Source organism: Buttiauxella sp., from assembly GCF_049686335.1.
In the GTDB taxonomy this organism is placed as follows: Bacteria; Pseudomonadota; Gammaproteobacteria; order Enterobacterales; family Enterobacteriaceae; genus Buttiauxella.
This window is the reverse complement of sequence record NZ_JBAVHX010000026.1, coordinates 1-57671: the sequence shown is the minus strand read 5'-3', so window position 1 is coordinate 57671 and position 57671 is coordinate 1. Positions and strand designations below refer to the sequence as shown.

The 57671-nt window shown below is 51.1% G+C and carries 61 protein-coding genes, 1 pseudogene, 1 riboswitch and 1 other annotated feature (1 of these 64 running past the window's edge); of the genes and pseudogenes, 16 read left to right on the top strand and 46 right to left on the bottom strand.

The window, feature by feature from the left end:
- Positions 1-209: the beginning of a nuclear transport factor 2 family protein gene (locus WBL83_RS17130; RefSeq protein WP_424590283.1), read on the bottom strand. The gene continues 373 nt to the left of window position 1, outside the view; the window shows 209 of its 582 coding nt (coding positions 1-209); the start codon lies at positions 207-209; its stop codon lies off the left edge, out of view.
- A 110-nt stretch (positions 210-319) separates the two neighbouring features.
- Between WBL83_RS17130 and WBL83_RS17125 the strand changes: the two genes are divergently transcribed.
- Positions 320-1213 carry a LysR substrate-binding domain-containing protein gene (locus WBL83_RS17125; protein ID WP_424590282.1) on the top strand — a complete coding sequence of 298 codons (894 nt, stop codon included), beginning with the start codon at positions 320-322 and terminating at the stop codon, positions 1211-1213.
- 15 nt (positions 1214-1228) lie between these two features.
- Here WBL83_RS17125 and WBL83_RS17120 read toward each other — a convergent pair whose 3' ends face one another.
- Positions 1229-2032: an alpha/beta fold hydrolase gene (locus WBL83_RS17120; RefSeq protein ID WP_424590281.1), complete on the bottom strand. Its 804-nt coding sequence runs from the start codon at positions 2030-2032 to the stop codon at positions 1229-1231.
- Between the two features lie 202 nt (positions 2033-2234).
- Positions 2235-2621, bottom strand: a complete 387-nt coding sequence (locus WBL83_RS17115) for a VOC family protein (protein WP_424590280.1) — start codon at positions 2619-2621, stop codon at positions 2235-2237.
- Between the two features lie 293 nt (positions 2622-2914).
- Here WBL83_RS17115 and WBL83_RS17110 point away from each other — a divergent pair, with 293 nt between their 5' ends.
- The gene (locus WBL83_RS17110; protein ID WP_424590279.1) at positions 2915-3451 is read left to right on the top strand and encodes a GNAT family N-acetyltransferase; all 537 of its coding nucleotides are present in this window, start codon (positions 2915-2917) and stop codon (positions 3449-3451) included.
- 67 nt (positions 3452-3518) lie between these two features.
- On the opposite strand, the gene WBL83_RS17105 is transcribed toward WBL83_RS17110, so the two are convergent.
- From WBL83_RS17105 to WBL83_RS17095, 3 genes are all read right to left on the bottom strand, one after another.
- On the bottom strand, positions 3519-3914 hold the full coding sequence (locus WBL83_RS17105) for a VOC family protein (protein WP_424590278.1): 396 nt from the start codon (positions 3912-3914) through the stop codon (positions 3519-3521).
- Positions 3915-4365: 451 nt separating this feature from the next.
- The gene (locus WBL83_RS17100; protein WP_424590277.1) at positions 4366-5559 is read right to left on the bottom strand and encodes an MFS transporter; all 1194 of its coding nucleotides are present in this window, start codon (positions 5557-5559) and stop codon (positions 4366-4368) included.
- Between the two features lie 110 nt (positions 5560-5669).
- Positions 5670-6809, bottom strand: coding sequence for an alpha/beta hydrolase (locus tag WBL83_RS17095; protein WP_424590276.1), 1140 nt, complete (start codon positions 6807-6809; stop codon positions 5670-5672).
- Between the two features lie 185 nt (positions 6810-6994).
- On the opposite strand from WBL83_RS17095, the gene WBL83_RS17090 reads away from it, so the two are divergent.
- A complete protein-coding gene (locus tag WBL83_RS17090; RefSeq protein WP_424590275.1) occupies positions 6995-7879 on the top strand; it encodes a LysR family transcriptional regulator in 885 nt (294 codons plus the stop codon).
- Positions 7880-9034: 1155 nt separating this feature from the next.
- On the top strand, positions 9035-9577 hold the full coding sequence (cueP, locus tag WBL83_RS17085) for a copper-binding periplasmic metallochaperone CueP (protein ID WP_424590274.1): 543 nt from the start codon (positions 9035-9037) through the stop codon (positions 9575-9577).
- 37 nt (positions 9578-9614) lie between these two features.
- Here cueP and WBL83_RS17080 read toward each other — a convergent pair whose 3' ends face one another.
- The 4 genes from WBL83_RS17080 to WBL83_RS17065 form a co-directional block, all read right to left on the bottom strand.
- On the bottom strand, positions 9615-10115 hold the full coding sequence (locus WBL83_RS17080; RefSeq protein ID WP_424590273.1) for a nucleoside deaminase: 501 nt from the start codon (positions 10113-10115) through the stop codon (positions 9615-9617).
- Positions 10116-10176: 61 nt separating this feature from the next.
- On the bottom strand, positions 10177-10935 hold the full coding sequence (locus WBL83_RS17075) for an ABC transporter permease (RefSeq protein WP_424590272.1): 759 nt from the start codon (positions 10933-10935) through the stop codon (positions 10177-10179).
- Positions 10932-11711 (bottom strand): ABC transporter ATP-binding protein, encoded by a 780-nt coding sequence (locus WBL83_RS17070; RefSeq protein WP_424590271.1) that lies wholly within the window; start codon positions 11709-11711, stop codon positions 10932-10934. The genes WBL83_RS17075 and WBL83_RS17070 overlap by 4 nt, the downstream gene beginning before the upstream one ends.
- 25 nt (positions 11712-11736) lie before the next feature.
- Complete coding sequence (locus WBL83_RS17065) at positions 11737-12723, bottom strand: ABC transporter substrate-binding protein (protein ID WP_424590270.1); 987 nt, start codon at positions 12721-12723, stop codon at positions 11737-11739.
- 259 nt (positions 12724-12982) lie between these two features.
- Here WBL83_RS17065 and WBL83_RS17060 point away from each other — a divergent pair, with 259 nt between their 5' ends.
- Positions 12983-13957, top strand: a complete 975-nt coding sequence (locus WBL83_RS17060) for an MDR family oxidoreductase (RefSeq protein WP_424590269.1) — start codon at positions 12983-12985, stop codon at positions 13955-13957.
- A 123-nt stretch (positions 13958-14080) separates the two neighbouring features.
- On the opposite strand, the gene cobT is transcribed toward WBL83_RS17060, so the two are convergent.
- From cobT to WBL83_RS16960, 20 genes are all read right to left on the bottom strand, one after another.
- A complete protein-coding gene (cobT, locus tag WBL83_RS17055) occupies positions 14081-15133 on the bottom strand; it encodes a nicotinate-nucleotide--dimethylbenzimidazole phosphoribosyltransferase (protein WP_424590268.1) in 1053 nt (350 codons plus the stop codon).
- Between the two features lie 162 nt (positions 15134-15295).
- The gene (cobS, locus tag WBL83_RS17050) at positions 15296-16039 is read right to left on the bottom strand and encodes an adenosylcobinamide-GDP ribazoletransferase (protein ID WP_424590297.1); all 744 of its coding nucleotides are present in this window, start codon (positions 16037-16039) and stop codon (positions 15296-15298) included.
- The gene (gene cobU, locus WBL83_RS17045) at positions 16039-16581 is read right to left on the bottom strand and encodes a bifunctional adenosylcobinamide kinase/adenosylcobinamide-phosphate guanylyltransferase (RefSeq protein WP_424590267.1); all 543 of its coding nucleotides are present in this window, start codon (positions 16579-16581) and stop codon (positions 16039-16041) included. Before cobU ends, cobS begins: the two co-directional genes overlap by 1 nt.
- Entirely contained in the window at positions 16578-18113 is a 1536-nt protein-coding gene (locus WBL83_RS17040) for a cobyric acid synthase (RefSeq protein WP_424590266.1), read from the bottom strand. The genes cobU and WBL83_RS17040 overlap by 4 nt, the downstream gene beginning before the upstream one ends.
- Positions 18110-18919, bottom strand: coding sequence for an ATP-binding cassette domain-containing protein (locus WBL83_RS17035; RefSeq protein ID WP_424590265.1), 810 nt, complete (start codon positions 18917-18919; stop codon positions 18110-18112). Before WBL83_RS17035 ends, WBL83_RS17040 begins: the two co-directional genes overlap by 4 nt.
- A gap of 11 nt (positions 18920-18930) precedes the next feature.
- Positions 18931-19608, bottom strand: a complete 678-nt coding sequence (locus WBL83_RS17030) for an energy-coupling factor ABC transporter transmembrane protein (protein WP_424590264.1) — start codon at positions 19606-19608, stop codon at positions 18931-18933.
- Complete coding sequence (locus tag WBL83_RS17025; protein ID WP_424590263.1) at positions 19595-19876, bottom strand: energy-coupling factor ABC transporter substrate-binding protein; 282 nt, start codon at positions 19874-19876, stop codon at positions 19595-19597. The genes WBL83_RS17030 and WBL83_RS17025 overlap by 14 nt, the downstream gene beginning before the upstream one ends.
- Before the next feature lies 1 nt (position 19877).
- Complete coding sequence (cbiM, locus tag WBL83_RS17020; RefSeq protein ID WP_424590262.1) at positions 19878-20609, bottom strand: cobalt ECF transporter S component CbiM; 732 nt, start codon at positions 20607-20609, stop codon at positions 19878-19880.
- A 267-nt stretch (positions 20610-20876) separates the two neighbouring features.
- A complete protein-coding gene (locus WBL83_RS17015) occupies positions 20877-21584 on the bottom strand; it encodes a cobalt-factor II C(20)-methyltransferase (RefSeq protein WP_424590261.1) in 708 nt (235 codons plus the stop codon).
- Complete coding sequence (gene cbiK, locus WBL83_RS17010; protein WP_424590260.1) at positions 21581-22378, bottom strand: sirohydrochlorin cobaltochelatase; 798 nt, start codon at positions 22376-22378, stop codon at positions 21581-21583. The genes WBL83_RS17015 and cbiK overlap by 4 nt, the downstream gene beginning before the upstream one ends.
- Positions 22375-23166 (bottom strand): cobalt-precorrin-6A reductase, encoded by a 792-nt coding sequence (locus tag WBL83_RS17005; protein WP_424590296.1) that lies wholly within the window; start codon positions 23164-23166, stop codon positions 22375-22377. The genes cbiK and WBL83_RS17005 overlap by 4 nt, the downstream gene beginning before the upstream one ends.
- Positions 23167-23204: 38 nt before the next feature.
- Positions 23205-23930, bottom strand: a complete 726-nt coding sequence (locus WBL83_RS17000) for a precorrin-3B C(17)-methyltransferase (protein ID WP_424590259.1) — start codon at positions 23928-23930, stop codon at positions 23205-23207.
- Positions 23924-24985, bottom strand: coding sequence for a cobalt-precorrin 5A hydrolase (cbiG, locus tag WBL83_RS16995; RefSeq protein WP_424590258.1), 1062 nt, complete (start codon positions 24983-24985; stop codon positions 23924-23926). Before cbiG ends, WBL83_RS17000 begins: the two co-directional genes overlap by 7 nt.
- Positions 24966-25739 (bottom strand): cobalt-precorrin-4 methyltransferase, encoded by a 774-nt coding sequence (locus WBL83_RS16990; RefSeq protein ID WP_424590257.1) that lies wholly within the window; start codon positions 25737-25739, stop codon positions 24966-24968. Before WBL83_RS16990 ends, cbiG begins: the two co-directional genes overlap by 20 nt.
- The gene (locus WBL83_RS16985; RefSeq protein ID WP_424590256.1) at positions 25723-26301 is read right to left on the bottom strand and encodes a decarboxylating cobalt-precorrin-6B (C(15))-methyltransferase; all 579 of its coding nucleotides are present in this window, start codon (positions 26299-26301) and stop codon (positions 25723-25725) included. The genes WBL83_RS16990 and WBL83_RS16985 overlap by 17 nt, the downstream gene beginning before the upstream one ends.
- Positions 26291-26893 (bottom strand): cobalt-precorrin-7 (C(5))-methyltransferase, encoded by a 603-nt coding sequence (locus WBL83_RS16980; protein ID WP_424590255.1) that lies wholly within the window; start codon positions 26891-26893, stop codon positions 26291-26293. Before WBL83_RS16980 ends, WBL83_RS16985 begins: the two co-directional genes overlap by 11 nt.
- Positions 26887-28023 (bottom strand): cobalt-precorrin-5B (C(1))-methyltransferase CbiD, encoded by a 1137-nt coding sequence (gene cbiD, locus WBL83_RS16975; RefSeq protein WP_424590254.1) that lies wholly within the window; start codon positions 28021-28023, stop codon positions 26887-26889. Before cbiD ends, WBL83_RS16980 begins: the two co-directional genes overlap by 7 nt.
- Positions 28020-28652, bottom strand: a complete 633-nt coding sequence (locus tag WBL83_RS16970; protein WP_424590253.1) for a cobalt-precorrin-8 methylmutase — start codon at positions 28650-28652, stop codon at positions 28020-28022. Before WBL83_RS16970 ends, cbiD begins: the two co-directional genes overlap by 4 nt.
- 9 nt (positions 28653-28661) lie before the next feature.
- Complete coding sequence (gene cbiB / locus WBL83_RS16965) at positions 28662-29621, bottom strand: adenosylcobinamide-phosphate synthase CbiB (RefSeq protein ID WP_424590252.1); 960 nt, start codon at positions 29619-29621, stop codon at positions 28662-28664.
- Entirely contained in the window at positions 29618-31000 is a 1383-nt protein-coding gene (locus tag WBL83_RS16960; RefSeq protein WP_424590251.1) for a cobyrinate a,c-diamide synthase, read from the bottom strand. The genes cbiB and WBL83_RS16960 overlap by 4 nt, the downstream gene beginning before the upstream one ends.
- Positions 31001-31100: 100 nt before the next feature.
- Positions 31101-31293: riboswitch (cobalamin riboswitch) on the bottom strand.
- 192 nt (positions 31294-31485) lie between these two features.
- Here WBL83_RS16960 and WBL83_RS16955 point away from each other — a divergent pair.
- Positions 31486-32346, top strand: coding sequence for a GHMP kinase (locus WBL83_RS16955; RefSeq protein ID WP_424590250.1), 861 nt, complete (start codon positions 31486-31488; stop codon positions 32344-32346).
- A gap of 152 nt (positions 32347-32498) precedes the next feature.
- Here the strand turns inward: WBL83_RS16955 and WBL83_RS16950 are convergent, their stop codons facing one another.
- From WBL83_RS16950 to dacD, 4 genes are all read right to left on the bottom strand, one after another.
- Positions 32499-32819 (bottom strand): DUF496 family protein, encoded by a 321-nt coding sequence (locus tag WBL83_RS16950; protein ID WP_424590249.1) that lies wholly within the window; start codon positions 32817-32819, stop codon positions 32499-32501.
- A 240-nt stretch (positions 32820-33059) separates the two neighbouring features.
- Positions 33060-34118 carry an FUSC family protein gene (locus WBL83_RS16945; protein WP_424590248.1) on the bottom strand — a complete coding sequence of 353 codons (1059 nt, stop codon included), beginning with the start codon at positions 34116-34118 and terminating at the stop codon, positions 33060-33062.
- Between the two features lie 90 nt (positions 34119-34208).
- A complete protein-coding gene (gene sbmC / locus WBL83_RS16940; protein ID WP_424590247.1) occupies positions 34209-34679 on the bottom strand; it encodes a DNA gyrase inhibitor SbmC in 471 nt (156 codons plus the stop codon).
- Between the two features lie 194 nt (positions 34680-34873).
- Complete coding sequence (dacD, locus tag WBL83_RS16935) at positions 34874-36040, bottom strand: serine-type D-Ala-D-Ala carboxypeptidase DacD (RefSeq protein WP_424590246.1); 1167 nt, start codon at positions 36038-36040, stop codon at positions 34874-34876.
- A gap of 276 nt (positions 36041-36316) precedes the next feature.
- Between dacD and sbcB the strand changes: the two genes are divergently transcribed.
- On the top strand, positions 36317-37744 hold the full coding sequence (gene sbcB / locus WBL83_RS16930) for an exodeoxyribonuclease I (RefSeq protein ID WP_424590245.1): 1428 nt from the start codon (positions 36317-36319) through the stop codon (positions 37742-37744).
- 107 nt (positions 37745-37851) lie between these two features.
- On the opposite strand, the gene WBL83_RS16925 is transcribed toward sbcB, so the two are convergent.
- The 9 genes from WBL83_RS16925 to WBL83_RS16885 all read right to left on the bottom strand — a co-directional run bounded on the left by WBL83_RS16925 (position 37852) and on the right by WBL83_RS16885 (position 47087).
- A complete protein-coding gene (locus tag WBL83_RS16925) occupies positions 37852-39216 on the bottom strand; it encodes an APC family permease (protein ID WP_424590244.1) in 1365 nt (454 codons plus the stop codon).
- On the bottom strand, positions 39206-39268 hold the full coding sequence (yoeI, locus tag WBL83_RS16920) for a membrane protein YoeI (protein WP_120063352.1): 63 nt from the start codon (positions 39266-39268) through the stop codon (positions 39206-39208). Before yoeI ends, WBL83_RS16925 begins: the two co-directional genes overlap by 11 nt.
- A gap of 154 nt (positions 39269-39422) precedes the next feature.
- The gene (gabT, locus tag WBL83_RS16915; RefSeq protein WP_424590243.1) at positions 39423-40721 is read right to left on the bottom strand and encodes a 4-aminobutyrate--2-oxoglutarate transaminase; all 1299 of its coding nucleotides are present in this window, start codon (positions 40719-40721) and stop codon (positions 39423-39425) included.
- A 210-nt stretch (positions 40722-40931) separates the two neighbouring features.
- The gene (locus tag WBL83_RS16910; RefSeq protein WP_424590242.1) at positions 40932-42695 is read right to left on the bottom strand and encodes a hypothetical protein; all 1764 of its coding nucleotides are present in this window, start codon (positions 42693-42695) and stop codon (positions 40932-40934) included.
- Positions 42696-42705: 10 nt separating this feature from the next.
- A complete protein-coding gene (locus WBL83_RS16905) occupies positions 42706-43560 on the bottom strand; it encodes a hypothetical protein (RefSeq protein WP_424590241.1) in 855 nt (284 codons plus the stop codon).
- On the bottom strand, positions 43553-44194 hold the full coding sequence (locus tag WBL83_RS16900; protein ID WP_424590240.1) for a class I SAM-dependent methyltransferase: 642 nt from the start codon (positions 44192-44194) through the stop codon (positions 43553-43555). Before WBL83_RS16900 ends, WBL83_RS16905 begins: the two co-directional genes overlap by 8 nt.
- Positions 44195-44217: 23 nt before the next feature.
- A complete protein-coding gene (locus WBL83_RS16895; protein ID WP_424590239.1) occupies positions 44218-45183 on the bottom strand; it encodes a glycosyltransferase family 2 protein in 966 nt (321 codons plus the stop codon).
- 120 nt (positions 45184-45303) lie between these two features.
- Positions 45304-46221, bottom strand: a complete 918-nt coding sequence (locus WBL83_RS16890; RefSeq protein ID WP_424590238.1) for a LysR substrate-binding domain-containing protein — start codon at positions 46219-46221, stop codon at positions 45304-45306.
- Positions 46222-46259: 38 nt separating this feature from the next.
- On the bottom strand, positions 46260-47087 hold the full coding sequence (locus WBL83_RS16885; RefSeq protein WP_424590237.1) for an SDR family oxidoreductase: 828 nt from the start codon (positions 47085-47087) through the stop codon (positions 46260-46262).
- Positions 47088-47284: 197 nt separating this feature from the next.
- Here WBL83_RS16885 and hisL point away from each other — a divergent pair, with 197 nt between their 5' ends.
- The 9 genes from hisL (at position 47285) to hisIE (ending at position 54520) form a co-directional block, all read left to right on the top strand.
- On the top strand, positions 47285-47335 hold the full coding sequence (gene hisL, locus WBL83_RS16880; RefSeq protein ID WP_270145743.1) for a his operon leader peptide: 51 nt from the start codon (positions 47285-47287) through the stop codon (positions 47333-47335).
- Positions 47311-47433, top strand: a sequence feature (His leader region). (Overlaps the previous gene by 25 nt.)
- A gap of 36 nt (positions 47434-47469) precedes the next feature.
- Complete coding sequence (gene hisG, locus WBL83_RS16875; protein ID WP_424590236.1) at positions 47470-48369, top strand: ATP phosphoribosyltransferase; 900 nt, start codon at positions 47470-47472, stop codon at positions 48367-48369.
- A gap of 4 nt (positions 48370-48373) precedes the next feature.
- Positions 48374-49681, top strand: coding sequence for a histidinol dehydrogenase (gene hisD, locus WBL83_RS16870; protein WP_424590235.1), 1308 nt, complete (start codon positions 48374-48376; stop codon positions 49679-49681).
- Positions 49678-50760 (top strand): histidinol-phosphate transaminase, encoded by a 1083-nt coding sequence (gene hisC / locus WBL83_RS16865; protein WP_424590234.1) that lies wholly within the window; start codon positions 49678-49680, stop codon positions 50758-50760. Before hisD ends, hisC begins: the two co-directional genes overlap by 4 nt.
- On the top strand, positions 50757-51824 hold the full coding sequence (gene hisB, locus WBL83_RS16860; RefSeq protein WP_424590233.1) for a bifunctional histidinol-phosphatase/imidazoleglycerol-phosphate dehydratase HisB: 1068 nt from the start codon (positions 50757-50759) through the stop codon (positions 51822-51824). Before hisC ends, hisB begins: the two co-directional genes overlap by 4 nt.
- A complete protein-coding gene (hisH, locus tag WBL83_RS16855) occupies positions 51824-52414 on the top strand; it encodes an imidazole glycerol phosphate synthase subunit HisH (protein ID WP_424590232.1) in 591 nt (196 codons plus the stop codon). Before hisB ends, hisH begins: the two co-directional genes overlap by 1 nt.
- A gap of 5 nt (positions 52415-52419) precedes the next feature.
- The gene (gene hisA, locus WBL83_RS16850; protein WP_424590231.1) at positions 52420-53157 is read left to right on the top strand and encodes a 1-(5-phosphoribosyl)-5-[(5-phosphoribosylamino)methylideneamino]imidazole-4-carboxamide isomerase; all 738 of its coding nucleotides are present in this window, start codon (positions 52420-52422) and stop codon (positions 53155-53157) included.
- Entirely contained in the window at positions 53139-53915 is a 777-nt protein-coding gene (gene hisF / locus WBL83_RS16845; RefSeq protein WP_424590230.1) for an imidazole glycerol phosphate synthase subunit HisF, read from the top strand. The genes hisA and hisF overlap by 19 nt, the downstream gene beginning before the upstream one ends.
- The gene (hisIE, locus tag WBL83_RS16840) at positions 53909-54520 is read left to right on the top strand and encodes a bifunctional phosphoribosyl-AMP cyclohydrolase/phosphoribosyl-ATP diphosphatase HisIE (RefSeq protein ID WP_424590229.1); all 612 of its coding nucleotides are present in this window, start codon (positions 53909-53911) and stop codon (positions 54518-54520) included. The genes hisF and hisIE overlap by 7 nt, the downstream gene beginning before the upstream one ends.
- Before the next feature lie 69 nt (positions 54521-54589).
- Here hisIE and wzzB read toward each other — a convergent pair whose 3' ends face one another.
- The 3 genes and pseudogenes from wzzB to WBL83_RS16825 all read right to left on the bottom strand — a co-directional run.
- The gene (gene wzzB, locus WBL83_RS16835) at positions 54590-55585 is read right to left on the bottom strand and encodes an LPS O-antigen chain length determinant protein WzzB (protein ID WP_424590295.1); all 996 of its coding nucleotides are present in this window, start codon (positions 55583-55585) and stop codon (positions 54590-54592) included.
- 257 nt (positions 55586-55842) lie between these two features.
- On the bottom strand, positions 55843-57252 hold the full coding sequence (gene gndA / locus WBL83_RS16830; RefSeq protein WP_424590228.1) for an NADP-dependent phosphogluconate dehydrogenase: 1410 nt from the start codon (positions 57250-57252) through the stop codon (positions 55843-55845).
- A gap of 144 nt (positions 57253-57396) precedes the next feature.
- Positions 57397-57671: pseudogene (locus WBL83_RS16825) on the bottom strand (phosphomannomutase CpsG); the annotation flags it as partial.

Here is a 57671-nt window from a genome sequence, read left to right as displayed (position 1 = left end):
GCAATAAGGTGCTTAGTGCGCAGATCAGAACTACCCATACGCATTGAACCATCAACAAAGTCGCTTCCCAGCCCTTCAAACCAGGTAATTTCAATCGTGCCGTCAGGGTGGAACAGTTCGCGCAGCTGATCCCATTCGCCCAGGTCACGGTGCATCCAGCCATTGATCAGGTCATTAAGTTGTTGGCGGTCTTGTAGTTGGTTTTGCATGTTCTGAGTTCCTGTTTAGTTGACTGGATTCAGTCTGGACGCAAAGTAAGATAAGCTCAAATATATAGACTTTACTGATTAATCATTTTTACTGATTAATGGAGCGTTATATGGATTTACGTCACCTGAAGTATTTTTTAGCTGTCGCAGAAGAAAGGCATTTTGGCCGTGCAGCAGAACGGCTCCACATTGTTCAACCCGCATTGAGCATGCAGATCAAAGCTCTTGAAGCGGAGTTGGGTGGGCCATTGTTAATTCGTACCAGCCGACGTGTTGAACTGACCGAAGCCGGTAAGCTTTTGCAGGCCGAAGCGACGCGCACGCTGGCACAAGTCGAACATACCCGTCTTGCTGTGGAACGTTCCATTCGCGGTGAAACAGGCCGGGTGCGAATTGGTTTTGCCGGTAATGCCGTATTCAGTGGAAGACTGATGCAGGATATTCGCTCTTTTCATAATGACTATCCGGATGCCGAGCTGATTTGCCAGGAGCTGGCGCCGCAACTGCAACAGGAAGCTATCCAGAACGGTACGCTGGATGTGGGTTATATGCCTGATTACGATCCGGATCATGACTCAACCCTTGTCTACGAATCAGTGGGGGAATGGGGACGGGCCGTGGTGATGTCCAGCGAGCACAGATTCGCCGATAAAGAGATCCTGACGGTAGATATGCTGGCTCATGAGCCTCTGATTATGTACGCAATCAATGACGCAGATTCTCAACTGGACAGGCAACTCCAGAAATTGCTTGGAGACTCTTTGCATATTGCCTATCGGATATCCAGTTCACTCAGCGTCCTCGCCATGGCCGGAGCCGGGTTGGGTATTGCCCTGGTTCCAGCTCCACTAGCACAGGTGGCGATCCCGGGAGTAATTTATCGGGTTCTTGATTCGAAAGAGCTGGCAGCTAACCTGATGATGGTCAGTCGTAAAGAAGAACCGAGTGCCGCCGTGATTGCCTACCTCAACCACACCCGGAAACACGGTCTCTTTACAGGTTGAACAACGTCTCGGGTGTTATTTCCTCAGTGAAACCAGGATTTGATGCAATTCCTCGGCAAACAGTGCCGGGTCGGTGGCATAGCCCAGATGATGCCCGCTGACTTCAATACATGGGCAGGGTAATTTTCGTGCCAGTTCACGCGCGGTCAGAGCATAAAACGCGTCACCACTAGTGCGCCCCCGGGCGGTCACCATCGGTACACCGCCGTTGCGCAGTGCTGCCAGGTCAGGGACGAACCTGTTGATAGTGTTGAATTCATGTGAAAGGAAACGGTCATACGCACTCCCCTGATCACCCGGAGCACTGGCGTTTAAGTCCAGGCCGACGAATACCGTGTTGAACAACTTCATCGCCTCGGCACCGCCGTCTGCTTTATATGTGTCGTACACGCGGTTAAAAAACAGTCGCCAGGATGCAGCTTCAGGCTCTGGCAGAAAGTCAGTAATGGGAGGTTCATGATCGACCAGGCCCCTGACCAGTTGCGGGTGATCCTGTGTCAGTTTCAAAGCAATGCTCGCCCCGGCACTGTTGCCGAACACAAACGCCTTTTCAGTGCCCAGCGCACGGATAACAGCAGCGGCATCGCGACCCTGTTGCGCCATGTCCAGTTCAGCCTGGGTATCGCCAGTACTGCGGAAATTAGCGCGCCGGTCGTAACGCACTACGGTATAGCGGTCAGCGAGTTGTGCAGATAAAGCGGTAAAGCGGCGGCTGTCACCATTACCTCCGACAACCAGTAACAGTAACGGCCCCTCGCCTTCGACGTCATAAGCAATTTCAGCCCCTTCGTTATGAACAGTAGCGGAATAGCGTTGCATGATGTTTTCTCCAGAAGAAAATGGGTGTTCAGTTTCACTTTGCTAGTTGATTAATACAAATAGATAAAACTTACTCATCAATCAATATTAATGATTTTCTTGAAACCCTTGAATCTGGTGAAGTGTAGGACATCCCTCAGCGCGGGCAATCAATCCCACCAACAATACCGTATATATAACAGCAGCCGTAGCAACCCAGGGCTTATGCCCACACCTTGTTCTGGATAACCACCCTATATCCGTCGAGGTCAACAAATGTCCTTCCGTTCACATCCCAGTAAGGGTTGAATGACTTTGTCATTCTGAAACCAGCATCAGTCATTCTTTCGCAGGCATGCATCCATTCATTTTCATCCGGGTAATAAAGAACGAGTAAATCCTCCTCAGTATGCAACGGTTGAACGGGATGGTAATGGCAAAAGGTGAATTCTATGTGCCAACCCAAATCTTCTCGCCCTAACATTATTCCATTGAAACCGTCATGATCGTTGAATTCAGCAATTTTATGCAGACCCAGTCCCTGGCTGTACATCAGAAAAGATTTTTCAAGATTGGTGACGGGTTTGGCAATACGCATATGAGTAAACATCCGGGTTCTCCTGGAGAGGATACTGCTTGAAGGTTGAGATCCCGCTTGAGTTTACACGCTAGCCTGATTTTAATTTGTCTATGAGAGCCTGCGAGATATCCCGCCTTGTTAATGTCCGCTTTTGGCACGGAGCTGCCTCTAGAAAATCCTGGGCAGCTATGAGCTATGAACGGACATAGCGACATTCGAATTTATAAGCTGGCATTGACGATGAAATGTTGCGAACCTGCTTTCCCTAACTATAAAAACAATTATATAACTAACCTAATGAACTCATTATTTAGGAAATTGTTTTGCAACTACAACTCACCAGACTGCATCTTCGCCCCGTAACTACATCTGACTTGAATGACCTTTTCAGAATTTATGGCGACCCGGCTACGAATACCTTTAACCCCGCAGGAGCATATCCTGACATACAGCATGCTCGAAATGTTTTAACTCGCTGGATCAATCACTGGGAAACTCACAGTTTTGGAAACTGGGCAATCTCTTTGCAGGATAGTCCTGAAAGAATCATTGGTTTTGGAGGTCTGAGCATCAGCAGTTATGCAGATATCTTAATTAATAACTTAGGATATCGTTTCGCCACAGAGGCTTGGGGAAAAGGTCTGGCGACAGAGTTTTCGAAAAACTCAGTCAGATATGGATTTGGTGAGTTAAAGCTGAATGAAATATCTGCCGTAGTAAGAGGAGACCACCTGGCTTCGCAGAAAGTTCTTCAAAAAGCTGGGTTGCAATACATAAAAGAGATTTATGATGTGAAAGACGCGCCGCCTAGCCTGCTTTTTTCTCTCACACAGAGTGAATGGCTGAGACAATCAATATGAGCGTATTTACTCTAAATCAAGAATACCTAACTGAAGCTAAAGAAGCGCCCTACGGCGCTTTTGAAAATTAGTTGTTCTGGTATAAGTCCCAGCGATTTCCGTAGAGATCTTCAAATACAACCACCGTCCCGTACTCTTCCTCACGTGGCTCCTCGCAGAATTGAACGCCTGCGGCCTTCATAGCATTGTAGTCCCGCCAGAAGTCATCGGTCTGAAGGAAAAGGAATACCCTGCCGCCACACTGATTACCAATAAAGCCCTCCTGCTTTTCGTTTGAGGCTCGAGCCAGAAGTATATTACAGTCGCTTTCCGGGTTAGGTGTAACCACGACCCAGCGTTTTCCCGGCTGCGGTGTATCCTCAACGAGGGTAAAGCCCAGCTTCTCCGTGTAATATTCAATTGCCCGATCATAGTCATCAACAACTATGGCCACATACCCCATACATCGCTTCTGAGTTCTCATTTTCGACTCCTTCAGGTTTCAGGCATCACTACACAGATACTCCTTTTATCATAAACGAACCGCATTCACCGTCTGGATTGACACAAAGCATCAACGTCCGCCTTTGGCACTAAGCCGACCGTAGGACAGGCACATTCCACTTAGAGCAAGGAGCGGTAGATAGAGCTGAAAAATACACCGGGTCATATGTTACAGAATCGAACACGGAGGCTTAGTCATTCCAGGCTCGGTGAGATTTTTATTTCAATGATAATCAAAACCTGGACAACGTTGTCGTAAAGGTGCAATACGGGCAGTGTGGATGCTATTTGCAACAATAATAAATAAGGGACTTTAATGCCCCGTCAATCGACTCTGATGACTTTACCTCTACTGATGACGTCGGTATTCCTGCTGACTGGATACCCAAAAACATAACGCTTACCCTTCTCGAGCCTGGGGCTGCGCCTGACTAAAGCGTGGTCGCTTTTATCCGTGACGTGAAGAATGTCAGGATGGCAGCGCTAAGCAGTAACACGCCACTCATTGCAAAAACACTCTGCCAGCCAAGGTGGTCAAACACAACGCCACCAGCCGTTGAACCCAGTGCAATAGAGAGCTGAATCACGGCGACCATCAGCCCGCCCCCCGCTTCCGCATCTTCGGGAAGCGTACGCGCAATCCATGTCCACCATCCCGTTGGTGCAGCAGTTGCAAGCATGCCCCAGAGCCCTAACAGGAGTGCTACAACCAGGACGCTTTGCCCTGTCAGAATTAAGATTATGGCGATGGCAGCCATCAACATAGGGATAGTCATCAACGTTGGGTAAAATCTCGCATCAAGCAATGTGGAGACAATCAGCGTACCAACAAAACCCGCCGCACCCATGGCGAGTAGGATCAGGGATAAGCCGGAGGTATTTACCCGCGTTACCGTCTCCAGAAACGGGCGCACGTAGGTAAATAACGCAAACTGCCCCATGAAGAACAGGCCGCAGGCCAGCATACCCATGGAGATAACAGGACGGCTGAACAAGCGGAATACGGATCCGCGTGACGATGGTTTTTTATTGCCGTCCATGCCGGGCAGACTAAAGCACTGCCAGATAAAGGCCACTACCGCGACGGGGACCAGGCACCAGAAGGATCCGCGCCATCCGATGGTTGCCCCCAGGTAACTACCCAGCGGTGCGGCCACTACTGTCGCCAGAGCATTACCCCCGTTAAAAATAGCCAGCGCACGGGAGACCTGATGCTGTGGCACAAGGCGAATAGCCGTTGCAGCGGACAATGACCAGAATCCACCGATCGCTATGCCAATCAGGGCTCTGCCTGCCATATAAACCTGATAACTGGAGGACATTGCGATAATGATCCCCGATATTGCCATCAGTGCCGTCATGCCCAGCAGGAGGTATTTCCGATTCATATTTCCGGCAAGAGTAGAAATGGTCAGGCTAGTCAAGACTGCCAGCGCGCCGGAAATGGCAATCCCCTGACCTGCCAGCCCCTCGGTAATGCCCAAATCGCGGGCAACAGGCGTTAGCAGACTGACGGGCATAAATTCTGATGCGATCAAAACAAAGACGCACAGGGTCATGGCAAAAATGCCGCCCCAGTAAGCGGGCTCTATTTCGCGCGGTGCTGTTTGGTTCAGTGTGTTCATTAGGAGTATCTCTGAATATCTCCCCGGTCCTGTTCAGGCATCGCCGGGCGGAGTCGAGCATAAAAACCACCTGCCAGAAGCAGGTGGCCTTTAACACGTTTCGACTCAGGTTATGACTTTAAGCTTTTTTTGAAAAACGCTTTAAACTGCGCGAAAGGTATTTTGCCGGCGACATTGTCATACAAGTCAACATGGTTTGCGCCGGGGACAACGATCAGCTCTTTCTCTTTACTGCCGACGGCTTTAAAAGCATCTTCGGCAAAATAGCGTGAGTGCGCCTTCTCCCCCGTCACGATTAGCGTCGGGATAGTGATTTCATTCGCATAGCTAAGCAGCGGCATATTCATGAAAGACAGCGGCATAGTCGCAGTCCATGCACCGGTCGAGTTAACGGAACGCTCATGGAAACCGCGAGGCATGCGGTAGTAATCAAAGAACTCTTTCAGTATCGGATGAGGATCTGCTGGTAACGTTTCTGGCAGAATACGCTCGCCCGCGCTGACCTTGCCGTTGCTGTCGACGTTAATATCATGGCCGCCGTATGCGAACGTTCCGCTTTCCGCATCTTTCCAGCGCTGTTCATTTAGATATTGCAGTACGGCACGGCGATCGGCGGTTGAATAACGATCTTTGCCATCGCCCACGCCATGACCCATCGCCCGGCTCATGTCATACATCACGCTAGTCGCGACCGCTTTAACACGGGTATCCATTGACGCCGCATTCAGCGCCATACCACCCCAACCGCAGATGCCGAGTATGCCAATACGGTCGCGGTCCACCTCTTTTTGTAATCCAAGGAAATCAACTGCTGCACTAAAATCTTCTGTATTGATATCCGGTGATGCGACGTTACGTGGATAACCCCCGCTTTCCCCCGTGTAGGAAGGATCGAAGGCTAGCGTAACAAACCCCTGCTCAGCCATGGTCTGCGCATACAGACCACTGGATTGCTCCTTAACCGCACCAAAAGGCCCACTTACCGCAATAGCAGCAAGCTTGCGATTGCCCTGATCTTTTGGAATATAAAGATCACCTACTAATGTGATCCCATATCGGTTCTGAAATGATACCTTCCGGTGATCGACTTTATTGCTCTCTGCGAAGGTCTTATCCCATTTATTGATCATTGAAACGGGAGCATTCGGATTGGTTAAATCAGCATAACTCATTGTCGTCACTCCACTTAATGAGGCGAATAGCAGCATGGCAGGCATAGCGCTTCTCAGTTTTCTGGTAAGAATAGTCATGAAAAATCCCCATGAAAAACAAGTCAGAGACACAGGTTTAATACGGACAACGCTGCGGTACTTTGTTTCGTAAAGCCCATTGTAGTTAGCAAAATTAATGCTGATTAGTGGGTAATAATTGCTAGGATTAATACCGTATTGTTATAAATAAATGTTCAGGTTGGAGTAACAAGGAGAATTAATCGATGGCGAAAAGGGAAAACTATAATGAGCTTTACCTGTTCATGCAGGTGGTACGGGAGGGCAGTTTTACCGCTGCAGCTCAACGGCTTGGGCTTGCTCAATCGGGGATCAGTCGTTCTGTTCGTGAGCTTGAAGAAAGATTGGGTGTCCAGCTTTTGGTACGCACCACGCGTAAGCTTTCAATGACACAAGCGGGGGAACAACTCTACCGGACGACAGAGTCTGGGTTTGATGCATTAGATCTTGGGCTTGCCACACTGGCACATTATCGTCAGACCCCTTCCGGCACGGTTCGCATCAATGCCAGCCAGCACGCTATTGATAAATGCCTTTTGCCAAAGCTCGCGATATTTAAACAGCACTATCCTGATATCAGGCTTGAGCTGATGAATGAGAGCCGGTTCGTCGATATTATCGAGGAGAGATTCGATGCGGGTGTCCGCCTGGGACCTGAAGTGGGTAACGGGATGGTCGCGGTACGAATTACACCTGATATGGAAATGGCCATTGTCGCTACCCCAGAGCATTTTCGTCGTTACGGTTTTCCGCAAACCCCAGCTGATTTAGCGATTCATCCCTGTATTGCCTATCAGTTTGCCGACGGAAATCTGTACCAGTGGGAACTCAATGAGGACGATAAAAAAGTCATTCACCGACCTCAGGGACAATGGGTCTTATCTGACAGCTATATGGAAGCAGAAGCTGCCCGGCTGGGTCTGGGGCTGGCATATATTCCTGTTGAGCTGGTTGCTGATGATTTAGCACGTGGTGCGCTTATCAGGGTTTTGCAGCGTTACAGCCTGAGAATGGAGGGGTTGTTCCTCTATTATCCTCATCGAAACGTCTCACCTGCCCTGCGAGTGGTCATTGATACATTAAAAATATAATGGCAGCTAAGTTAAAACCTTTTTTTAGACGTTGTTATCCTGTTGAATTCAGCTTCTGTCACGAAATGTCAGCAAACGCGCTTTCGGTCTGCTTTGAGCTGTGAGGTCATTTGTTTGATGCAACGCTAACCTTAACAAGGAGGGCGTTACCTTGATTAAGCGCAGCCAAACCGATAAGGCATCGGGGGCTCATCTTGGGAATTTATCACGGTTAGTTTTATTAATGATTTGCTGGGAGAACTTACAATTCAAAGGAGGGAGTAATCTTAAAAGCCCTGACCATTGCAGCCAGGGCTTTTAAGGTACTTCAGACTTCAGATTTAACATTAATGGACTTAATAAAATGATACTGCTATTTATACTGCTTTCAAATGTACCCGTTTACTACAGATAATATTGGGCATTAATACTAAAAAGCCTCCCTCTATTTATCTCGTCATACACCTGCCTGCGCTTTCAGAACCTAAGCGTGGCAACCTAAACAAGCACATCCCCCATCGCGACATATACTCTTTGATGCGTTGCCCGTTACTGATACGGTTACCATAAACAAACGAAACCGTCAGCATCAACTAAAAAAACAAGGCCTTACATCGTCGCGCTAACACTACCATTTTGCGAACCAGCACAATCACTACAAGGCCTGAAAACAAACTACATCCCAAACAACAAACTTCGTGGCCTGTATAGCAAAATGGTTTCCCCAAACTTCTTTCTATTCACTAACTTACTAACCACTTTCATTGTGCTGCTGAGTACTAATTTACTCATTTGAGATTTAAGGTCAATACTGTTTTTTAAAACATGTTTTTATTTACAGCGATAGTGACTGTGCTATATCCCGCTACTCATTTTGCCAACCTACCAGCAACATCCGCTCCTCGCACAAAGTCGACCTTCAGAGCCAATACCCAGACATGTTCAACTCAGAAAAATACGCCCTTTAAGCCATCCGCAGTTATAAAAGCCAAATGCGAGTTGTTTTCCAAAGGTAATTACTTTGTTGCACAGTGACATACCCGTCTCGATGTGCTCGTCATGCAGTCAATAATATCCCTGTTTTCTGTAAAGAATTGCATATCCTTTTGACCCTCCCCTTACGGTAAGGTTTAGAGTCTGCGGCAGCCAACTTTATCTTTCACAAAGGGTTTATCAATGAAACGCAATATGCTTTTCGCTTTGCTGGCACTGGGTATCAGTAGCAGTGCAATCGCCGCACAGTCGGATGCAGACTTTCTCGCCGCACATGGTTTAGCGGGCAAAACTACCGAGCAAATGGTGGAAGCCATCGACAGTTCACCAGCGGCGCGTCCTTTGGCGTATAACGCCGGGGTAACCAGTACTGAGTTGAAATTGTCTGATGGTAAACAGCAGTTTAGCTATCCTCTGGGCGACAAGTTCTATCTGTCGTTCGCCCCTTATCTGACCCAAACTCATCCTTGTCAGAATCACAGCCTGTCAGGTTGCCGGGGGGAGTTAGCCAATACGCCATTTGATGTGAAAGTGACTGATAATAGTGGCAACGTGCTGGTGCATAAAAGTATGACCAGCCATGCGAATGGTTTTGTCGGCATCTGGTTACCGCGCAATATTGAAGGCAAGATTGAAGTGAGTTATCAGGGTAAAAAAGCCAGTGCGCCAATTGCCACGCATGAAAACAGTCAGACCTGTTTAACCACGTTGCCTTTGCAGAGCTAAGTATCACAGGGTGGATGCCTCCACCCTTTTCACCCCTTTACCGTGTAGACCAGAATGCCTGCTGCATCGCACGCGTCTCTTCAATAATTTCCGGCACCGGGCCAATTAACTCCACTGGCTTCTGGCAATGTTCAAAAACATATTTCGACGAAACGCTCATGGTCGGGTTTTCTTCATGGCTACCGGTCGCCTCCAGTAACTGACTCTCATACATGCCGAACACCACGCGCCCAATATTTGCCCAGTACGCGGTCCCGGCGCACATACAGCAGGGTTCGACGGCGGTATACAACGTACATTGCCAGAGATAATCGGCCGTATAATTCGTCGCAGCAATCCGTGCCAGAGTCGATTCCGCGTGGTTTACGGTGTCGATATTACACTGCTCAAGCAAGACGGTTTCGTTATCCGGCGCCACTAACACTGCACCGAATGGGTGATGCCCAAGCGCAATGGCTCGCTGCGCCACTGCATTGGAACGGCGCAAGTGACGTAAAATCTGCTCTTTACTCGGCCCTGGCCCACGTTTAATTGACATATTTTCTCCATATTTCTGAAGCTGTGTTGTCGGATGACGCTGCGCTTATCCGACCTGCGCATCATTTTGCGTCGATACTCCACGGGAACAGCCGTTGTTGCAGCCAACTCACCAGCCCATACAGCGTCAGACTGCACACCACCAGCAAGAACAGGCTGGCGAAAGCCAATGGGATTTTGAACGATGAGGTGCTGAATAAAATCAGGTATCCCAGCCCTTGATCCGCGGCGACAAATTCCGCCACTACCGCGCCAATAATTGACAGCGTAATAGCCACTTTCAGGGCACTAAAGATATACGGCACCGCGTAAGGCATGCGGATTTGCCAGTATTCGCGGTTGCGCGGCGCACGCAGGGTTTTCGACAGTTCAAGCAATTCAGCTGGCACAGAATTCATCCCTGTGGCCGTGGAAATCACCAGCGGGAAGAAGGATATCAGCGTGGTGATAACCACCCGTGGCAGCATGCCGGAACCTAACGTGACGACAATAATGGGCGCAATCGCCACTACGGGTGTCGACTGAATAACAATCAGCCACGGCAGCACCAGACGGGCGAGCAATTTTGAGCTGACAATGGCAATCGCCAGCGGCAGCGCAATCACAATCGCCAGCAGGAAGCCACTCAGCGCCACACTCAGTGTTGCCAGGATATGTGTCAGCCAGCGTCCTGCATCCAGCGTACTGACCGAGTTAAAAATCGCTGACGGCGACGGCAGAATAAACACCGGAATGGCAAACAGGCGACACGCCCCTTCCCACACGGCAACCGCCACAACCAGCGCCAGCAGTGCGATGTATCGTTCCAGAAACGCTTTCATGCAGGCTCCTTGCGGCGGCTAAAGACTTTATTGCGGATCTGGGTCGTCAACTCATGGAACAGCGGATGATTAAGCGTTTCTTCATCTCGCGGGCGCACTAACGGCACATCAATAATTTCACTCACCCGGCCCGGGCGTGCACTCATCACCACAATGCGATCCGATAGCAGCAGCGCTTCCTGGATCGAGTGGGTAACGAACAGCACCGTTTTCGGACGTTCGTTCCAGATGCGCATCAATTCAAAGCTCATTTCATCGCGAGTCAGAGAATCGAGTGCGGAAAACGGCTCGTCCATCAGCAAAATATCCGGGTCATGCAGCAATGAACGGGCGATGGAAACACGCTGCTGCATCCCACCCGATAACTCCGCCGGACGTTTACCAGCAAACTGAGTCAGGCCCGTCATCTCCAGCAGCTCATGTCCGCGGGCAATGTCTTTCGCATCCACGCGGCCATATTTGTGTTTCATCGGAAAAGTGATGTTATCCAATACTGTCAGCCACGGCAGCAAGGTCGGTTTCTGGAACACAAATCCCATTTCATCACGCGGTTCGGTCACCGGTTTGCCATACACCGAAATCGTCCCGCTGCTCGGTTTCAGCAGCCCGGCAATCAAACGCAAAATGGTCGATTTCCCGCAGCCTGACGGGCCAATAAACGAGACAAACTCATGGCGGCGGAGGGTCAGATTCACTTCATCCAGAGCCGTAACCTGGGTACCATCTGCGGATATAAATGTCTGATTTACATGACTCAACTCGATTACAGGCTGCATGGCATTCCCTTATTTGGCGAAATAACTATTTAGCAAGATAAGTGCGGTCGACCAGTGTTTCCGGATCCACTTTATCAAGCGGATATTTCATCGATTTCGCCACCCATTCCCAGGTGTGTTTAAGAAGCGTGGGGTCGAACTGCCCGAGCCCGTCACGCTGGCTGATTTCGTTGGTGATAAGCGGTTTTGTGACGTTGAATTCAGCTTCCAACAGCGCGACATCAGCTTCCGGGACCATCGCTTTCTGGTCGGCAGCGGCTTTGTCCGGATGCGCCAGGCTAAATTCGATAGACTTTTTCGCCGCCCGCAGGAAGCGCGCCACGACTTCTGGCTTCTCTTTAATCAACTTATCGGAGGCAAAGAACGACAAGCCATAGCCATCAAGACCGTAATCCGTCCACGCAAGCTCAAGTGGTTTTTTGCCAACCTGCGTCAGCGTGGCTTCAACACCTGGACGGTTTGTCGACCACACCACCACGCCATCCACCCGCCCTTGCGCCAGCATCGGTACCAGCGTGCCAGGGTCAGCTTTGATCTGTTTTACGCTGTCGGGATCCACGCCGTTGTTTTGCAGCATGATGGGCAATAGCGCGTTAGACGCAGAAAAGGTTGGAATGCCGAGCGTTTTCCCTTTCAGGCTTTTCATGTCGGTGACGCCACTTCCCTGCCAGGTGTAAATCGCGTCCGGTTGTTTTGAGTAGATACTCATGATGGCTTTCACCGGAATGCCACCTTCCGCCTGCGCCATCATTAAAGAAGCGATGCCACCGGTGCCAATATCCGCCGCACCAGAGGCAATTTTGGTCAACGTATCGCTACTGCCACGGCCAGGAAGAATAGTGACATCCAGGCCTTCTTCGGCATAAAACCCTTCCTGTACGCCGACAAAAACGAAGGCTTTGTCGCCGCCATTTGGCATCCAGTCGAGTTGCAGTTTGAGTTTATCCACGGCGCTCGCATGCGCACTTGCCAGAACCAGGGCTACAGCGGTTGTTAGTCGAATGACACGCATGCTTATCTCCTCAAAGGTGGTCAGATTTGCCCGGCGGGCAGTTGTGAAACTTTTGTCACAACAGTTAGAAACTTTTGTTTCAAACATACGAGGAGCAGGGTCAAAAGTTAAAATAGGAAAATCTTATAGACCTATAAAAAAGCAGGTAATTTCGCAGGATTGGCTCGGTGTTCTTTATTCTCACCGGCTTCGGGTATACCGTGTTGAGCATTAGAAACATCTCAACCGAAACACTCGGTTCAAAGAATGAGGATTTACTATGAAAGCAGTCGTACTTGAACAAGTTGATGGCCAGACTCAGGCAGAAATCAAGCAAATCGCCGTGCCCGCCGAAGACCTGGGAAATGTACTTGTCGATGTTGAGTGGTCAAGCCTGAACTATAAAGATGCGCTGGCCATTACCGGCAAAGGCAAAATCATCCGCAACTTCCCGATGGTGCCAGGTATTGATTTCGCCGGCCGCGTTAACACCAGCAGCGATGCCGCATTTAGCGCAGGCCAGCAAGTGGTGTTGACCGGCTGGGGTGTGGGCGAAAACCATTGGGGTGGCCTTGCCGAGCAGGCACGGGTGAAAGCCGATTGGTTGGTGCCATTACCGGCAGGTTTAACGGCGCGCAAAGCGATGATTGTCGGCACCGCGGGCTTTACCGCGATGTTATGTGTGATGGCTCTCGAAGATGCGGGTGTGACGCCTGAAAGTGGTGAGGTGGTGGTGACTGGCGCCAGCGGTGGCGTAGGCAGCACCGCCATCGCCCTGCTCCACGCTCTGGGCTACCAGGTTGTGGCGGTGTCTGGCCGCGAGTCCAGGCACGACTATTTGCGTCAGTTGGGTGCCAGCCGCATTCTGCCACGCAGCGAGTTTGCCGAAACACGCCCACTGGAAAAACAGGTCTGGGCCGGTGCGGTCGATACCGTGGGTGGCAATGTGCTGGCTAAACTGCTGGCACAGATGAATTACTCCGGTTGTGTCGCCGCCTGCGGCCTGGCGGGTAGTTTCTCTCTGCCAACCACGGTGATGCCATTTATTCTGCGTAACGTGCGTCTGCAAGGCGTGGATTCGGTGAGCGCACCGCTGGAGCGCCGTATCGCTGCGTGGAAACGTCTGGCTGATTTGCTGCCAGAGAGTTTCTATGAGATGGCGACGACGGAGATCGGGCTTGAGCAAGCGCCGCAAGTTGCTGATGACATTATGAATAATGCCATTCAGGGGCGGACGTTGGTTAAGGTTCGCTGATCCAGGCTGGAGCAGCCGTTCTCGTAGAGAATTTTGCGAACTGGCAATGGTTCCGTTCACTGAGCGTTCAGTGAACGGAACCATCGCGGACTTATAAAACTCATCCCATGAATGCACCCGTCATCATGACGGCAACACAATATTACTCTCCGCCAACGAGCCCATATTATTGTGCATCGCACAGGCCGCATCCACCAGGTGCATCGCCAGCGCCGCACCACTCCCCTCGCCAAGGCGCATTCCCATTTGCAGATACGGCTCAAGCCCCAGTTTATTCATCGCAATCACCGCGCCTTTTTCAGCAGACAAATGCGACGGAATTAAGTAATCACGCACACCTGGCTCAATCTGGCAGGCCGCGAGGGCCGAGGCATACGACAGGAAACCATCCAGCACCACCGGAAGACCTGCGGCAGCGGCACCGAGCATCACGCCGGTCATCCCCACCAGGTCAAAACCACCCACTTTTGCCAACACATCGATGCCGTCTTTGGCATCCGGCTGATTGGTTTCAATCGCTTTACACACCACGGCAATTTTGTGGCTCATCTGCTCTGCTGGGAAGTTCGCCCCCATCCCGACCACATCAACAGGCGCGCTATCGGTCAACACGCTGACCATCGCTGCCGCAGGGGTAGTGTTCGCCATACCCAATTCGCCAACGCCAAATAGCGTCACGCCTTCAGCAGCTTTTTCCATGGTGAGTTTCATGGTCGCCAGCAGTAAGTTCTCAGCTTGTTCGCGGCTCATCGCCGGGCCCTGTGCAATGTTGCCACTGCCACGCGCCACCTTCATATCCAGCACGCCTGGTAATGCATCGCTATCAATGCCGACATCAACCACATGAATGTCTGCACCGACGGTTGCGCCTAACACGCATACGCCAGTGTTGTGACGGGTCATATTCATCGCCTGAATAGCCGTTACAATTTGCGGGGAAATCGCCACGCCTTCGGCATACACGCCGTGATCCGCGCACATCACAAGGATCGCTTTACGTTGGGTGTTCAGGCCATTTTTCATCCCCGGCATGCCCGCCAGTTGCACCGCTAACGATTCCAGCCGCCCAAGGCTGCCGAACGGTTTTAGCAGCCCATCAATGTGTTGCTGCGCGCGCGCCATAGCTTCGCTATCCAGCGGGGAAATCATTGCCAAAAGGGAGTTCAGTGTTTGCATTTTTTTCTCTTTAGAGCCTTATCAAAATCTGGACAAAATGGTGGATGACGCTGCGCTTTTCCACCCTACGAAATACCGGACAAAATGGTGGATGACGCTGCGCTTATCCATCCTACGAAATACAAACCGTAGGTCGGATAAGCGCCAGCGTCATCCGACAAATCAACGTAACAGCGCCAACAAAAACACCAGCTCGCCTAATTCAATCGCCGCACCCAGCGTGTCACCCGTTTGCCCGCCGAGGGTACGGCGCAGCATCTCGCCCAGACCAAATATCGCCAGCACGGTGATTACCAGTGCGATAAGCCCGCTGGCTGGCAGTAAAATGGTACACAACGCCGCCCCGCCGAGCAGCGTCAGGAAGGTTTGCGTGCCCGTCACTTTGCCAATAAACAGGTTTCCCAGCCCCTTATCGCGGGCATATTGGTGGCGATACATCATCAATACACAAGCGGTGCGACCGGCTACGGAAGCGGCGGCTAATACCGCCAGCATGCTGCCCCCACGTATTGCCAGCTCGCTCACCACCAGCACTTTCATCACAATCACAAAGATAAGCGCCAGCCCGCCGTGCGTACCGAGACGGCTGTCACGCATGATTTCCAGCATCCGGTCGCGCGTGCGAGCGGAGAAAATTCCGTCGCAAGTATCGGCCAGGCCATCAAGATGGAAACCACCGGTCAGCAGCGCAAGGGCGAGTACGTAACCGAGTGCCGCCAGCGGCAATCCTGCCCATGGCTGCAACAGCGTAAATACCACACCGGCTAACGCCCCCAGCAGCAGGCCGACAAACGGAAAAGTGACAATGCCGCGCACATACTGATGAGTTTCAATCCCTTCAGCCCAACGAACCGGCACCGGAATGCGGCTCATAAACTGCAACGTGGCGAAGAACAAACGAATAATCATTTAATTTTTACTCCTATCCCTGAGACCACCAGCCAGACTTCATCGGCACTTTGTGCCAGACGCTGATTGACGCGTCCGGCAATATCGCGGAAATGCCGTGCCAGGCGATTTTCCGGCACAATGCCCATTCCCACTTCGTTAGTGACCAAAATCACTTCCGCCGGACTTGCCGCGCAGGCCGCGAGCAAAATGTCGATTTGCTGATTCACCACCTGCTCCATCACAGCAAAATCCCACTCGTCTTCGGGTTTTTCCCCGGCCGCGTCGTACATCACGTTGGTTACCAGGGTGGTAATACACTCCAGCAGTACGGTTTCCTGCGCGTCGTTTTGCGGCGTAATCACGGTGTTTAAATCACGATATTGTTCGACGGTACGCCAGTGCGTCGGGCGGCTGTCGCGGTGATGCTGGATCCGCTGCGCCATTTCGCTATCGAAGATTTTCGAGGTGGCGATATACAGCACGCGCTCGTGACTTGCCGCCAACTGTTCTGCGTGGCGGCTTTTCCCGCTACGGGCGCCACCCGTGACTAATTTCATGCCGATGGCTCCTGATGCTCGCGCATAATCTGGTATATCCGCGTCATATCGATGTGCTCGCGCATCGCGTCCGCCAGGATATTGAACTGCTGTTCTTTATGTTGTTGATAGTTGAAACGCTCACCTTCCCACGCGTTCAGCCCTTTGCGCAGACGCAAACTGTCCAGCAGGCTGCGGGTAAATTCACCGCTATCAAACAGGCCATGCAGATAGGTACCCAGCACGCGTCCATCAGCGCTGACTGCACCGTCAAGATTCTGATAAGGCTGAGTATTACACTCGGTGAACGTCGCAAAAGGCGCGGTATTTTCTCCGCGCTGCGTCTCGCCCATATGGATTTCATAACCCTGAAGCGCTGTGCCTGAACTTGCGGAAAACACGCCTGGCAGCGGTGTTTGCACGTGTCCTGCCACGCGGGTGGTGGTTTTTTCGCTGGCAAAACGCGTGACAACATCCAGCAGCCCGATGCCCGGCATTTCGCCCAGCCCGGATTCTACTTCATCGTAAATATGTTGCCCGAGCATCTGATAACCGCCGCAAATCCCCAGCACTGCACCCTCGCGGCGATGGTGCGTAAGTAGCGCCTGCTCAATGCCGTTTTCTCGCAGCCAGCGCAAATCGCCAAGAGTATTTTTACTCCCCGGTACAATCACCAGGTCACTGTTTTCCAGCTCATCGGGTCTGGTGACATAACGCAGGCGGACATCCGGTTGTGCCGCCAGCGCATTAAAATCGGTGAAGTTCGACATATACGGCAGTTGCAGCACCGCAATATCCAGCGCTTTGGGCGTCACTGAATCGTATTTGCCGCGCTCCAGCACCACGCTGTCTTCATCTTCCAGATCAACATTCAGCCACGGCATGACCCCTAAAACCGGCACACCGGTTAACGCCTCGATTTGTTCGATACCGGAATAAAGCAGCGCGACATCACCACGAAACTTATTGATGATGACCCCTTTTACGCGCCATTTTTCATGTTCAAGCAGCAACGCAATGGTGCCGTAAATCGCCGCAAAAACGCCGCCGCGATCGATGTCCGCCACCAGAACTACCGGACATTCAGCGAGTTCCGCCATCCCCATATTGACGATATCCCGGTCGCGCAGATTGATCTCCGCCGGGCTGCCAGCGCCTTCCAGCACCATCACGTCGTGCTCTGCCGCAAGGCTTTGGTAAACCTCGCGAATTTGTGTTTTCAGCTGCGGTTTATAATTGTGATAAGTGACCGCATCCATATTTGTCGCAACTTTGCCCATCAGCACCACCTGCGCTTTGCAGTCGCTGGTTGGTTTGAGCAACACTGGATTCATGCGCACATCGGGGGCAATCCCCGCCGCTTCAGCCTGGAAAATCTGCGCCCTGCCCATCTCTTTGCCATCCGGCGTAATACCAGAATTCAGCGCCATATTCTGAGATTTAAACGGGGCGGTGCGCAGTCCATCCTGGGCAAAAATCCGGCACAGCCCTGCCACCAGCATGCTTTTGCCCACATCTGACGCGGTACCCTGGATCATGATTGCAAGGCTCATAAAGCTTCCTTCGAAACGCGTAAGGCGTTGAATAATTGAGTTTCGGTTTTGCACAGCGGGAATCCCAGTTCACTGTGCAATTTGACTAACCACGGCTGCACCAGCCCGGCATCGTGCAGCATTTCGGCCTGGCTAAAGACGTCGCCTGGCTCGCCCGAGGCCATAATTTTGCCGTCTTTTAGAACATACACGCCATCGCAAACTTCATAAATTAAATCAATATCATGGCTTGAGATCACCACATGCTTACCTTGCGCCGCAATGCGGGCGATGATCCCGACCATTTGCTGGCGTCCGGCAGGATCAAGCCCCGCTGTCGGCTCGTCTAACAGCAGGTAGTCGGCTTCCATCACCAGCGCACCGGCAATCGCCACGCGTTTCTTTTGCCCGTGACTTAAATACTGAATCGGCTGATGGCGAAAAGCCTGCGCATCGACCAGTTGAATCGCCTGTTCTACACGGCGGGCAATCTCGGCTTCGTTGACGCCAAGGTTTCGCAAGCTAAACGCAATATCGCTGTCAATATCGGTATAAAAGATTTGCTGCTCCGGGTCCTGGAAGACGGTGGTGACGCGCTGGCGGTGCTCAATCAACCCACTTTTGCTGTAGTTCAGGGGTTTACCCTGCCATAACACCGCGCCGCTTTTGGGGCGTAACACGCCGTTGAGATTCATAAACAGCGTGGATTTCCCGCAGCCGTTTTTGCCAACAATGCCCGTCACCGGAGTCGCACCAAAATCGAAGGTTAAGTCATGCAGAACGGGTTCATCCTGATAGCCAAAAGATAAATTTTGCGTGGTAAGCATCGGTGCGGTTCTCACAGGTGGAAATCCCCCTGGTAAAGTTTGATATCCAGGGTGGTGACCATTTGTTGATAACGCAGCAGCACGCGTGAAAAAAGCATGCTGACTAGCATCGCCAGCGAGCGGTATCCACAAGGCAACGTACGATAACCGAAACGTAGTGACTGAGCACGGTGAATGGCCTGCGCTTCGTCCAACAGGATAAAAATAAAACGCCAGGTGAGCAGGATTTGCTCAGTTAACAAACGCGGCACCCGACAGCGCTGCAACAGGATGATTAATTGCGGAAAAGGTAGATTCAGCACCAGCCAGTAGGTCGCGGCCAGTGCGGCGAGGCTGCGCCAGAAGGTTTGATTTGCCATCACCAGCCCTTGTGCATCAATGCCCAGATAAATTGAGCCGAGCGGGACGCTCCACAATAAGGATTGCGCCTGATGCGCAGCGCTAAAGATGATGGTTACCACGCCTGCCAGCAAAAAACCCAGCGGCACCGCCAGCCAGCGCAAATATCGCAACGGGCCGACGCACAGCAGCCAGCAGGTAAAAACCGCAATCACCAGCAATAATGCAGCCTGCCCAACAGGCGGCAGAGCAAACGCCAGCGCCATCATCACCAGATAGAGCGCGAATTTACGCAGCGGTGATACACGGCACCAGCGGCTCTGGTAGCTGAGTTTATCAATCCCCAGCATGGTCTTCGCGTCGGCCCCGATAGAACCCCAGAATATAGAAGATCACCGCCGTACCGATTGAACCTTGCAAGGTGAACAGCAGGCTTTCAATTTCGCTGCTCGCCGGTTCATAAAGCGGCTGGAACCACGGTTTATAGTGCGGGGCGACCACCAGAATCTGGCTTTCCGCCTGGTCGTCAGAGCCACCGTATTCGCCACCGTGTGGAATAAAGAATGGCACCAGCATCAGTCCCACCACCAGGGCGAGCAAAATCAGTGTTTTTTTCATGTTATTGACTCCGGGCGGGAAGCAGTTGTCGCTTCGTGAGTTGGTCGTAAATCATCACGGTGAGTAAACCTTCGGCAATGGCAATCGGGATCTGCGTCAGGCAGAAGATGCCCATGAATTTCATGCTCGAGCCGGTGACGCCAAAGTGCGGGTCGGGGAATGCCACGCCGAGCTGTATCGAGGTGACAAAATAGGTGGTTAAATCGGCAATCATCGCGCACAAGAAGACGCCAATGTCGCGGCGCACGCCCGCTTTGCAGGCAAGCGTCCAGACCAGATAACCCACCACCGGCCCAATCACCGCCATCGACATACCGTTTGCACCGAGCGTCGTAAGGCCGCCGTGGGCGAGTAACAGTGCCTGGAACAGCAGCACGATGGCGCCTAAAACCGCCACCACACCCGGTCCAAATAGAATGACCGCCAGACCCACGCCGGTCGGGTGCGAACAGCTTCCGGTTACCGAGGGGATTTTGAGCGCCGAGAGGACAAAAATAAACGCGCCACACAGTGCCAGCAGCACCTTCTGGTTGCTGTCGTGCTGCACGATTTGGCGCAAACGCACCAGGCCAACGTACAAACACGGCAAGAACAGGATCCACCACGCCAGCGCCCACATGGGCGGCAAGAACCCTTCCATGATGTGCATGGCGAACGCTTCTTGCGGCACGATGAGTAGCAACATCCCCATACCAAGGCCGCTTAGTGAGAGTTTTTTTAGTAACGATTCCATCATTTTCCTTTGCGTATTCATGTCGGATGACGCTGCGCTTATCCGACCTACAGGATTCATGTCGGATGACGCTTCGCTTATCCGAACTACGGGGTTCATGTCGGATGACGATGCGCTTATCCGACCTACGGGATTTATGTCGGATGACGCTGCGCTTATCCGACCTACGCGATTAATGTCGGATGACGCTTCGCTTATCCGACCTACAAATGCTACGCGGTTCGGTTTTGTAGGGTGGATAAGCGTTAGCGTCATCCACCAGAATGTTCATCTACGCCACTGCTTATTAACCAGAATGGTTGAAAAATACGGCAGCTTCTGGTCATCCGGCACCTCGTCCAGATTGCGGAAACATTGCTCGCCCGGGAGGGTTGCTTCACTCATTAATACGGCGTGGTCGATAAGCCCAAGGTGTTGCAACAGCGCCTTGATTTGCGCGAAACGTCCGTACACCTTCATCAGCACCACACTGTCATGCGCGCGTAAAGCTTGGCTAAGTGCCTGATGTGACGCAGTACATGACATCACTGCCAGCGACTGTTGCTCCATTGCCAGCGGCAACTGCGCGCGGGATGCAATAGCGGCAAAAGAGGTGACGCCTGGGACGATTTCCAGCCATTCCGGATTGCCGATGCGCGCCAGCAAAAACACCCAGGTGCTGAATAACATCGAGTCACCCAGCGTGATAAAGCCCACTTGTTTACCCTGCCCGACTTCATGAATCAGCGCGGCGGCGGTTTCATCCCACACCAGCGCCTTTTCGTCGTTATCCGCGCTCATCGGGAAGTGACAAGTGCGCACTTCGGTCGTTTCGCTAAGGTATTCACGCACAATGGAAAGCGCCAGGCTGTCGCCACCTTTGCGACCAGCCGGGGCGAACAACACATCCAGCTTGCCGATAATGCGAGCCGCGCGGACGGTTATCAGGTCACTGGCACCAGGACCGGTGCCAAGGGCATATAAACGGCCACTCATGCTGCGACCTCGTTTGCTGATTTCTCCAGCGCACGCTGCAAATGGTTAACGAACATCGCGCGGATTTGCGGGTTTTCTCCCAGACCTTGCAACCAGGGTTGGGCTTCGATTCCCGCTTCCTGCAACTGCGTTTTCCAGGAATCTTCTTCGTCAGACGCCATGTCGTTAATCGCGTGGTCCCCTGCCACCAGCATCAAGGGCATCAGGTGAACTTTACGAACCTGGTCTTGTTGCAAACCACGCACGATAAGGTCGATTTCCGGATAGCTTTCTACCGCGCCAACTCGTGCCGGAATACGGCGAGCTGCCATTAAATGATCCAGACAGGCATAAGCGGAAAACGCGTGATGGCTGGCACCGTGGCCCATAAACACGACGCGTTCGTCGGCTTCCAGCGGTGGCATCTGGCTTTGCAACGCGCTCAGTAATAGCTCGTAGTCGTTGAAATCACTCAACAATGCGTTACCCAGAGCCAGGCGCTGGAACAGGTGGCTATGGGCTTGCACTTCACGGGAGATTTTTTCGTACTCATCGCCATTAATCACGTGCAGCGACTGGACGGCAACGTCCTGATAACCCAACCCGGCCAGGCGGCGTAACGCCTGCGCGGGGGAGTCGATATCCAGATTATCGCGCTGTTTCAGTTTGCGAATAATCATGCCGGAAGTGAACGCGCGGAACAGGTCGCGGTCAGCGAAAGTGCTGGCGAGTTGTTCTTCACACGCGACAATGTTTTTGGCACAGGTGTCGTGGTAGCTGGTGCCAAAACTGATAACCAATAGGGCTTTTTTCATGCTTTCCTCTCTTGCAGCCAGCGTGCAACACGGCGGCTCACATCTTCACGGCTAACTAATAATTCAGGGCCACTTACCCGTGGCTGTGGGCGCGTCACCACAATGCAGGGGATCCCTCGCATTAACGCCGGAGACACCTTATCCAGATAACCCCCTTCCGCGCCGGACTCTTTAGTGATAACCACATCAGGCGAGCAAAAGGCATAGATCGCTGCGTTAAACTCAGCGCTAAACGGGCCACGTAACGCGATGATATTGTCGACGCCCAACCCCAACGCTTCGCACTCGGCGATCGCTTCGCGGGTCGGCAACACGCGTGCCAGTAGCGTTTTACCCGGCAATCCTTGTTGATACGCCGCAAGCTCCTTGCTGCCGGTAGTCAGCAGCACGCGCGGGCCAAATTGTTGCGCCACCGCGCAGGCGGCTTGCAGGTTTGCTACCTTGTGCAGCAACGGATGTTCCAGGTCATTGAGTTCGCTGCGGCGCTGGTAACGGCTTAATGTCACGCCCACGCTTTGGCAGGCGTTGCCAATATTGGCACTGAGCAGTTCCGCGTACGGATGCGAGGCGTCAATCACCCAGCGCACCCCGTGCCTGACCAGCCAGTCTGCGATTTCACTGGCATCAATGCGGCCAACACGAATCTGCCCCCCGATGTTTCCCGCAAGTGACTCCCCGACTGCGGTTGCCACCGACAGGGTGTACGCAATGCGATGTTCATCGAGGATCTGGCAAATAAACCGCGCATCGCTGGTGCCGCCGAATACCAGTACCGCCCCAGAGGACATCATGTCGGATGACGCTTCGTTTATCCGACCTGGGGTATTCACAGTTCATAACCTCGCGGAGTAATCATCAGGCCGTTACGAACGAAAGTGGTTTTGTTGCCAACAATCACCAGGCTGGTCATATCAACCGGCTCAAAGTCCATCTCACCAAACGTGGTGATCCATTTTTGCTCTTTCTTGCGACCCGCCGCTTTCACCACGCCAACCGGCGTTTGCGGGGCGGTGAACTCACTCATCAACTCAAATGCACGTGCCAGATGCCCTTCGCGGCCACGGCTGCGCGGGTTGTAGAAGCAGATAACAAAATCAGCCGAAGCGGCGGCAATAATGCGTTTTTCGATAACCGGCCACGGCGTCAGTAAGTCGCTGAGGCTAATATGGCAAAAGTCGTGCATCAATGGCGCGCCGAGCAGTGATGCGGCGGCAATGCTGGCGGTGATGCCGGCTACCAGGCGCACTTCAATATCCAGTTGCTGTGAGGTCACCAGCTCCAGCACCAGACCCGCCATACCGTAAATCCCGGCATCGCCACTGCTGATTAACGCCACGTTGTGCCCGGCCTGCGCCAGTTCGATGGCGGTCTGGCAGCGTTCAATCTCTTTGCACATCCCGGTTTTGATAACCTGTTTGTCGCCCGTTAGCGGTTTCACCAGGTGGGTGTAGGTTTTGTAACCGACAACAATTTCGGCTTCTTGCAGGGCAGCAATCGCTTCCTGAGTCATCATGGCTTCACTGCCGGGGCCAATCCCAATTACCGTTAACATCTGTCTGAAACTCCTAAAGTGATAGTGACGCCCTGTTCGCGCAGGGTGTCGCCAACCAGCTTGCCGTTGCTCATCAGCCACGCCGCGGGTTGTGACACGCTGCCTACGCCAACGGTCAGGCGCACAAATTCCGATGCCGGAAAGCGCTGCTCGTGCCCGGCAATTTGGTCAACGCTAAAAATGTGGAAGGGGATTTGGCAGCGTTGTGCCAGCTCCAGTAATGCAGGTTCATCTTGTTTGAGAGACACGCTGCCAATGGCGCACAACGCCAGCGAATCAAAGTGATTCGCAGCCAGTTGCTGATTGAGCAGTGTTGCCACGGTGTGCGGCGGAGTATCACGGCGACAACCGATCCCCGCCACCACACGTTTTGGCACCAGTTTATACAGCGGAATGGCTTGCGGCGGCAGCGCATCACGCAGCGTGACGCACACCAGGGCATCAAGTGATGGCAGCGCATCAAGGCTGTCGACCGCAATAAAACCCCGCGTGTCGAACTGTTCAGCGTCAGGTGCAAAATCACGGTCCCACCACAGACCCACGCGCTTTTGACTCACCAGCATTTGGTTGACGGTTTTCACGGTCTGGCGGAAATCGTGGGTGGTGGCGTCAAGCTTCGCCGCCAGCGTATCCAGCGCGGCCATCTGGTTAACATCGGTGGCGGTGGTGATCACCGCAGTTGCCCGCAGAATGGCGGCTAAACGGCGAGTCAGATCGTTCGCCCCACCCAGATGACCGGAAAGCAGGCTTATCACGTGTTCACCACGTTCATCCATCACCACCACTGCCGGATCGTGCAATTTGTCGTTTAACAGCGGTGCAATCACCCGCACCACAATGCCCGTAGCGGCGATAAACACCAGCGCGGAATACTCGCTAAACGCCTGTTCTACCGTTTTCGCAAAACTGTCACCGAATGGCACAAACCCCGGTTGCAGCAGCTTTTCACTGGTAAAACAGGTCAGCGGCAGTGCGTCACTCAAGCGTTGGGCTAACGCCACACCGCCGGGCGTCAGGCAGAACAGCGCTATCGACTCAGGCTTTGCGGTATTCATGGCTAAACCCTGCGTCGTAAAGTTTGGAGTAGTGATACTCCTCGCCAAGAAAGGCACCCACCATGATCAGTGCGGTTTTGCGGATGCCGGCCTCGCGCACTTTTTCAGCGATATCCGTCAACGTGCCACGCAGTTCCTGGCAGTCTGGCCAGGTCGCTTTATACACCACGGCAACGGGGGTATCGGCTGGGTATCCCCCTTCAATCAGGCGCTCAGTGACGCGATTGATGCGCTGGACCGAGAGGAAAATAGCCATCGACGTTTGATGCCTGGCGAATGATTCCAGCTGTTCGAGTGGCGGCATCGGTGTGCGCCCTTCAATCCGCGTGATGATCAGGCTTTGCGAGACTTCCGGTACGGTGTACTCGACGCCAAGTTGCGCGGCGGCTCCCAAAAATGCACTGACTCCCGGCACCGAAACGTAGCCAATGCCCCTTTCAGTCAGCATTTCGCCCTGCTCGCGAATCGAGCCGTAAAGCGAAAGATCGCCGGTTTGTAAGCGCACCACCAGCTTGCCTGCGTTCACCCCCTCTTCCATCAGCGCGATAATTTGTTCAAGGTTGAGCGCGGCGCTGTCATGGCATTGCGCCCCCGCCTGGCAGTAATCCAGCAGTTCCGGATTGATGAGTGAACCGGCGTAAATCACCACCTCCGCTTGTTGCAGCACGCGGTAACCTTTGAGGGTGATCAGTTCTTTGTCGCCAGGGCCGGCACCGACGAACCAGACTTTACGGGTATCAAATAGTGCAGTCATGGCTTCCCTCCTTGAGGCAAGAAATCAAAAATGTAGGATTGTTCGGTTTGAAATAGTGACCGCTGCCTAACGTAGTGAGTTGTGCGACCTGCAATTGCAGGCAGTCAAAATCACCTACGTTACACTGCTCGAGGTGAGTGAGTGCGCAGGTTAGGTTTTCCAGCAAAATAAACGTCATCACCAGACGCCCGCCTGGGTGCAAATGCGCCAGCGACCAGTCGATAAGCTCAGTTAGCTGCCCGCCGCTGCCGCCGATAAACACCGCGTCGGCCATCACGTCGAGCTTAATTGGGGCGTAGCCGTTGATAATCTCAACGTTCGGGCAGGCAAAAAGCTCACGGTTTTCCGCCATCAATTCCAGGGCGGCGGGGTTGCGTTCAATGGCTGTTACCCGCAAATGGGGAAAACGCAGTGCAGCCTCGAGAGACACGCTGCCGGTGCCCGCGCCGATGTCGATAAACCGTTGCGCGTTCTGCAACTGCAACCGCTCCAGCGCCTGAGTGCGCACCACTTCTTTGGTCATTGGCACGCGTGCGCCACGTAAGAAAAGTTCATCTTTCATTGAGGATCACCACCACATTCATTGCGTAGGTTTTCGCGACATCGCAGGCGGCCAGACGATGGATGCGTTCATCTGCTGACGTTAAATTCTCGCCAATAATGAGCGTGGGATTCAGGCCACGAGCCAGTAACGCCTGGGCGATGGCATACGGCCCGATGATGTTGTCCGTCACCATTGCCACTTTCTGGTGCGCGGCAATCGCCGCGAAATCCGGCTCGCGCCCGTGGCTGCTGGTTATCCATAAGTCGTTCATATCGACCGCAGCTTTAGCGCACAGATATTGAATCGAGCTGATCCCAGGGATAATGCGCAGCTGTTCCGGCGGGAAACAGGCCGCCAGACGTTTGCCGATGCCGTAAATCAACGGGTCGCCGGAGGCCAGCACCACCACACGTTGATGAAGATGCTCACTTAGCCAGAGGATTAAGCCGTCGAGGTCGGAATCGAGCAGACGAGTTTTGCCGCGACAGTGAGCAAACAGCGCCAGCTGGCGTGCGCCGCCGACTAATATGTCCGCTTCCTGGATAGCGTTGTGTCCCTGCAAAGTAAGGAATTGCGCGGCACCCGGGCCAATTCCGACGACGGTTAGCATCGCAAGGCTCCGGCAATGTCAGCGACCGGACGGTTGCTGCCTAAAATCTGGTTATCAAACGAGAAGAGAATGGCATCGCATTGCGGTGGTGACTGGGTAAAGCGCAGCATCTCTTCCACGCGTTCACAGATGCGGGTCGCCAGGCGTTCAAACACCCCTTGCCAGCCCTGTTCGCTGATGATTTCCAGGGCGGCTTCGGTGGTGTCGCACTGGCTGACGGCGTCGAGCAAAGCAAACGGCGCGCCCATTAATGCCAGATTTGCGACCAGCGTTTCCATGCGTCCGTCGGCAATGTGGCTGTGGGTGTGGAATATCCCGGCGGCCACTTTCACCAGTTTGCCGGGGTGACCAATCAGCACAATGTGGCGATACTCCAGACGGACGGCTTCCTGAATCATGTAGCCAACGAAATTGCTCATCGTCACCACACATTCGGGGTCCAACTGCAGTTGTTCACGCACAAAGCGCTCGCCATGATTACCCGGAACCAGAATCACTTTATCCAGCCCGGCGGCACGTTTCATTTCAAGCTCCAGCGCCAGTGAACGCTTCCAGCTCTCTTCCGACATTGGCATCACGATGCCGGTGGTGCCAATTATGGAAATGCCGCCCAGAATACCGAGGCGGTGGTTGTAGGTTTTTTTCGCCCGCTCGACGCCTTCCGGAGCGAAGATTTCAATCTCCGCGCCGCGTTGCGCACCGATGACTTCGCGAACGCCTGCTTCAATAGTCTGGCGTGGGGTGCGGTTAATCGCCGCCTCACCGATTGGCAAACCCATCCCTTTACGTGTGACCACACCAATCCCGGTGCCGCCACGCAGGGTGATAATTCCGCTGTCGTTAAGCTGCACGCGGGCGAAAATCAGCATGCCGTGGGTGGCATCCACGTCGTCACCGCCATCTTTGCGGATGGCTGCCGTCGCCTGTTGGCCTTCGATAACCGGCATTTCGACATTGAGATGCAGCGTGACGCCAGAAGGCGTGACGATAGAAACCTGGTCGATGACGTGCTGGCGCAAAACCATCAACGCCGCGACGCGTGCCGCAGCGGTGGCGCAGGATCCCGTGGTGTATCCTTTGCGGTAGGCCTTGCCTTTATGCCAGACGCAATCGGCTTGCTGCTCGCTCACTGAGCCTCCCGCAAGCGGTAAAGCAGCGCGTTGACAATTGCCGCCGCGACATTACTCCCGCCTTTGCGCCCCCGGGCTGCAATCGCCGGTAAGCCGCTTTCCACCAGCGCTTCTTTGGACTCTTCAGCCCCGACAAACCCGACCGGCACCCCGATAACCGCCGCGGGCTGCGCACCTTTCTCGAGCAGCCGGAATAGCGCGGTAGGTGCGTTACCAAAGACGAAGATCTTCTCGCCCTCTTCCTGCAAGGCGAGATCGACCGCTGCCATCGAACGGGTAATGCTCTGTTCTTTAGCGTGAGCAACCACGCGCGGGTCGCTGATAAAACAACGGCAACGACAGCCGAATTGCGCCAGCAGAGTTTTATTTATGCCGGATAACGCCATGGTGGTGTCGGTGTACAGGGTGCAGCCACGCTGCAAACTACGGCTAAGTTGTTCGATGACATCCGGCGAGAACCACAAAATATCCAGCCACTCAAAATCGGCGGTGGTATGGATGACGCGCTTGATCATCGCCTCCTGAATGGCATCGTGAAAACGATACTCCGGGCGCTGCTCCGCGATGATTTCACTGATAATTTCAAAACTATGTTGCTCAATAAGCTGCGGTTGTTGCAGGTAATTCATCGCGAGTCCTTAAGCTATGCCAAGTGTGAGTGCGCGCATTGCGGCAAACAGCAGCAAAGCCAGCAGGGAAGCCAACATCATGAGTTGAATGGTGCGAGTAATGTCGTCGATGGCAACGCCGCGCTGCTCATCGCCCATCCACGGTTTTTCTACCCGTTCGCCAAAATAGGTGTTCGGGCCGCCGAGTCTGATCCCCAGCGCTCCTGCGACCGTGGCTTCAGGCCAGGCGCAGTTGGGGCTGCTGTGCTGGTAGCGATCGCGCCAGCCGATGCGCAAGGCCTGACGTGGATTGGCACGTAAGCAACAGGCCGCGATGGTCAGCAACAGCCAGCTCAGGCGAGCCGGAACATAGTTGGCGAGATCGTCGAGACGGGCGCTGACATAGCCAATCGCGCGGTACTTTTCAGTTTTGTACCCCACCATCGAGTCCAGCGTGTTGACCGCTTTATAGGCCATCGCCAGCGGTGCACCGCCTAGCATCAGGAAAAACAGCGGTGCAATGACGCCATCGACGCTGTTTTCCGCCACGGTTTCTACCACCGCACGGGTGATTTGCGGGCGTTCCAGTTGCGAGGTATCGCGCCCCACTATCCATGACAATTTTTCCCGGCTTTCGCTTAAGCTTCCCTCTTTCAGGGCACGATAGACCTCGAGTGCGGCATCGCTCAGGCAACGGGCGGCAAGTACGGTATAAATCATCCACACTTCCACTAGCCAGCCGAGCCACGGATGCACCAGACTGGCGAGGTGTAACACTCCCCAACTCGCGCCCCAGGTGACGCCTACCACCACCAGCCAAAGCACGCCGCCACCGATTTTCAGTGCACGATCGCTTTTGCAAACCTGCCGTATCTGGCGCTGCATGAAGTTAATCAGATTACCGATCCAGCGCACCGGATGCGGCCAGTGCGGGGGATCGCCCAGCCAGTAATCCAGTAACCAGGCCACACCCCAGGCAAGCAATGTCATAGAGAGTTCCTCGCAGAAGATAACCACTGGTTGAGCAAACCAGGTCGTTGGGCAAAATGCACGTGCAGATAACTGGCAAAGGTAGCCTGATGTTGAACGCCCCCCTGCCAGCGTGAAAGGGCGACGCCATCACGCCATTTACAGCAGTCGAGTGCGGCAGGTAACGGGCCGTGAAAATCGGAGTAATGGAACTCGTGGCCGCGCAAGGTTTCGCCTTTTTTGGCCAGCAACGTGTCTTGTCGCGCGGTGGCTTCGCAGTAGCCAAAACGCGTCAGGCGTTTCCCCATCTGGCTATGACCTGGAAGCACGCCACACATGGCGTGAGTTTCCCCGTCGCCATCGGTAAGAGACTCCCCCAGATACATCAAGCCGCCGCATTCAGCGTACAGCGGGATGCGGCGCTGATGGGCGTCTTGCAGGGACTGGCGCATGGGAAGGTTCGCGGCGAGTCTGGATGCATGAACTTCGGGGTATCCGCCGCCAAGATAAATCATCTGGCAGTCAGGGATCTTTGTGTCATGCAAGGGGCTGAAGCGCTGAATAGTGACTCCGGCCTGCTCGAGCATGTCGAGATTATCCGGATAGTAAAAGTTGAAGGCTTCGTCTTCGGCAAGCGCCAGTGTCAGCCCTTCGCCTGAAGCCCCGTCGCCCATGCCAGAGGTGTCGCCATCTGGCAATCTGTTCAGGCGAGTTAACGCCAGCAGATGGTCGATATTGATCGTTTCTTCAATTTGCTTCGCCAGTGTCTGCCAGCGGTCATCATGCTGGACATTTTCTTGCGCGGGGACCAGTCCCAGATGGCGTGACGGCAAAGCCACATCGGCCATTACCGGCACGCGCCCTAATACGGGCAACCCGCAATAACGGGTAATGGCCCCGGCAAGCAGTTGATAATGGCTGTCGCTGTTGACGCGATTAAGGATAACGCCCGCGATGTTAAGCGTGGGGTCAAAACGCTGGAACCCCATCACCGTGGCGGCAATGGAGGTGGAAACGGCCTTGCCGTCCACCAGCAGGATCACCGGACAACCCAGTTGCTTTGCCATTGCCGCACTGCTGCAATAATTTGGGTCGGTTCCGTAGCCGTCATATAACCCCATCACGCCTTCGATGACCGCGACATCCGCCTGTTGCATCTGTCTGGCAAACAGACCGTTTAAGGTAGTTGTTGGGACCATGAAAGCATCAAGATTGCGCGAGGCAATGCCGGTGACGGCGCTGTGCCAGCCGCTGTCGAGATAATCGGGGCCGATTTTGAAAGGTTGAACGCGAAGGTGGCGTTGCATCAGGGCGCGCAGCAGCCCAAGCGTAACGGTGGTTTTCCCACAGCCGCTGCTGGTGCCTGCAATGACGAATGCGTGTTTTGCTGCCGCTGCCATAGTTGCCTTATTACATTTCGGCAAAGCGCGGATGTCAGCACGTGCGCGCAGCCGAAGGCCGCACGCATCTGATGACAACTGACTTCCCACCGAAGGAGTTGTTTAAATTAAATGATTCGTCGGTCTTCTGGCTTAGCGTCACTCTCGCCCGCCCTTCCCAATCGTGAGATCAGTGGTTTCGCGGGTTCGTCGGCATCACAGCAGCGGGGGCTGCGGGGGATTTTCACCCCCTTCCCAGCCACGGATTTATTTGGGTAAATCGCGTGGCATAAACGAGTCAGTTGTCGATACAATCTTGCGCCGGATACATTTACCGGCCTGGTGCATGATGACTAACAAATCACGCACATGAATACATAAAAGCGGACACAGTGTAAAAGCTAATAGATGTTGAGTGTTGCGCTATAACAATTTTTAATGATTTTTTAAGGCTTGTGGCGAAGAAAACAAAATGAGATCCAGGATGAAAGAGAGTTGCCACCGTTATGGCTGAAGCACGTTGCCCGGCATCCTGCGGCGAATTTATTCAGGGTTGGATTGGCGGTAGTGAAAAGCTGGTTTCATGCCCTATCGACTGGTTTAGCACCGTTGAAGTCCGTGAAGGCGTGCCGTCTGGCGAAGAGCGCCCACGCATGCGCCAGATGCTGGAACAGGTTGTGGCCCATTTTGGCTACTCCGTTACGGTCGCCAATAGCCTGAGTATTGCGCTGGACTCCACCATCCCTGTAGGCAAAGGGCTTGCCAGCAGTACCGCCGATATTGCCGCCACCGCCGTGGCGACCGCCCGGCATTTGGGGGAAACGCTCAGCGAATCCATCCTTGCAGCTTTATGTGTAAACATTGAACCGACCGACAGCACGATTTTTGTTTTGCCGACGCTGTTCTCCCATCTGAATGCGCGAACGCAGTTTAGCTGCCAGGCTGCGCCAGCAGTGGATATCCTGTTACTCGAAAGTGATACCACGATTTTGACTGAGGACTATCGTCGTCATCAGCGCGAGTCTGCGTTATTCAGCCATGCCGCAGCGCTTGATGAGGCGTGGCATCGATTGCAACAAAGTTGCAGGATGCAAGATCCTCGCTTACTGGGAGAAGCCGCCACGCAAAGCGCAGTCGCCAGCCAAACGTTACTGGCAAAACCGTTGTTTTCACAGCTGTTAGCGCTGGTCGAAGAGTTTGATTTGTACGGCCTGAACGTGGCGCATAGCGGCAGCGTAGTGGGATTAATGCTCGACGTTCGCAAACATGATGCTGAGAAATTACTCTGGCAGATTAATCGCCTGGACGGTGATTCACACTACCCGCGCCAGCATTTGGTAAAGATGGTCGCAGGCGGCGTGCGTTGAGTTGAAGCGAAAAAAAACCGCCGAAATGGCGGTTTATACTAAAAATTCTGTAGGGTGGAGAAGCGATAGCGTCATCCACCATTTTCATCCGTAGTGACAGCCAGTTGGCGTCGGTTGGCGCTACGCTTAACCGACCTACGAAGAAACTATAACTACTCAGGCTTAATTTCGCCCATCACTTTCAGTTTTTTGGAAATTTCACGACGTTCTTTAGACAGCTCAGCGTTTTTGATGATGTAGTCATCAACACGGTCTTCATAGTCAGTTTTCATGCTGGCGATGATGCCCTGAATAGCTTCGATGCTCATCCCTGGCTTGATGTAGTCGCTCAGGTTATCAAGCAGCAGAACGCGTTTTGAGTTATCACGGATTTTTTTCTGAACGTCCTGGATTTCACGCTGCAGTTTGTTTTTACGACGGAACAGACGCACGAACTCAAGCACGTCCTGGAAAGATGGTTTAATTGGTTCCATTTTTATACCCCTGCTAATTTCATACTCGGATTCGTTAAGACAGCCGCCATAAGATTACTTTAATGGTAGCGGCGGCCGCTGACAATTCTTTTGCCCCATCATACTTTGGGGCGCTCCGTTCTACTTCAAGCTGCGTGATACGAGGCGACAACCCGAACAGTACAGGCGATTGGTCTATTTCGCTATCTTAACCTCAAAAGCTGCTGAATCGAAACCAGCAATTCACATCAGATTAAGCAATTATTTGCGTAACGCGCGACAGATCAACTGTGACAGCAATTCTAGTTGACGAGCTAGCTCCAGACTCAACCAAACGTAACCATGAATTGGCGTTTCCTGAAAGTTCCCATTTTGGCCATTCTGCATCAGCTCGCGCAGTTCGCTGACGATTTCAGTCAGCTTTTCATTGTTTGCCGAAATAGGTGACGGATTGCCATCGTGCAAAGCAAGAGCGATTGCGGCAAGCGTCCCTTGCGTCATTTGTTGCGTTTCACGCAACGTGTGCGCATTGATCATCAGGAAGTGACTTTCGCGGGAAGCCCAGTAAGCATTGACCTGCAATTCCAGTGTGCACACCATATTGCGGCTGACGGTTTGGATGGCCTCGAATATCGATTTTTGAATGTGGGTTTCTTTACTGCTCGGGCCAATAAGCGCGCGCATTCTCACCACATCGCCCAGCACTTTCTGCAAGTGTTTTTCCAGACGCGGACGCTCTAATAAGTTAGGTGAAAAACCGGCGTTGTAAACCCGACCAAAGGCGGTGACGAAGTTCGCCATTTGTATACGCCAGTGGATAAAGGCGCGTTGCGGATAAACACTGGTAAAAAGCATCGCCAACAGTGAACCAAAGATAACATCCCCGCTACGCCAGAGAGCGATCTCCATGTCACCCGCGGGAGCACCCACCACCACGGCAAGGGTGATGCCAATCAGCAAAGCCTGATACGGACGTTTCCCTAATGCCAGATAGCCGCAGATAAACATGGCGATGGCGCACCACACCAACATCAGTGGTAGGGAAAACAGTTCAAGTTTCAGCGCCACAAGGCCCATGACTGCACCGCAAATCGTCCCCCCGATACGCTCAAAGGCGCGTGGCACGACGTTGCCCCAAAACGAGATCGGCCCCATCACTACCACGAGTGTGATAAGCGGCCATGTCCCTTCTGGCACTTTCAGAAGATGGACAATCAGGAATGTGAGAACAAATGCCAGCGCGATGCGGATACCATGCACTGTGCGGTAATTGCGATAAATACGGATCTCAAATGGGCTTAGTGATTTGTCAGGACGCACACTCAGCTCCCCAGAAAATAAAAAACGGGATTGTACCTGTTTTTTTTGTACGGGCATCACAAAGTTAGGGGGCATACGCCCCCTTTAGCTTCAGACTTGATCTGCCACCGGAATATACATGTCTATTTCCCATACTCCACTTTCTGATCCGTCGTTCAGATAGTGTTCGAAGCACGGTTTTCCGGTTATCACGTAGCTATTGCTATCGAGGACGCTGTCGAAAAAGAGATTCCATGGTTTGGCAAAATCGCCGTCGTCAACGCGGGCACGGGCCACCGCGTACTGCCCGCCTTCGATGCTGGTGACGATGACGCCTTCGCTGTTATCCGGCACGGTAAAGTCTTCCGACACCGAGACTACGGTATCGCAGCGTAATTTTTCTGCGGGCACTAAATCGGGATTGTCGTAGTAAACCGCCAGCCACTGTTCGCCGACTATCTTGTGGGTTTTCACCCACAAGGCAAGTTGTTCAAAGCCCTGGTGAACCGTTTGCTCCCACGGCCCAACCATATGAAAACCAGCGACTCTACGCTCATGAACTTGTTGTACGTTAAATTCCATATCACCTCCTGACCTGATTAAAAAACACTGTATGTTTATACACCACTCTAGTGCAGGCAAACAATCCTTTGTCAGGGTGATGTGGTTGCTTTGCGAGCAGGATCGCTTTTTGCAAAACGTCGTTGTAGAGCATAGTACAGCCAATAAAAACGGGCCGACATTACTGCCGACCCGTTGTGTACCCGCTGGATGAATTACAGTTTGTGGCTGATATAGTCACCCAATCGTGACCACGCACTGCCTTTTTTGACATCAGACAACGTCACTAACGGCCAGTGTGCAATCAGCTTGTCGCGATCAAAGAGCTCGATTTCGCCCACATGCTGATTGGCGGCAATGGGCGCTTCAATATCTTGTTTATCGAGAACATATTTGGCTTTAATGTTCGGCACTTCAGACTTTGGCAGAGCCAAAAATACATCCTGAGTGGTTCCCACTTCGACCTGCTTTTTATCGCCATACCAGATGGCCTCCGTGCCAATTTTTTTGCCTTTATGCAGAACCTGGACGGTGTCGAAGTTATCCTGGCCCCAGTGCAGCAATTTACGCGCCTGGTCTTCGCGCCCTTTCGGACTTTCCGCACCCATCACCACGGCAATCAAACGGCGCTCGCCGACCACGCTTGAAGCAATAAGGTTAAAGCCTGCACTCGCGGTATGGCCCGTTTTCAAACCATCCACATTCAGCCCTTTGTCCCATAACAAGCCATTGCGGTTTTGCTGTGTGATGCCATTCCAGGTGAGGCTGCGCTCGCTGTACATATGGTAAAAATCTGGCTCGCCGTGAATGATGGCGCGAGAAAGGATCGCAAGATCATAGGCTGAACTGTGCTGACCTGGCGCATCCAGGCCATGAACTGTTTCAAAATGGGTATCGCGCAGGTGCAGTTGCTGTACGTATTTATTCATCATCGCCACAAATTGTGGCTGCCCACCGGCTACGTAATCGGCCAGTGCGACACACGCATCGTTACCGGAATCAATAATCAGTCCGCGGCTCAGGTCGTGCACTGTCAGCCGGTCCCCCGCTTTCAGGAACATGAGCGACGAACCGTCAAAGACCGGATTGCCTTTTGCCCAGGCATCTTTACCGACGGTCACGATGTCGTTCGCCGAGATTCGGCCGCTATCAATCGCGCGGTCGACCACGTAGCCGGTCATCAGTTTGGTCAGACTCGCAGGGTTGCGTCGAACATGCTCATTTTCTGCAGCCAGAATTTGCCCGGTGGTGTAATCCATCAATACCCATGAGCCAGCCTGAATTTGTGGAGGAGGAGGTGCGTTAACAAAGGTGTCGTCGGCAAATGCGGAGTGAGCAGAAAATGACAGCAGGGAAATGACAGCAAACAGACGGATCTTCAACGATATACCCTCGGTAACAATAAATTCAGCCGCCTCTTTTACTGCAGTTTGTCACTTTTTTCGCAATTAAATTGCAAAAAGATATGAATGAGACCGCTCACATACAGTTGAGGAATATACTATTCGGCCATAGAGCAGACTTCTTACAGGCCGGTTAATGGTTTACCATTGGCGGTTGCAGCACCCGATGGCAATGATTGATACATGGAGAGGGTTTTAGTGGTATTTCAGTTTAATAACAGTACGTTAAACAACACTCAAGGGCGGAAGTAAATCGTGGATAATACAACGCAACAACCGACCTTCCTTTTTCATGATTATGAGACTTTTGGTAAAAGCCCGTCACTTGACCGCCCGGCGCAATTCGCGGCCATCCGTACTGACTCCGAATTTAATATTATTGGTGAACCGGAAGTCTTTTACTGCAAACCGGCGGATGACTATTTGCCTCAGCCAGAAGCAGTGATGATTACCGGTATTACTCCGCAACAAGCGCTGGCGCGTGGGGTGAACGAAGCGGATTTTGCGAAGCGCATCCATTCTATTTTCACCCAGCCGAAAACCTGCGTCGTCGGCTACAACAATGTGCGTTTCGATGATGAAGTGACGCGCAATATTTTCTATCGTAACTTTTATGATCCGTATGGCTGGAGCTGGCAAAACGATAACTCGCGCTGGGATTTGCTCGATGTGATGCGCGCCTGTTATGCCCTGCGCCCGGAAGGTATTGTCTGGCCAGAGAACGATGAAGGGCTGCCGAGTTTTCGCCTCGAACATTTGACCAAAGCCAACGGGATTGAACATGCGAATGCGCATGATGCAATGTCGGATGTGTATGCCACCATCGCGATGGCGCAACTGGTCAAAACTCGCCAGCCGCGCCTGTTTGATTATCTCTACAGCCATCGCTCGAAGCACAAACTCACGACGCTGATTGATATTCCGCAGATGAAGCCGCTGGTTCATGTTTCGGGAATGTTTGGCGCGTGGCGCGGTAACACCAGCTGGATTGCCCCGCTTGCCTGGCGTCCGGACAACCGCAATGCGGTGATTATGGTCGACCTGGCGGGTGATATTTCTCCGCTGCTTGAGCTGGATGCAGATGCGTTGCGCGAGCGGTTATACACGCCGAAAGCCGCACTGGGTGATACTGCGGCCGTACCAATCAAGCTGGTACATCTGAATAAATGCCCGGTTCTGGCGGTGGCTAACACGCTCAGGCCAGAAGATGCGGAACGGTTGGGTATCGATCGCAAACGTTGCCTGGACAACCTGAAATTGCTGCGTGAGCACCCTTCAGTACGCGAAAAAGCCGTGGCTATTTTTGCTGAAGCAGAACCTTTTGTGCCGTCCGATAATGTTGATGCGCAACTGTATAACGGCTTTTTCAGCGATGCCGACCGCGCAGCCATGCGCATTGTGTTGGAAACCGATCCGCAGAATCTGCCCGCGCTGGATATCACTTTTGCCGATAAGCGTATTGAGAAATTGCTGTTTAATTATCGGGCACGTAACTTCCCCGGCACGCTGGATGAAGCCGAGCAGCAACGCTGGTTACAGCATCGTCGTGAGGTGTTGTCTCAGGAGGCGTTGCAAGCCTACGCGCAAGAACTTGAGGCGCTATATAACCTGCATGAAGATGATAAAGAGAAGACCGCGTTGCTTAAGGCATTGTTTGAGTACGCGCAGTTTTTGGTGGGTTAGTTTTTTAAGCACGTTGTCGGATGACCCTGCGCTTATCCGACTTACAAATGATACAAAACGGTATAAAACAAAAAGGCCGCTTTCGCGGCCTTTTTCATACTCAGCGATTACGCCAGGTCTTCGTTGAATTGTGGGACCGGGTTACGGAAGCGACGAGTCACGAAGGCCAGATAGGTCAGGCCGATAGCCGCCCAAATCAGACCCAGAATCATCGAGCTTTCTTCCAGGTTAATCCACAGCGCACCCACTGTCAGCGCGCCACAAGTTGGCAGCACCAGATAGTTGATGTGATCTTTGATGGACTTGTTACGGCCTTCGCGGATCCAGAACTGGGAAATCACCGACAGGTTCACGAAGGTGAACGCCACCAGCGCACCAAAGTTAATCAGGGCTGTTGCGGTGACCAGGTCAAACTTCACGGCGAACAGCGCAATGATACCTACCAGAACCACGTTCAATGCAGGGGTACGCCATTTCGGATGAATGTAGCCGAAGAAACGCTCCGGGAACACACCATCACGACCCATTACATACATCAGGCGAGAAACGCCCGCATGTGCCGCCATACCAGAAGCCAGAACGGTAACACAGGAGAAAATCAGGATACCGAACTGGAAGGCTTTGCCTGCCACGAACAGCATGATTTCTGGCTGTGAAGCGTCCGGATCATGGAAGCGAGAGATATCCGGGAAGTACAGTTGCAGGAAGTAAGACACCACAACGAAGATCACGCCGCCAATCAGGGCAGTCAGGAAAATCGCTTTCGGGATGACACGGCCTGCATCTTTGGTTTCTTCGGACAGCGAGCTGATGCCGTCAAATCCGAGGAAAGAGAAGCAGAGTATGGTGGCACCCGTGATCATCGGCACGACGTTTGCGTGCTCAGACCAGAATGGACGCGTACTGGCTAACGTGCCGGCACCTTCGCCATTAGCAACGCCGTAAATCACCAGACCGGTAATCACCACCATCACCACCATCTGCAACACAACAATCAGGCTGTTGAAGTTTGCCACGGTTTTAATGCCGCGCAGGTTGGAGATAGTCATGAAGCCCACCAGAAGCACCACGAAAATCCACGACGGGATAGATGGCACTAAGGCTTCAAAGTAGATTTTTGCCAGCAGGATGTTGATCATCGGCATAAACAGATAATCAAGCAGTGCTGACCAACCCACCATAAAACCAACCACCGGGTGGATAGCTTTTTGAGCGTAGGTATAAGCGGAACCCGCAGACGGGAAGCGGCGTACTAGCTTTCCATAACTTAACGCGGTGAACAAAATTGCCACTAGGGCAAACGCGTAAGCCGTCGCGACATGTCCGTCGGTAAGGCCAGATACAATCCCAAATGTATCGAACAAGGTCATAGGCTGCATATAAGCAAGGCCCATCATAACTACCGGTATGAGCGTAAGGCTCTTACGGAGTTCAACACGAGATTTTGCACCTGCGGTGACGTTAAGCGACATGGTCATTCCCCCAAACGGCGAATACATGCGCAAAAGCAAAAAGCTGCCCCATCTGAATTTCCTCGGCGACACGACTGTCGTTTTTTAAAAGCTAGTATCTATCCGGTACGAAGCCCGGCCTCTTGGTTTTTTTGGCGGATGCCTGTTTGACTGCTTGAACTTAATGCAAAAAAATAACCGACGCGTTTAACGTCGGTTTTTTGTTCTCATTTAGTGAGGCGCGTATTTTGCACTAATTCGAGGCAAGAAGACAAGATGTTGAGGCCCTCATTAACAATTTCTTTTTCAGCTGTTAATGGGACAAGAAAACGAATCACATTCGCACGCACGCCACAGGACAATAAAACCAGCCCCTGCTTGCCTGCTTCTTTGACAAGTGCCTGAGTTAATTCTTTATTCGGACGATGGCTGTCACCCTCTTCGACCAGTTCCATCGCAATCATTGCGCCGTGCCCACGCACATCGCCGATACAGTCAAATTGCTCAGCCATCTCCTGAAGACGACGGGTGATCTGCTCACCGATTTCCTGGGCACGTTGGTTGAGATTTTCCTTCTCTATGATGTCAGTGACGGCCAGAGCCGCCGCGATCGCCACCGGCGACCCTGCATAAGTGCCGCCCAGCCCACCCGGCATCGCTTTATCAAACAGCGATTTTTTGCCGACAAGCGCAGACAACGGGAAGCCACCTGCCAGGCTTTTCGCCATGGTGACCAGGTCAGGCTCTACACCGCTGTGTTCTATGGCAAAGGTTTTACCAGTGCGGCAGAAACCACTTTGAATCTCATCGGCAATTAACACGATCCCGTGCTTATCGCAGATCGCACGCAGCTGTTTCATAAAGGAAGTTGAAGCGGCATAAAAGCCCCCTTCTCCCTGCACCGGTTCAATAATGATGGCGGCGACTTCGTCAGGCGACACATCAGCGGCAAAGATACCCGCCAGTGACGCCAGCGCCTGAGTATCACTCACGCCAAGATAAGCCGCAGGATATGGCGCGTGATAGATGCCCGCCGGGAATGGGCCATAGCCTTTTTTATACGGCTGAACTTTACCGGTTAACGCCATGCCCAGTAGCGTGCGTCCATGGAACGCGCCACGAAACGCAATAATGGCCGATCGCCCGGTTGCAATACGCGCCACTTTAATGGCATTTTCCACGGCTTCAGCGCCCGTTGTCAGGAACAAGGTCTGGCAAGGTTCGCTTATCGGCACCAAATTATTCAGCCGTTCAGCAAGCTCAATATAGTTACCGTATGGCGTGACCTGGAAACAAGGATGGGTAAATTGTTCGAGCTGTTGCCGCACTGCGTCAATGACTGCGGGATGGTTATGCCCGGTATTGAGCACCGCAATACCAGAAGCGAAATCAATATAGCGTTTGCCTTCAACGTCCCAAATTTCCGCATTTTTCGCTTTTTCAATATAGACCGGCAACGCATTGCCGACTCCATGCGGAACCGCTTGCTCACGCCGTGACTGCCATTGCTGATTGGTTTGCTTCATACAGACTCCTTGCGCACAAAAAGTATGATCTAAAGTTTAGGTCGTCAAAGGGAATAAAGTATATGGGTTGCTATTCAGAATTGAATGTTCACAAAACAATGGTGAATCAAGTTTTAAATATTAGACTAAAAGGATGCTTTATCAACTATCTGATAGTTTAAATTATCTAAAAAAAAACGGGCTAAAAACAATAACCCGTCGACATGTTATTTAAAAATACAAGCGAAATGCAAATGCGCCACCAACATCTTTACCATCTACATAAGCATTACCTTTAGGATACAAGCTTACTGCACCCGGCCCAAACCTCGTAAATAAAAAAACAGGAGGCTCATATTCCTTTTTCGCGGCCCACCAAGTAATAGTGTTAATATTAGTACACTCATCACACCTTAAACTTAAAATATATTTTCCATTTCGTATCAATGGTGTATGGTGAAAATCAAACCATGCGTATGCATTATCTCTGAGTGAATCTAGTCTGACTGTACTACGATAAATTACTTGTCCCGTTTGGTTAGATAAATCAAGTGCCAAAACCCCATGATTACGCCGTGCAAAGGTAGCCAGCATTAATTCAACGCCTCTAATAGAATTAGATTCAGCAATAATCACCTGTTCAAACTTCCGACCTTTAGTAAGATCGCCATAGTTAATGTTATACTGTGGCTGTTCTACAACCGTCAGCGCTTTCAGTGTGTGGAAATCAGAAAGCCTTATTAAGGCAGGATAAAGTGATGCAACCAATCCTGACATAATAATTACAAAAACAATTAATCTCGATACTTTAGAATTTATAGCAGTTATAACTTTTGCAATTACTAGTGAATATACAGGCAAAAACCCAAAGAAATACCTAGCCTGCATCGCACCCATATAACCAGTATCCACATGCAATTGTCTTATCGTATATAAATAGATAATAATAAAAAACACATACGCAACTACAAAAGAAAATAAGATTTTATAATGAATATCATTACATGACATTCTTTTTATTATAACAAAACAAGTCATTCCTGAGATTATTACCAGGATTAGTTTCAAGATTACAACTCTAATTTCTATATCAGCAATTGGAGCGTGCCCGTAAGGTACGGTAAGTGTAACAAAATTAGCTTGAAAGAATTTTACAACAAACTCTGAAAGATCAAATATTTTTGCACCTGGATTATCAATAGCAAACCATATTGCAGGGTTGCTTTGCGGTGCGGGATAAAATTTTCCATAAGCACCATATATATATGTAAAGTAGATAATAACAATTGCAAGTGATGAAAGTATAATCATCCATTGTATTAAAGTTACTTTTTTCACTATTTTAACTATTGTTAAAAAATTGAAAAATGCAACAGATGTTAACAAACACACTATAGCTAGTGATCCTGTAGCTTTACTTAGTGAAGCAATAACGCCACCGAAGCAAATTGAAATAATACTAGACGTCAAAATTTTATTTTCTTTATGGTCATCCATCAATTTAAGCAATCCATAGACAACCAGTGTACAACCAAAAACATTTATTTGATCGTTACTAACAGCGCTTCCAGACACAACAAACATTGGAATGGTAATTAAAAAAGCTCCACCAATAAATGTTGCCATGACAGATTGGGTGGTTGAAAAGAGCATTTTACAAGTTAATATAATTATAAAAATAGAAATTAGTATATTTAAATAACGCCCCACATCAGCATACATGTATTGAAAATGAAAGAAGCTTACTAACTTTCCAACAATGAGGTAATATAATGCTGGATGATTGAGATAATTTAACTTAAAACTTGAGAAGATTATTCCACTTGCATAGTCTGGAAAACCTTTATTCATGACATCAATTATGTATGCCATGTGAGCAAATTCATCAGGGAAGACCCCAGGGCTATACGATATAGTATAGCCTATAGCCATCACAAGAAAAAACAAAGAAAGAAAGATTGTGATAAGCACAATACCAAACTTTTGTTTATGCATAACTTGCGTCTTATCTTAATGAGAGAGAAAATAAGTAGAAAAAGCAATCACCAATAATGGTGACAACTCGACTTAGAACAACAGCCAAGATAATATCCATCTCAGCAAAAAATGGCTTTAACAATAATAGAAGTATAAATTCTCTGATACCTACCCCAGCTGGAGAGCCTGGTGTAACAAGTCCCGCAAGCCATGAGATGACATACGCCCCAATGAGCGGCAATATCAATGTAGGAGTTACAGTCCAATTATCTACTACTGAATACAATACACAGAAGAAAATCCCTCCTGATATAAACAAGAACAAAAAATACTTAGTCACAACGTTAATTAAACTTCGCCTTCCATGCAATTCAAGTCCTAAAGCAACCACCATTGTAGCAACTACAAATAGAGTGAAGCCATAAAAAAAATTGAACCACGGATATAATAGAGGTAGCATCCAAAAAATAAAAGTGGTACCAGTTACAATTAAAAGTAGTAATTCCAGAACAGTACTTTTGGCAACCGCTTTTCCAGAAAACCCATATGACATTGTAAGTAGCTGCCTACCTGCAAATTGAAAAATGTTACCAGGTACATATTTCGCCAGTTGAGTTAAACCATAAATTCTTGTCGCAACTCGATGACTTATGGACTGGTGCAACCCTAACATTAACATTCTCCATGCAGAAGCAAGAATAGTATTAGCTGTTCCATAAACACTAGCCAACACTAAAATTAATAACAATAAATTCAATGTAAAAGTGTCATCTGGTACCTGCTTCCAATACTCGGCAATTCTATGTAAAACAAATATCACGCTCAATAGCGCAATAATACTCCCTATATAATTAAGTATTTTCCGTAGAATACTTTTATTCATAAGGTACACATAGCAACATAGTCCATGGGAAAGGTGATGAAACCGCAATTACCTTGAAGTAACTCTGAGTGAATTTTATAAAGGATTTTTTTGACCAATGTTGTATATGCCCCGGAGTATTACCACATTTATTTATATACTTTCCTCGAGCCATATTAAGAGCGCACCATATCGGTTCACGAGGAACACTGATGATAAGATATTTATCGACCAGACTCTGCAATATCTTCATCGCTTTATCAGGCTCTTCTAGATGCTCCATAACTTCACAGCATACAATTAAGTCTGCACTATCAATTCCTGCCTTGAGATCATAGACACTCTTCACATTAAACACTTCAGGCATAAGATTAGCTGCTGTTGCATTCTCTCTTGCCATGGAAATAACATCACGTGAAAAATCGCTGCCCACAGCTTTAAGCCCTTGACTATTCCATTTATTTACCCAAAACCCTTCTCCACAACCAACTTCATGAATAGTTTTGGGATTTGCATGCGTCACAAAATGTTCAAGAGAGGAGTCAAAACCGTTCATCATCCATTTAACGATAGGATTTTTCGATCCGTATTTATCAAAAGCATTACCAAATACAATGCCATCTTCAGTTTTTCCACCGGAAACTTTGAAATTCATAGCTACCTCTTCGATTTAAGCTATTATTTATTGTGATTATCTTTATCAACCGAATCTACATTTAACTGTGCCACTTTAAAACGCAAATCTTCAAGAAGTTTTCTATTGGCTGAAAGCAAATCAGTAACGAATGCAATCAATATGGTTTGAAAACCCATCCCCATTAATACCGAGGCTAGAATTAAAGACTGTACATACCCATTGCCATCTCCTGTTAAGAACTTAAACAAGAAACGAACACCAATTAGGAAACCGGTGAAAAATAAAACAGCACCAATAGTGCCAAAAAAACGGAAAGGACGATATATGACAAATATTCGAATAATTGTTCCGATGCTGCGCTTGATATATGAAGTAATACTTTTAACTAATCGAGATGGTCGTAAATCATCATTAACACGAACGGGAACTGAAGTGATGGTAATATTTTTTTGCCCCGCCTGGATTATCGTTTCCAGCGTATAGGTATAATCATTGAAAACCATTAATTTTTGTGCCGTGGCACGAGACATCGCTCTAAAACCGCTAGGTGCATCTGGTATGTTAGTTTGGCTGGCGACTCTTACAACCCAACTACCTAATTTTTGGAGACATTTCTTCACCGGCGAAAAATGTTCAATTGCAGCAATTGGACGTTCACCAATGACCATCTCGGCACGATGTTCGAGAATCGGCTTTACAAGAGCGGGAATATCCTCCGCACAATATTGATTGTCTGCATCCGTATTTACGATAACGTCGGCACCTAGCTGTAAACAAGCATCCAATCCGGACATAAATGCTCTAGCTAACCCTTTGTTGCCCGTATGTTTAATGACATGGTCAACGCCATTTTTCCTGGCCACATTGATGGTTTCATCTTCACTACCATCGTCAATAATTAACCACTCGACCTTGTCAAATCCGGTTACCTGCCTTGGTAAAGCATTCAGTGCAATTGCCAGTGTATCTGCTTCATTAAAGCAGGGAATTTGTATGATCAGCTTCACTTCCCGACACCCTTATCCGCCATAATTTTTTGTTCACGCATTCTATAGTATCCATTAAGCAATCGCCCTGAAAAATTAGCAGAAATAATTACTAATGAGTAAATTTCGATCAACACTATTTTATCCAGTTTCGCTGCCTAAATAGATACGCGATATCGCCGCATTGGAGGTGATTTGCTCCCGCCACCACTCGCTGGCAAGGCCTGCGGTTTGCTCGTTCCAGCCAATCCAGACCGGGACAAAAGGCACATGGGAAATGACTTGTTTTTCGACCAGCACCCCGCTTTCGATAAAACGTTGGGCCATGTAACGCGGAACATAGCCGCAGCCAATGCCACTGATCTGCAATTCAAGTTTAGTTTTGAAATCAAAGACGGTGATTGCGTCCTGATCTTCGAGTAAATGCATCGATCGCGAGGGTTCAAGGCGGGAGGTATCCCCCACGATGACGGCGCGGCTGCGTTTTATCACGCGGCGATTTAACGGCTCTTCAGCGGCAGCCAGCGGATGATGCGGCGCGACGACAAACACGCTCTCAAGTTGGCCAAGTAAAGTAAAACCGAAGCCGCTGATTGATGGCGGGTCGCTCATGGCACCCACAATAATATCGGCCCGCCCTTCGGTAAGCGCTTCCCATGAACCGCCTAAGACGCCGTTGATGAATTTCAGCCGTGTCACGCTGTAACTTTTGTAGAACGCTTCGATAAGAGGGGTCAGTAACGAAAAAGGAAACGAATCGTCCACACCGATAACCAGTTCGTTTTCCCATCCCTGATGAAGCTTGATGGCTTGCTGTTCAAGTTCACGCACGGTATGCAGCACTTCGCGACCTTTTTCCAGCAGAAGCTGGCCCGTTCGCGTAAAACGCGCCCGGTGGCCTGAGCGATCAAGGATCTGAATATTGAGATCGTTTTCGAGTTTTTGGACGGTGTAACTGAGCGCGGAAGGCGTTTTGAAGAGCTTTGTTGCCGCCGCAGCAAAGCTCCCTTCTTTATCGAGGGTATCGAGAATTATCAACACATCCAGCAGTGGTTTCATACTCGTTCCCTTCGGTCACGAGCAATGCCCCACAGCGGTTACTGCATGGGCATTACCAGCGGGTTTGGATACTGATATTCAAACCCAAGTTCATTACAAATACGGTTGCCATCCACCAGCTTACCGTGGCCATTTTGTCCTTCCGTTCTGAACGCTGGCACATCAAGGTTCATCTGTCGTGCCATTAGAGTGTAGAACTCAGCGCGCGAAGGGTGATCTGGCGCACATAAATTATAGATGTGACCGCCCTTCGGAGCCTGTAACAACAGCGTAATGGCTGATATGACATCTTCCAGATGCACCAGGTTGACGCCATGGGCGCCATTTGCCACATCGGTTTTACCGGCTAAGAAGCGTCCTGGATGGCGTTCCGGCCCAACCAAACCCGCCAGACGCAGAATATCGACTGACGTTCCTGGTAAATCATGCAACCAGGTTTCCAGCTCTTTCAGTACGCGGCCGCTGGCGGTTACCGGCTCCAGTGGCGACGTTTCTTTCACAACTCCTTCTCTTTCACCATATACCGAGGTGGAGCTGGTAAAGATAATACGTGGAATATCGTGAGCTAACGCGCTATCGACAATTTCCTGCACCGCTTGCAGATAGAAATCGTCGCCTTCACCCGTACGGCGCGCGGGTAGCGTAATCACCAGCGCATCAACATCCAGCAGCGCATCGAGATCGTCACTATCGCAGATCAGTTCAGGCGTCAGCTGCAATTGATAGCTGTCGATCCCACTCATTCGCGCAGCTTCTACACCGTCGAGTGTGGTTTTACTGCCTGTCACTTGCCAGCCACGCGCTGATAAAGACATCGCAAGCGGCATTCCCAGCCACCCTAACCCGACAATCGCAACCTTTTTCATGCCTTCTCTCCTGGATTGCAGCATATCTCTCTGCTGCACTTTTTAGCCCTGTAATAAGGCTACGCCACGTTAGGTCAACTGACAATCAGTGGCGCTAAACAGAATATTAATTGAGAGGCAAAAAAGCCCTTGCGCTGAAAGGCGAATTTGGTTTACGTTAAAAGCACATCATGAATAAACATTCATACGAGAATTTTATGACACGCGTTCAATTTACTAACCACCATCATCACCATCATCCTGACTAGTCTTTCAGGCGATGTGTGCTGGGAGACGAAAAGATCTTCCAGTGGTGCATGAACGAGTCAATAAGCCCCCGGAAGATTTCTTCCGGGGGCTTTTTTTTGGACGTCAGACAAGAATTAATTAGGGGAAACCACCAATGTTAGACAACAACCGTTTACGCATAGCTATTCAGAAATCGGGCCGTTTAAGCGATGACTCACGCGAATTGCTCGCACGCTGTGGCATAAAAATTAATCTGCACACGCAGCGTCTGATTGCGCTTGCGGAAAATATGCCCATCGACATTTTGCGTGTTCGTGATGACGATATCCCTGGGCTGATTATGGACGGTGTGGTGGATCTGGGCATTATTGGCGAAAACGTGCTGGAAGAAGAGTTGCTGACGCGCCGCGCTCAGGGCGAAGACCCACGTTACTTCACGTTGCGTCGCCTTGATTTCGGTGGCTGTCGCTTCTCACTGGCCATTTCCGTTGATGATCCATGGGATGGCCCGGCGAGCCTCAACAATAAACGTATCGCCACCTCTTATCCGCACCTGTTAAAGCGCTACCTTGATGGTAAAGGTGTGCAATTTAAATCCTGCTTGTTAAACGGTTCAGTTGAAGTGGCACCACGTGCCGGTCTGGCCGATGCCATTTGTGACCTGGTTTCTACGGGTGCAACGCTTGAAGCCAACGGCCTGCGTGAAGTTGAAGTGATTTACCGCTCTAAAGCCTGCCTGATTCAGCGCGACGGTGAAATGCCTGCTGGCAAACAGCAGCTTATCGACAAACTGATGACCCGTATTCAGGGCGTGATTCAGGCTCGAGAATCAAAATACATCATGCTGCATGCACCGAGTGAGCGCCTGGACGAGATTATTGCCCTGCTGCCGGGTGCTGAACGCCCAACCATTCTGCCGCTGGCTGGCGACCAACAACGTGTCGCGATGCATATGGTCAGTAGCGAAACCCTGTTCTGGGAAACCATGGAAAAACTAAAAGCGTTGGGTGCCAGTTCCATTCTGGTGTTACCAATTGAGAAGATGATGGAGTAACACCATGGCAAACTTCAATACGTTGATTAACTGGAATGAGTGCGACGCGGCGGCACAAAACGCATTGCTGACGCGCCCGGCGATTTCGGCGTCGGAAAGCATTACCCGCACAGTCGCCGACATTCTGAATAATGTGAAAACCAACGGCGATGCGGCATTGCGCGAATACAGCGCAAAATTCGATAAAACCATCGTGGCACACCTCAAAGTTAGCGACAGCGAAATTGACGCCGCCGTAGCCCGTTTGGGTGGCGAGATTAAAGACGCCATGGCGGTCGCGGTGGCGAACATCGAAAAATTCCACGTCGCGCAGCAATTGGCGACGGTGGATATCGAAACGATGCCTGGCGTGCGCTGCCAGCAGGTGACTCGCCCGGTTGCGTCTGTCGGCCTGTATATTCCTGGCGGTTCAGCGCCGCTGTTTTCAACCGTATTGATGCTTGCCACGCCCGCTCGTATTGCAGGCTGCAAAAAAGTGGTGTTGTGTTCTCCGCCACCGATTGCTGATGAGATCCTGTATGCCGCCAAACTTTGTGGTGTGCAGGAAGTGTTCCAGGTGGGCGGCGCACAGGCGATTGCCGCGCTGGCACTGGGCACCGAAAGCATTCCGAAAGTGGATAAAATCTTTGGACCAGGCAACGCTTTTGTCACCGAAGCAAAACGCCAGGTCAGCCAGCGTCTTGATGGCGCGGCCATCGACATGCCAGCCGGTCCGTCAGAAGTGTTAGTGATTGCCGACAGTGGTGCCACGCCAGATTTCGTCGCCTCCGACCTGCTGTCACAAGCAGAACACGGCCCGGATTCACAAGTCATTTTGCTGACGCCAGACGCGCAAATGGCGCAAGCCGTAGCCGAAGCCGTAGAACGTCAGTTAGCTGCACTGCCACGAGCTGAAACGGCGCGTAAAGCTCTGGAAAGCAGCCGTCTGATTATTGCTCGCGACCTTGAGCAGTGTATTGAAATCTCTAACCAGTACGGCCCGGAGCACCTGATTATTCAGACGCGTAAAGCCCGCGATCTCGTCGATTCCATTACCAGTGCCGGTTCAGTATTTCTCGGTGACTGGTCACCGGAATCCGCAGGTGACTACGCTTCTGGTACCAACCATGTTCTACCGACCTACGGTTACACATCGACCTTTTCAAGCCTTGGGCTGGCGGATTTCCAGAAGCGCATGACGGTTCAGGAACTGTCGCCACAAGGTTTCTCAAGCCTTGCTAAAACCATTGAAACGCTGGCTGCTGCTGAGTTGCTGGATGCCCACAAAAACGCTGTTACCCTGCGCGTTGCTGCGCTGAAGGAGATGCAATGAGCATTGAAGAGTTAGCCCGCGAAAACGTCCGTGCCCTGACCCCTTACCAGTCGGCTCGCCGTCTGGGTGGTAATGGCGATGTGTGGTTGAATGCCAATGAATACCCGACTGCGGTTGAATTTGAACTGACGCAACAGACGCTGAACCGTTATCCGGAATGCCAGCCAAAACGGGTGATTCAGCGCTACGCAGAATATGCAGGCGTGAAACCTGAGCAGGTGTTAGTCAGCCGTGGCGCAGATGAAGGTATCGAACTACTGATTCGCGCCTTCTGTGAACCAGGCAAAGATGCCGTGCTTTACTGCCCGCCGACTTACGGCATGTACAGCGTGAGCGCCGAAACCATTGGTGTGGAATGCCGCACCGTGCAGGCTCTGGAAAACTGGCAGCTCGATTTACCCGCCATCGCAGAAAATCTTGATGGCGTAAAAGTGATTTATGTCTGCAGCCCAAACAACCCGACTGGCCAGTTAATTAATCCTCAGGATTTACGTGTCCTGTTGGAAATGGCACGTGGCAAAGCGCTGGTGGTGGCGGATGAAGCCTATATCGAGTTTTGCCCGCAGGCATCACTGGCTGGCTGGTTAAGCGAATATCCGCACCTTGTGGTTCTGCGCACGCTTTCAAAAGCCTTTGCTCTGGCCGGTCTGCGTTGCGGCTTTACGCTGGCAAATGAAGAAGTGATTAACTTGCTGATGAAAGTCATCGCGCCTTACCCGCTTTCCACGCCGGTTGCCGATATTGCCGCCCAGGCATTAAGCCCGCAGGGAATAAATGCGATGCGCGAGCGCGTGGCGGAAATACTTGTTAATCGACAGTATCTGGTCGCTGCGTTGCAAGACGTTGACTGTGTTGAGCAGGTTTTCGACTCTGAAACCAACTACGTTCTGGCTCGTTTCACCGCTTCAAGTGCGGTATTTAAATCTTTGTGGGATCAGGGCATTATCCTGCGTGATCAAAATAAACAACCATCATTAAGCGGCTGCCTGCGTATCAGCGTCGGCACCCGTTCCGAGTGCGAGCGCACCATAGCTGCGTTACGTGAACAACCCGGCCTTGCGGCCACGGAGGGCGTGTGAGCCAGAAAACTCTTTTTATCGACCGTGACGGCACCTTAATTTCCGAGCCACCTTCAGATTTCCAGGTGGATCGTATGGATAAACTGGCCTTTGAGCCTGCGGTGATCCCTGCCCTGCTGCAACTGCAAAAAGCGGGCTACAAACTGGTGATGATCACCAATCAGGACGGTTTGGGGACTGACAGTTTCCCGCAGGCAGAATTCGACGGCCCGCACAACCTGATGATGCAGGTGTTTAGCTCGCAGGGCGTGAATTTTGACGATGTGCTGATTTGTCCGCATTTACCGGCAGATAACTGTGATTGCCGTAAACCTAAAATTGCGCTGGTGAAGGGTTACCTGGAAGAAGGTGTGCTGGATAAGCCGAATAGCTACGTGATTGGCGACCGTGCAACCGACATCGAACTGGCAGAAAACATGGGCATTCAGGGTTTACGCTACCACGGTGAAACACTGAACTGGCCGATGATCAGTGACCAACTGACCAAACGTGACCGTTACGCGCACGTTGAGCGTGCCACCAAAGAGACGCAAATTGATGTGCAAGTGTGGCTCGACCGTGAAGGTGGCAGCAAAATTAACACCGGCGTCGGTTTCTTTGACCACATGCTGGATCAGATTGCCACCCACGGTGGTTTCCGTATGGATATCAGCGTGAAAGGCGACCTGTACATCGATGATCACCACACTGTAGAAGACACCGGCCTTGCGCTAGGCGAAGCGCTGAAAATCGCGCTGGGTGACAAACGCGGCATTACCCGCTTTGGCTTTACCCTGCCGATGGACGAATGCCTGGCTCGCTGTGCGCTGGATATCTCTGGCCGCCCGCACCTTGAATATAAAGCGGAGTACAACTTCCAGCGTGTGGGCGATTTGAGCACCGAGATGGTCGAACACTTTTTCCGTTCGCTCTCGTACACCATGGGCGTGACTCTGCACCTGAAAACCAAAGGTAAAAACGATCATCACCGTGTCGAGAGTCTGTTTAAAGTCTTTGGCCGCACACTACGCCAGGCGATTCGGGTTGAAGGTGACACACTGCCCTCCTCAAAAGGAGTGTTGTAATGGACGTCGTGATCCTTGATACCGGTTGCGCCAACCTGCATTCGGTAAAATCGGCCATTCAGCGCCACGGCTATGAGCCCGTGGTGAGCCGTGACCCGGACGTGGTACTACGCGCCGATAAACTCTTTTTACCCGGTGTTGGCACCGCTCAGGCAGCGATGAACCAAATCCGCGAGCGTGATCTGGTCGAGCTGATTAAGGCCTGTACCCAACCGGTGCTGGGAATTTGTCTCGGAATGCAGTTGTTAGGCTCGCGTAGCGACGAAAGCAACGGCGTGGAAATGCTCGGCATTATTGAAGAGCCGGTGCTGAAAATGGTCGACTACGGTTTGCCTTTGCCGCACATGGGCTGGAACCGCGTGTATCCCAAAGCAGGTGACCGCCTGTTCCGTGGCATTGACGATGGCGACTATTTTTACTTTGTGCACAGCTATGCGATGCCGGTGTGTGCCAATACCATCGCGCAGGCCAGCTACGGCGAAGCGTTCACCGCTGCAGTGCAAAAAGATAACTTCTTTGGCGTGCAGTTCCACCCGGAACGTTCGGGTGCCGCAGGCGCAAAATTACTGAAAAACTTCCTGGAGATGTAAGCACCATGATTATTCCCGCTCTCGATTTAATAGACGGCACAGTGGTGCGCCTCCATCAGGGGGATTACGATCAACAGCGCGATTACGGCAACGACCCGTTACCCCGTTTGCAAGATTATGCCGCACAAGGTGCGAAGGTATTACATCTGGTGGATTTAACCGGGGCAAAAGACCCGGCAAAACGACAAATCCCCCTGATTCAAACACTGGTTGCCGGCGTTAACGTGCCGGTGCAGGTTGGCGGTGGCGTACGTACTGAAGAAGATGTTGCGGCCTTGCTGGAAGCGGGTGTGGCACGCGTCGTTATCGGCTCAACCGCGGTTAAATCGCCAGAAGTGGTGAAAGGCTGGTTTACCCGCTTTGGCGCAGATGCACTGGTGTTAGCGCTGGACGTACGCATCGACGAACAAGGCAATAAACAGGTCGCGGTGAGCGGCTGGCAAGAGAACTCCGGCGTCACGCTCGAAGAGCTGGTAGAAACCTATCTCCCGGTTGGACTCAAGCACGTACTGTGTACCGATATTTCACGTGACGGCACGCTTGCGGGTTCGAATGTGTCGCTGTATGAAGAAATTTGTGCACGTTTCCCGCAAGTGGCGTTCCAGTCATCCGGCGGCATTGGCGACATTGACGATATTGCCGCATTGCGCGGTACTGGCGTACAGGGTGTGATTGTTGGTCGAGCACTGCTGGAAGGAAAATTCAACGTAACGGAGGCGATCTCATGCTGGCAAAACGGATAATCCCTTGCCTGGATGTGCGTGACGGGCAAGTCGTGAAAGGTGTGCAGTTCCGCAATCATGAAATCATTGGCGATATCGTGCCACTGGCACAACGTTATGCCGCTGAAGGCGCCGACGAACTGGTGTTCTACGATATCACTGCGTCAAGCGATGGCCGCGTGGTGGATAAAAGTTGGGTGTCACGCGTTGCCGAAGTTATCGACATTCCTTTCTGCGTGGCGGGTGGCATCAAGTCAATTGAAGATGCTGCGCAAATTCTCTCTTTTGGCGCAGATAAAATTTCTATCAACTCCCCTGCTCTGGCCGACCCGGAGCTGATTACTCGTCTGGCTGATCGTTTTGGTGTGCAGTGTATTGTGGTTGGGATCGATACCTGGTTTGATAGCGAAACCGGGAAATATCACGTCAATCAATATACCGGCGATGAAAGCCGTACGCGTGTCACGACGTGGGAAACGGTTGCCTGGGTGCAGGAAGTGCAAACGCGTGGTGCCGGGGAAATCGTACTCAATATGATGAACCAGGACGGCGTACGCAACGGCTATGACCTGGAGCAGTTAAAGAAAGTGCGTGAAGTTTGCCATGTCCCGCTAATTGCCTCGGGCGGTGCGGGAACCATGGAACACTTCCTCGAAGCATTCCGGGATGTGGATGTCGACGGCGCGCTGGCGGCATCGGTATTCCATAAGCAGATTATCAATATTGGTGAGCTGAAACTTTTTCTGGCTCAACAAGGTGTGGAGATAAGAGTGTGTTAACACAAGAACAAAGAGCAAAGCTGGACTGGGAAAAAACCGATGGACTGATGCCGGTCATCGTCCAGCATGCCGTTTCAGGTGAAGTGCTGATGCTTGGTTACATGAACCCTGAAGCACTGGCGCAGACTGAACAAAGCGGTAAAGTGACATTTTATTCGCGCACTAAACAACGTTTGTGGACCAAGGGTGAAAGCTCCGGTAATTTCCTCAACGTCGCCAGTATCGCGCCAGATTGCGATAACGACACGCTGCTGATTCTGGCCAACCCAATTGGGCCAACCTGCCATCTCGGCACCTCAAGCTGCTTCGGTGAAACCCACCACGACTGGCACTTCTTGTATCAACTTGAGCAACTGCTGGCCTCGCGAAAAAGTGCCGATCCTGAGAGTTCCTATACCGCGAAGTTGTATGCAAGTGGAACCAAGCGCATTGCTCAGAAAGTGGGTGAAGAAGGCGTAGAAACCGCACTGGCGGCGACAGTGAATAACCGGTTCGAGCTGAAGAACGAAGCGTCGGATTTGGTTTATCACTTGCTGGTGCTGTTGCAGGATCAGAAGCTGGATTTAAGCGCGGTGATTGAGAATTTGCGGGAAAGACATAAGTAGATTTCGGGGAAGTTCAGATGTGAAAAAGGCCGCAAAAGCGGCCTTTTTTATAACTATCGTAATGAGTACTTATACTACAGGCTTGTAGTTACGCAATGCGTTACGACCAAGCACAACACCAGAGCCCAGAATCAGACCCACCAACGCACCCAGCACCAGTGTCAGACCCTTTTTCGGGCTATCACGGTGAATAGGTAAGCTTGGTTTCATCACGTAGCGGAAGGCGTAAGTGGTGTCAGGCTTAGATTTCAAAGCATTGATCGCTAACAAGGTTGAACGAGCATTAAAATATGAGTCATCAAGAGGTAATGGACGCGTTGCTTCATTCTTGATGATTGATGAAAGCGCATCGCTACCCAATACGAACAAGGTATCTTCAGACAACGTTTCAGCCTGCTGAACCAGGGTGTTTTTGATGTTGGATTGCTGCGCAACAATCAATGCCTGATTCAGGATTTCCAGACGTTTGTCTTTCTTTTCCTGAGCAATTTTCTCTTTGGTTGCCAAATCGACTTTCAGATCTTCAACTTTTGAGGTGATGCTGGTTTGCAAGTCATCATCAAGTTCAGTGACAACACGTTTATTGATCTGTTGAATATAAGTAGTGAGTGTTTTTTGCGCTTCTGCAGCACTTGTCGCTACATAGCTAACTTTTAATGGCACCGGTTGATCTTTAACAGATGGTTCAATTGTCAGTTTCTCAGGCTTCTCCTGATTATCTAATTGTTCAGAGAGAGCTGATAATGCTGAGTTAAAACGCCCGAAGAAACGCTGTTGAATCTCTACTACTGAAGGTGCGCTGGATGGATTCTGGCTGTAAAGTACATTCATAGCATTATTATAATTAGCAATTTGACCAGAGTCAGGCAACGTAATAATTGCTTCTGAAGACCATTTTTCTTTAGCAACGAAGAGATAGATAACTGTGAGGATAACCGCTGCAACAGCAAAAGCGATGATTGTGCCTTTTCCTTTCCACAATTGCATTACAATTTCTAATAAATTAATGGATTCAGTTGAATCATTGTAGTTCTTACCCACCACTATATTGTTATCCTGGTTCATGATTACCCTAAAAATTTGTTCGTCTTTCATCAATGGTTAGTCGACGAAAGTGTAGTTGGTAACAAAAGAAAATACCTGATTTAAAGGAAGCACTTTTCTTGAATAAGAGTAAGAATTATTAGCAAAAATTGCAGCCAATCAATTTCCCAACACCCACTATATATTTTTTCTACAAAATAAAACCACCAGGTAAATCTCAAAAAGACCCTCTAGTGGGGGTCTTTTTTTATTTTACCAATAAAGACAATCTCTATAAATTAATCTAACCACTCCGTATGGAATACACCTTCTTTATCAGTGCGCTTATAAGTATGCGCGCCAAAATAGTCACGTTGTGCCTGAATCAAGTTTGCAGGTAACACAGCGGCACGGTAGCTATCGTAGTAAGAAATGGCTGCGGAGAAGGTCGGTGTTGGGATACCGTTTTGTACTGCGTAAGAAACCACATCACGAAGTGCTTGCTGATACTCATCGGCAATCTTCTTGAAGTAAGGTGCTAACAGCAGGTTTGCAATCGCTGCATTCTCTGCATACGCATCGGTAATTTTCTGCAGGAACTGTGCACGAATGATACAGCCAGCACGGAAAATCTTCGCAATCTCACCGTAGTTGAGATCCCAGTTATTCTCTTCAGATGCCGCACGTAGCTGTGAGAAGCCCTGAGCATAAGAAACGATTTTACCCAGGTACAAAGCACGGCGTACTTTCTCAGCGAACTCAGTTTTATCACCAGCAAACGGCTTAGCCTGTGGGCCACTCAGTACTTTAGATGCTGCAACGCGCTGTTCTTTCAGAGAAGAGATATAACGTGCGAAAACAGATTCGGTGATCAGAGACAGCGGTTCGCCGAGGTCAAGCGAGCTCTGGCTTGTCCATTTTCCGGTACCTTTGTTAGCGGCCTCATCCAGAATCACATCAACCAGATAGTTACCATCTTCATCTTTCTTAGTGAAGATATCTTTGGTGATGTCAATAAGGTAGCTATTCAGCTCACCCTTGTTCCACTCTGTAAAGGTTTCTGCCAGTTCTTCATTGGTCAGATTCAGGCCGCCTTTCAGCAATGAGTAGGCTTCAGCGATTAACTGCATATCACCATATTCGATACCGTTGTGAACCATCTTCACATAGTGGCCAGCGCCATCAGCGCCGATATAAGTCACACATGGTTCGCCGTCTTCTGCAACAGCAGCGATCTGCTTCAGAATTGGGGCAACCAATTCGTACGCTTCTTTCTGACCGCCAGGCATGATAGATGGGCCTTTCAGCGCGCCCTCTTCACCACCGGATACACCAGTACCGATGAAGTTGAATCCTTCAGCAGACAGTTCACGGTTACGACGAATGGTATCGTGGAAGAAGGTGTTACCACCATCAATCAAGATATCGCCTTTCTCAAGATAAGGCTTCAGGGAGTCGATGGTTTTGTCCGTGGCCTCACCAGCCTTAACCATCAATAAGATACGACGCGGAGTTTCAAGGGATTCAACAAACTCTTGCACGGTATAGTAAGGAACCAGCTTCTTGCCCGGGTTCTCAGCGATCACTTCTTCTGTTTTATCGCCTGAACGGTTGAACACGGAAACGGTATAGCCACGGCTTTCAATATTCAGCGCAAGGTTGCGCCCCATTACTGCCATACCTACGACACCGATTTGCTGTTTGGACATTACAAACTCCTGTCTAATGAAAGTTACTACGACTTCAACGCCGTACTAATGTTGTCTTGATGTTAACTCAGGTTTGTAGGGTGTGGGTAGAGTTTGATCTGCTCTAATGGCCTGCTGACGAACTATTATTCAGAGTCTACAAAATTACTGAAGTAGCAATTTCATAATTTCAGCCGTTTTCTGTTCCATCAATTTAGTGTCCCCGCGCGATTCCACGTTCAGACGCACCACCGGCTCGGTGTTGGAGCTGCGCAGGTTAAAGCGCCAGTCGGCGAACGCCATGCTCACGCCATCGGTGTGATCCACTTCCTGCGCGTGCGGGGCAAAATGCTGCTGCACTCGGGCGATGGCGACTTTCGGATCCTGCAGCTTGCTGTTGATTTCACCGCTCGCCGGCCAGGCCGCCATACGGTCGCGCA

Coding starts and splice junctions, on each gene's coding strand:
- WBL83_RS17125 (WP_424590282.1), top strand. CDS start 320: ATGGATTTACGTCACCTGAAGTATTTTTTAGCTGTCGCAGAAGAAAGG.
- WBL83_RS17120 (WP_424590281.1), bottom strand. CDS start 2,032: ATGCAACGCTATTCCGCTACTGTTCATAACGAAGGGGCTGAAATTGCT.
- WBL83_RS17115 (WP_424590280.1), bottom strand. CDS start 2,621: ATGTTTACTCATATGCGTATTGCCAAACCCGTCACCAATCTTGAAAAA.
- WBL83_RS17105 (WP_424590278.1), bottom strand. CDS start 3,914: ATGAGAACTCAGAAGCGATGTATGGGGTATGTGGCCATAGTTGTTGAT.
- WBL83_RS17100 (WP_424590277.1), bottom strand. CDS start 5,559: ATGAACACACTGAACCAAACAGCACCGCGCGAAATAGAGCCCGCTTAC.
- WBL83_RS17095 (WP_424590276.1), bottom strand. CDS start 6,809: ATGACTATTCTTACCAGAAAACTGAGAAGCGCTATGCCTGCCATGCTG.
- WBL83_RS17090 (WP_424590275.1), top strand. CDS start 6,995: ATGGCGAAAAGGGAAAACTATAATGAGCTTTACCTGTTCATGCAGGTG.
- cueP (WP_424590274.1), top strand. CDS start 9,035: ATGAAACGCAATATGCTTTTCGCTTTGCTGGCACTGGGTATCAGTAGC.
- WBL83_RS17080 (WP_424590273.1), bottom strand. CDS start 10,115: ATGTCAATTAAACGTGGGCCAGGGCCGAGTAAAGAGCAGATTTTACGT.
- WBL83_RS17075 (WP_424590272.1), bottom strand. CDS start 10,935: ATGAAAGCGTTTCTGGAACGATACATCGCACTGCTGGCGCTGGTTGTG.
- WBL83_RS17070 (WP_424590271.1), bottom strand. CDS start 11,711: ATGCAGCCTGTAATCGAGTTGAGTCATGTAAATCAGACATTTATATCC.
- WBL83_RS17065 (WP_424590270.1), bottom strand. CDS start 12,723: ATGCGTGTCATTCGACTAACAACCGCTGTAGCCCTGGTTCTGGCAAGT.
- WBL83_RS17060 (WP_424590269.1), top strand. CDS start 12,983: ATGAAAGCAGTCGTACTTGAACAAGTTGATGGCCAGACTCAGGCAGAA.
- cobT (WP_424590268.1), bottom strand. CDS start 15,133: ATGCAAACACTGAACTCCCTTTTGGCAATGATTTCCCCGCTGGATAGC.
- cobU (WP_424590267.1), bottom strand. CDS start 16,581: ATGAAATTAGTCACGGGTGGCGCCCGTAGCGGGAAAAGCCGCCACGCA.
- WBL83_RS17040 (WP_424590266.1), bottom strand. CDS start 18,113: ATGAGCCTTGCAATCATGATCCAGGGTACCGCGTCAGATGTGGGCAAA.
- WBL83_RS17035 (WP_424590265.1), bottom strand. CDS start 18,919: ATGCTTACCACGCAAAATTTATCTTTTGGCTATCAGGATGAACCCGTT.
- WBL83_RS17030 (WP_424590264.1), bottom strand. CDS start 19,608: ATGCTGGGGATTGATAAACTCAGCTACCAGAGCCGCTGGTGCCGTGTA.
- WBL83_RS17025 (WP_424590263.1), bottom strand. CDS start 19,876: ATGAAAAAAACACTGATTTTGCTCGCCCTGGTGGTGGGACTGATGCTG.
- cbiM (WP_424590262.1), bottom strand. CDS start 20,609: ATGGAATCGTTACTAAAAAAACTCTCACTAAGCGGCCTTGGTATGGGG.
- WBL83_RS17015 (WP_424590261.1), bottom strand. CDS start 21,584: ATGAGTGGCCGTTTATATGCCCTTGGCACCGGTCCTGGTGCCAGTGAC.
- cbiK (WP_424590260.1), bottom strand. CDS start 22,378: ATGAAAAAAGCCCTATTGGTTATCAGTTTTGGCACCAGCTACCACGAC.
- WBL83_RS17005 (WP_424590296.1), bottom strand. CDS start 23,166: ATGTCCTCTGGGGCGGTACTGGTATTCGGCGGCACCAGCGATGCGCGG.
- WBL83_RS17000 (WP_424590259.1), bottom strand. CDS start 23,930: ATGTTAACGGTAATTGGGATTGGCCCCGGCAGTGAAGCCATGATGACT.
- cbiG (WP_424590258.1), bottom strand. CDS start 24,985: ATGAATACCGCAAAGCCTGAGTCGATAGCGCTGTTCTGCCTGACGCCC.
- WBL83_RS16990 (WP_424590257.1), bottom strand. CDS start 25,739: ATGACTGCACTATTTGATACCCGTAAAGTCTGGTTCGTCGGTGCCGGC.
- WBL83_RS16985 (WP_424590256.1), bottom strand. CDS start 26,301: ATGAAAGATGAACTTTTCTTACGTGGCGCACGCGTGCCAATGACCAAA.
- WBL83_RS16980 (WP_424590255.1), bottom strand. CDS start 26,893: ATGCTAACCGTCGTCGGAATTGGCCCGGGTGCCGCGCAATTCCTTACT.
- WBL83_RS16970 (WP_424590253.1), bottom strand. CDS start 28,652: ATGAATTACCTGCAACAACCGCAGCTTATTGAGCAACATAGTTTTGAA.
- cbiB (WP_424590252.1), bottom strand. CDS start 29,621: ATGACATTGCTTGCCTGGGGTGTGGCCTGGTTACTGGATTACTGGCTG.
- WBL83_RS16960 (WP_424590251.1), bottom strand. CDS start 31,000: ATGGCAGCGGCAGCAAAACACGCATTCGTCATTGCAGGCACCAGCAGC.
- WBL83_RS16955 (WP_424590250.1), top strand. CDS start 31,486: ATGGCTGAAGCACGTTGCCCGGCATCCTGCGGCGAATTTATTCAGGGT.
- WBL83_RS16950 (WP_424590249.1), bottom strand. CDS start 32,819: ATGGAACCAATTAAACCATCTTTCCAGGACGTGCTTGAGTTCGTGCGT.
- sbmC (WP_424590247.1), bottom strand. CDS start 34,679: ATGGAATTTAACGTACAACAAGTTCATGAGCGTAGAGTCGCTGGTTTT.
- WBL83_RS16925 (WP_424590244.1), bottom strand. CDS start 39,216: ATGTCGCTTAACGTCACCGCAGGTGCAAAATCTCGTGTTGAACTCCGT.
- gabT (WP_424590243.1), bottom strand. CDS start 40,721: ATGAAGCAAACCAATCAGCAATGGCAGTCACGGCGTGAGCAAGCGGTT.
- WBL83_RS16910 (WP_424590242.1), bottom strand. CDS start 42,695: ATGCATAAACAAAAGTTTGGTATTGTGCTTATCACAATCTTTCTTTCT.
- WBL83_RS16905 (WP_424590241.1), bottom strand. CDS start 43,560: ATGAATAAAAGTATTCTACGGAAAATACTTAATTATATAGGGAGTATT.
- WBL83_RS16900 (WP_424590240.1), bottom strand. CDS start 44,194: ATGAATTTCAAAGTTTCCGGTGGAAAAACTGAAGATGGCATTGTATTT.
- WBL83_RS16890 (WP_424590238.1), bottom strand. CDS start 46,221: ATGAAACCACTGCTGGATGTGTTGATAATTCTCGATACCCTCGATAAA.
- WBL83_RS16885 (WP_424590237.1), bottom strand. CDS start 47,087: ATGAAAAAGGTTGCGATTGTCGGGTTAGGGTGGCTGGGAATGCCGCTT.
- hisG (WP_424590236.1), top strand. CDS start 47,470: ATGTTAGACAACAACCGTTTACGCATAGCTATTCAGAAATCGGGCCGT.
- hisD (WP_424590235.1), top strand. CDS start 48,374: ATGGCAAACTTCAATACGTTGATTAACTGGAATGAGTGCGACGCGGCG.
- hisC (WP_424590234.1), top strand. CDS start 49,678: ATGAGCATTGAAGAGTTAGCCCGCGAAAACGTCCGTGCCCTGACCCCT.
- hisH (WP_424590232.1), top strand. CDS start 51,824: ATGGACGTCGTGATCCTTGATACCGGTTGCGCCAACCTGCATTCGGTA.
- hisA (WP_424590231.1), top strand. CDS start 52,420: ATGATTATTCCCGCTCTCGATTTAATAGACGGCACAGTGGTGCGCCTC.
- hisF (WP_424590230.1), top strand. CDS start 53,139: ATGCTGGCAAAACGGATAATCCCTTGCCTGGATGTGCGTGACGGGCAA.
- wzzB (WP_424590295.1), bottom strand. CDS start 55,585: ATGAACCAGGATAACAATATAGTGGTGGGTAAGAACTACAATGATTCA.
- gndA (WP_424590228.1), bottom strand. CDS start 57,252: ATGTCCAAACAGCAAATCGGTGTCGTAGGTATGGCAGTAATGGGGCGC.